This window comes from Cellulophaga sp. HaHaR_3_176 (genome assembly GCF_019021925.1).
GTDB lineage: Bacteria > Bacteroidota > Bacteroidia > Flavobacteriales > Flavobacteriaceae > Cellulophaga.
The window spans coordinates 2,010,001-2,067,671 of the sequence record NZ_CP058990.1; the positions used below are offsets into that span (position 1 = coordinate 2,010,001).

Annotated in this window: 59 protein-coding genes, 1 rRNA gene, 2 pseudogenes and 1 riboswitch (2 of these 63 only partly in view); of the genes and pseudogenes, 35 read left to right on the forward strand and 27 right to left on the reverse strand. The window is 31.2% G+C overall.

The genetic code is table 11. The features are described 5' to 3' along the window. Nucleotides 1-1,143 (reverse strand): 16S ribosomal RNA (locus H0I23_RS08870); it reaches 376 nt to the left of the window's first position. Nucleotides 1,144-1,514: 371 nt separating this feature from the next. Beyond that, nucleotides 1,515-2,195, reverse strand: coding sequence for a DUF4294 domain-containing protein (locus H0I23_RS08875; protein WP_216786054.1), 681 nt, complete (start codon nucleotides 2,193-2,195; stop codon nucleotides 1,515-1,517). Nucleotides 2,196-2,300: 105 nt separating this feature from the next. On the opposite strand from H0I23_RS08875, the gene H0I23_RS08880 reads away from it, so the two are divergent. Both H0I23_RS08880 and H0I23_RS08885 read left to right on the forward strand, forming a co-directional pair. Next, nucleotides 2,301-3,389: a M42 family metallopeptidase gene (locus H0I23_RS08880; RefSeq protein ID WP_216782873.1), complete on the forward strand. Its 1,089-nt coding sequence runs from the start codon at nucleotides 2,301-2,303 to the stop codon at nucleotides 3,387-3,389. A 57-nt stretch (nucleotides 3,390-3,446) separates the two neighbouring features. Then, on the forward strand, nucleotides 3,447-3,995 hold the full coding sequence (locus H0I23_RS08885) for an NUDIX domain-containing protein (RefSeq protein WP_216782874.1): 549 nt from the start codon (nucleotides 3,447-3,449) through the stop codon (nucleotides 3,993-3,995). Here the strand turns inward: H0I23_RS08885 and hisS are convergent. The 6 genes from hisS to rpsF form a co-directional block, all read right to left on the reverse strand. Further along, nucleotides 3,990-5,378 (reverse strand): histidine--tRNA ligase, encoded by a 1,389-nt coding sequence (gene hisS, locus H0I23_RS08890; RefSeq protein ID WP_216782875.1) that lies wholly within the window; start codon nucleotides 5,376-5,378, stop codon nucleotides 3,990-3,992. The two genes, H0I23_RS08885 and hisS, sit on opposite strands and share 6 nt — an antisense overlap. Nucleotides 5,379-5,525: 147 nt before the next feature. Next, nucleotides 5,526-5,996 (reverse strand): DUF6495 family protein, encoded by a 471-nt coding sequence (locus tag H0I23_RS08895; protein ID WP_216782876.1) that lies wholly within the window; start codon nucleotides 5,994-5,996, stop codon nucleotides 5,526-5,528. 116 nt (nucleotides 5,997-6,112) lie between these two features. After that, nucleotides 6,113-9,289: a carboxypeptidase regulatory-like domain-containing protein gene (locus H0I23_RS08900; RefSeq protein WP_216782877.1), complete on the reverse strand. Its 3,177-nt coding sequence runs from the start codon at nucleotides 9,287-9,289 to the stop codon at nucleotides 6,113-6,115. 95 nt (nucleotides 9,290-9,384) lie between these two features. Further along, on the reverse strand, nucleotides 9,385-9,837 hold the full coding sequence (rplI, locus tag H0I23_RS08905) for a 50S ribosomal protein L9 (RefSeq protein WP_216782878.1): 453 nt from the start codon (nucleotides 9,835-9,837) through the stop codon (nucleotides 9,385-9,387). 13 nt (nucleotides 9,838-9,850) lie between these two features. Continuing rightward, nucleotides 9,851-10,147 carry a 30S ribosomal protein S18 gene (gene rpsR, locus H0I23_RS08910; RefSeq protein ID WP_216782879.1) on the reverse strand — a complete coding sequence of 99 codons (297 nt, stop codon included), beginning with the start codon at nucleotides 10,145-10,147 and terminating at the stop codon, nucleotides 9,851-9,853. Nucleotides 10,148-10,152: 5 nt separating this feature from the next. Further along, nucleotides 10,153-10,491, reverse strand: a complete 339-nt coding sequence (gene rpsF, locus H0I23_RS08915; RefSeq protein WP_216782880.1) for a 30S ribosomal protein S6 — start codon at nucleotides 10,489-10,491, stop codon at nucleotides 10,153-10,155. Between the two features lie 246 nt (nucleotides 10,492-10,737). Here rpsF and H0I23_RS08920 point away from each other — a divergent pair, with 246 nt between their 5' ends. Then, on the forward strand, nucleotides 10,738-11,430 hold the full coding sequence (locus tag H0I23_RS08920) for a LytTR family DNA-binding domain-containing protein (RefSeq protein ID WP_216782881.1): 693 nt from the start codon (nucleotides 10,738-10,740) through the stop codon (nucleotides 11,428-11,430). 1 nt (nucleotide 11,431) lies between these two features. Here H0I23_RS08920 and priA read toward each other — a convergent pair whose 3' ends face one another. From priA to nadC, 4 genes are read right to left on the reverse strand one after another with little or no spacing between them, the layout of a single operon-like run. After that, a complete protein-coding gene (priA, locus tag H0I23_RS08925; protein ID WP_216782882.1) occupies nucleotides 11,432-13,888 on the reverse strand; it encodes a primosomal protein N' in 2,457 nt (818 codons plus the stop codon). Nucleotides 13,889-13,899: 11 nt separating this feature from the next. After that, nucleotides 13,900-14,337, reverse strand: a complete 438-nt coding sequence (locus H0I23_RS08930) for a DUF2147 domain-containing protein (protein ID WP_216782883.1) — start codon at nucleotides 14,335-14,337, stop codon at nucleotides 13,900-13,902. Further along, the gene (locus H0I23_RS08935) at nucleotides 14,324-15,307 is read right to left on the reverse strand and encodes a YihY/virulence factor BrkB family protein (protein ID WP_216782884.1); all 984 of its coding nucleotides are present in this window, start codon (nucleotides 15,305-15,307) and stop codon (nucleotides 14,324-14,326) included. Before H0I23_RS08935 ends, H0I23_RS08930 begins: the two co-directional genes overlap by 14 nt. After that, nucleotides 15,308-16,165, reverse strand: coding sequence for a carboxylating nicotinate-nucleotide diphosphorylase (gene nadC, locus H0I23_RS08940; RefSeq protein ID WP_216782885.1), 858 nt, complete (start codon nucleotides 16,163-16,165; stop codon nucleotides 15,308-15,310). Nucleotides 16,166-16,275: 110 nt separating this feature from the next. Between nadC and rlmH the strand changes: the two genes are divergently transcribed. After that, nucleotides 16,276-16,749 carry a 23S rRNA (pseudouridine(1915)-N(3))-methyltransferase RlmH gene (gene rlmH, locus H0I23_RS08945; RefSeq protein WP_216782886.1) on the forward strand — a complete coding sequence of 158 codons (474 nt, stop codon included), beginning with the start codon at nucleotides 16,276-16,278 and terminating at the stop codon, nucleotides 16,747-16,749. Between the two features lie 58 nt (nucleotides 16,750-16,807). Here rlmH and serA read toward each other — a convergent pair whose 3' ends face one another. The 4 genes from serA to H0I23_RS08965 form a co-directional block, all read right to left on the reverse strand. After that, nucleotides 16,808-18,700 carry a phosphoglycerate dehydrogenase gene (serA, locus tag H0I23_RS08950; RefSeq protein ID WP_216782887.1) on the reverse strand — a complete coding sequence of 631 codons (1,893 nt, stop codon included), beginning with the start codon at nucleotides 18,698-18,700 and terminating at the stop codon, nucleotides 16,808-16,810. Nucleotides 18,701-18,843: 143 nt separating this feature from the next. Beyond that, nucleotides 18,844-19,545, reverse strand: coding sequence for a DUF3307 domain-containing protein (locus H0I23_RS08955; protein ID WP_216782888.1), 702 nt, complete (start codon nucleotides 19,543-19,545; stop codon nucleotides 18,844-18,846). 1 nt (nucleotide 19,546) lies between these two features. Continuing rightward, nucleotides 19,547-20,152: a SatD family protein gene (locus H0I23_RS08960; RefSeq protein ID WP_216782889.1), complete on the reverse strand. Its 606-nt coding sequence runs from the start codon at nucleotides 20,150-20,152 to the stop codon at nucleotides 19,547-19,549. An 81-nt stretch (nucleotides 20,153-20,233) separates the two neighbouring features. Continuing rightward, nucleotides 20,234-20,686, reverse strand: coding sequence for an isoprenylcysteine carboxylmethyltransferase family protein (locus H0I23_RS08965; protein ID WP_216782890.1), 453 nt, complete (start codon nucleotides 20,684-20,686; stop codon nucleotides 20,234-20,236). A gap of 68 nt (nucleotides 20,687-20,754) precedes the next feature. On the opposite strand from H0I23_RS08965, the gene H0I23_RS08970 reads away from it, so the two are divergent. From H0I23_RS08970 to H0I23_RS08985, 4 genes are all read left to right on the forward strand, one after another. Next, nucleotides 20,755-21,330: a non-canonical purine NTP diphosphatase gene (locus H0I23_RS08970; protein WP_216782891.1), complete on the forward strand. Its 576-nt coding sequence runs from the start codon at nucleotides 20,755-20,757 to the stop codon at nucleotides 21,328-21,330. Nucleotides 21,331-21,587: 257 nt separating this feature from the next. Next, the gene (locus H0I23_RS08975; RefSeq protein ID WP_216782892.1) at nucleotides 21,588-23,477 is read left to right on the forward strand and encodes a DEAD/DEAH box helicase; all 1,890 of its coding nucleotides are present in this window, start codon (nucleotides 21,588-21,590) and stop codon (nucleotides 23,475-23,477) included. A gap of 89 nt (nucleotides 23,478-23,566) precedes the next feature. Next, nucleotides 23,567-24,349 carry a carboxypeptidase-like regulatory domain-containing protein gene (locus H0I23_RS08980; protein ID WP_216782893.1) on the forward strand — a complete coding sequence of 261 codons (783 nt, stop codon included), beginning with the start codon at nucleotides 23,567-23,569 and terminating at the stop codon, nucleotides 24,347-24,349. A gap of 184 nt (nucleotides 24,350-24,533) precedes the next feature. Then, nucleotides 24,534-25,334, forward strand: coding sequence for a metallophosphoesterase (locus H0I23_RS08985; RefSeq protein WP_254073581.1), 801 nt, complete (start codon nucleotides 24,534-24,536; stop codon nucleotides 25,332-25,334). Nucleotides 25,335-25,348: 14 nt separating this feature from the next. Here H0I23_RS08985 and H0I23_RS08990 read toward each other — a convergent pair whose 3' ends face one another. Then, nucleotides 25,349-25,999, reverse strand: coding sequence for an RNA methyltransferase (locus H0I23_RS08990; RefSeq protein WP_216782895.1), 651 nt, complete (start codon nucleotides 25,997-25,999; stop codon nucleotides 25,349-25,351). Between the two features lie 57 nt (nucleotides 26,000-26,056). Between H0I23_RS08990 and H0I23_RS08995 the strand changes: the two genes are divergently transcribed. After that, nucleotides 26,057-26,761 (forward strand): NAD-dependent deacylase, encoded by a 705-nt coding sequence (locus tag H0I23_RS08995; RefSeq protein WP_216786055.1) that lies wholly within the window; start codon nucleotides 26,057-26,059, stop codon nucleotides 26,759-26,761. On the opposite strand, the gene H0I23_RS09000 is transcribed toward H0I23_RS08995, so the two are convergent. Then, the gene (locus H0I23_RS09000) at nucleotides 26,724-27,197 is read right to left on the reverse strand and encodes a heme-binding domain-containing protein (RefSeq protein WP_216782896.1); all 474 of its coding nucleotides are present in this window, start codon (nucleotides 27,195-27,197) and stop codon (nucleotides 26,724-26,726) included. The genes H0I23_RS08995 and H0I23_RS09000 overlap by 38 nt on opposite strands. 32 nt (nucleotides 27,198-27,229) lie before the next feature. On the opposite strand from H0I23_RS09000, the gene H0I23_RS09005 reads away from it, so the two are divergent. Both H0I23_RS09005 and purB read left to right on the forward strand, forming a co-directional pair. Beyond that, nucleotides 27,230-27,790 carry an adenylosuccinate lyase gene (locus tag H0I23_RS09005; protein WP_216782897.1) on the forward strand — a complete coding sequence of 187 codons (561 nt, stop codon included), beginning with the start codon at nucleotides 27,230-27,232 and terminating at the stop codon, nucleotides 27,788-27,790. Nucleotides 27,791-27,898: 108 nt separating this feature from the next. After that, entirely contained in the window at nucleotides 27,899-29,242 is a 1,344-nt protein-coding gene (gene purB, locus H0I23_RS09010) for an adenylosuccinate lyase (RefSeq protein WP_216782898.1), read from the forward strand. Nucleotides 29,243-29,312: 70 nt separating this feature from the next. Here purB and H0I23_RS09015 read toward each other — a convergent pair whose 3' ends face one another. After that, nucleotides 29,313-30,122: a mechanosensitive ion channel family protein gene (locus H0I23_RS09015; RefSeq protein ID WP_216782899.1), complete on the reverse strand. Its 810-nt coding sequence runs from the start codon at nucleotides 30,120-30,122 to the stop codon at nucleotides 29,313-29,315. Between the two features lie 251 nt (nucleotides 30,123-30,373). Between H0I23_RS09015 and H0I23_RS09020 the strand changes: the two genes are divergently transcribed. The 5 genes from H0I23_RS09020 to H0I23_RS09040 all read left to right on the forward strand — a co-directional run bounded on the left by H0I23_RS09020 (nucleotide 30,374) and on the right by H0I23_RS09040 (nucleotide 35,227). Beyond that, nucleotides 30,374-31,069 carry a response regulator transcription factor gene (locus H0I23_RS09020; RefSeq protein WP_216782900.1) on the forward strand — a complete coding sequence of 232 codons (696 nt, stop codon included), beginning with the start codon at nucleotides 30,374-30,376 and terminating at the stop codon, nucleotides 31,067-31,069. A 1-nt stretch (nucleotide 31,070) separates the two neighbouring features. Further along, complete coding sequence (locus H0I23_RS09025; protein ID WP_216782901.1) at nucleotides 31,071-32,459, forward strand: HAMP domain-containing sensor histidine kinase; 1,389 nt, start codon at nucleotides 31,071-31,073, stop codon at nucleotides 32,457-32,459. Nucleotides 32,460-32,538: 79 nt separating this feature from the next. After that, the gene (locus tag H0I23_RS09030; protein WP_216782902.1) at nucleotides 32,539-33,030 is read left to right on the forward strand and encodes a hypothetical protein; all 492 of its coding nucleotides are present in this window, start codon (nucleotides 32,539-32,541) and stop codon (nucleotides 33,028-33,030) included. 52 nt (nucleotides 33,031-33,082) lie between these two features. Further along, a complete protein-coding gene (locus H0I23_RS09035; RefSeq protein ID WP_216782903.1) occupies nucleotides 33,083-34,753 on the forward strand; it encodes a SulP family inorganic anion transporter in 1,671 nt (556 codons plus the stop codon). Nucleotides 34,754-34,882: 129 nt separating this feature from the next. After that, the gene (locus H0I23_RS09040; protein WP_216782904.1) at nucleotides 34,883-35,227 is read left to right on the forward strand and encodes a hypothetical protein; all 345 of its coding nucleotides are present in this window, start codon (nucleotides 34,883-34,885) and stop codon (nucleotides 35,225-35,227) included. A gap of 76 nt (nucleotides 35,228-35,303) precedes the next feature. On the opposite strand, the gene H0I23_RS09045 is transcribed toward H0I23_RS09040, so the two are convergent. The 5 genes from H0I23_RS09045 to H0I23_RS09065 form a co-directional block, all read right to left on the reverse strand. Further along, nucleotides 35,304-35,840, reverse strand: coding sequence for a DUF4252 domain-containing protein (locus tag H0I23_RS09045; protein WP_216782905.1), 537 nt, complete (start codon nucleotides 35,838-35,840; stop codon nucleotides 35,304-35,306). Between the two features lie 61 nt (nucleotides 35,841-35,901). Further along, nucleotides 35,902-36,447, reverse strand: coding sequence for a DUF4252 domain-containing protein (locus H0I23_RS09050; RefSeq protein WP_216782906.1), 546 nt, complete (start codon nucleotides 36,445-36,447; stop codon nucleotides 35,902-35,904). Between the two features lie 31 nt (nucleotides 36,448-36,478). After that, nucleotides 36,479-37,018 carry a DUF4252 domain-containing protein gene (locus H0I23_RS09055; protein WP_216782907.1) on the reverse strand — a complete coding sequence of 180 codons (540 nt, stop codon included), beginning with the start codon at nucleotides 37,016-37,018 and terminating at the stop codon, nucleotides 36,479-36,481. Between the two features lie 12 nt (nucleotides 37,019-37,030). Next, entirely contained in the window at nucleotides 37,031-37,462 is a 432-nt protein-coding gene (locus H0I23_RS09060) for a hypothetical protein (RefSeq protein WP_216782908.1), read from the reverse strand. Next, on the reverse strand, nucleotides 37,449-37,958 hold the full coding sequence (locus H0I23_RS09065; protein WP_216786056.1) for an RNA polymerase sigma factor: 510 nt from the start codon (nucleotides 37,956-37,958) through the stop codon (nucleotides 37,449-37,451). The genes H0I23_RS09060 and H0I23_RS09065 overlap by 14 nt, the downstream gene beginning before the upstream one ends. A gap of 205 nt (nucleotides 37,959-38,163) precedes the next feature. Here H0I23_RS09065 and H0I23_RS09070 point away from each other — a divergent pair, with 205 nt between their 5' ends. Further along, entirely contained in the window at nucleotides 38,164-39,663 is a 1,500-nt protein-coding gene (locus H0I23_RS09070; RefSeq protein ID WP_216782909.1) for a S41 family peptidase, read from the forward strand. A 70-nt stretch (nucleotides 39,664-39,733) separates the two neighbouring features. Here the strand turns inward: H0I23_RS09070 and H0I23_RS09075 are convergent, their stop codons facing one another. Next, nucleotides 39,734-40,789, reverse strand: a complete 1,056-nt coding sequence (locus H0I23_RS09075; RefSeq protein ID WP_216782910.1) for a YncE family protein — start codon at nucleotides 40,787-40,789, stop codon at nucleotides 39,734-39,736. Between the two features lie 3 nt (nucleotides 40,790-40,792). Then, a complete protein-coding gene (locus H0I23_RS09080; RefSeq protein ID WP_216782911.1) occupies nucleotides 40,793-42,643 on the reverse strand; it encodes a TonB-dependent siderophore receptor in 1,851 nt (616 codons plus the stop codon). A gap of 33 nt (nucleotides 42,644-42,676) precedes the next feature. Next, a riboswitch (cobalamin riboswitch) is annotated at nucleotides 42,677-42,902 on the reverse strand. A gap of 122 nt (nucleotides 42,903-43,024) precedes the next feature. Here H0I23_RS09080 and H0I23_RS09085 point away from each other — a divergent pair. The 12 genes and pseudogenes from H0I23_RS09085 (at nucleotide 43,025) to H0I23_RS09135 (ending at nucleotide 53,186) form a co-directional block, all read left to right on the forward strand. Then, a complete protein-coding gene (locus H0I23_RS09085; RefSeq protein ID WP_216782912.1) occupies nucleotides 43,025-44,182 on the forward strand; it encodes an ABC transporter substrate-binding protein in 1,158 nt (385 codons plus the stop codon). Nucleotides 44,183-44,227: 45 nt separating this feature from the next. After that, nucleotides 44,228-45,211, forward strand: a complete 984-nt coding sequence (locus H0I23_RS09090; protein ID WP_216782913.1) for an iron ABC transporter permease — start codon at nucleotides 44,228-44,230, stop codon at nucleotides 45,209-45,211. Nucleotides 45,212-45,369: 158 nt separating this feature from the next. After that, nucleotides 45,370-45,696, forward strand: a pseudogene (locus tag H0I23_RS16860) (ATP-binding cassette domain-containing protein); the annotation flags it as partial. Beyond that, entirely contained in the window at nucleotides 45,697-46,014 is a 318-nt protein-coding gene (locus tag H0I23_RS16865; protein WP_371736624.1) for a hypothetical protein, read from the forward strand. It begins immediately after the preceding pseudogene. A gap of 86 nt (nucleotides 46,015-46,100) precedes the next feature. Further along, nucleotides 46,101-47,486: a DNA recombination protein RmuC gene (gene rmuC / locus H0I23_RS09100; RefSeq protein WP_216782914.1), complete on the forward strand. Its 1,386-nt coding sequence runs from the start codon at nucleotides 46,101-46,103 to the stop codon at nucleotides 47,484-47,486. Between the two features lie 12 nt (nucleotides 47,487-47,498). Beyond that, nucleotides 47,499-47,864, forward strand: a complete 366-nt coding sequence (locus tag H0I23_RS09105) for a 6-phosphogluconate dehydrogenase (RefSeq protein WP_216782915.1) — start codon at nucleotides 47,499-47,501, stop codon at nucleotides 47,862-47,864. Nucleotides 47,865-47,866: 2 nt separating this feature from the next. Next, nucleotides 47,867-48,409, forward strand: coding sequence for an acyl-CoA thioesterase (locus H0I23_RS09110; protein WP_216782916.1), 543 nt, complete (start codon nucleotides 47,867-47,869; stop codon nucleotides 48,407-48,409). Between the two features lie 128 nt (nucleotides 48,410-48,537). After that, a complete protein-coding gene (locus H0I23_RS09115; protein WP_216782917.1) occupies nucleotides 48,538-50,208 on the forward strand; it encodes a glycoside hydrolase family 30 beta sandwich domain-containing protein in 1,671 nt (556 codons plus the stop codon). A gap of 121 nt (nucleotides 50,209-50,329) precedes the next feature. After that, nucleotides 50,330-51,166, forward strand: a complete 837-nt coding sequence (locus tag H0I23_RS09120) for a DUF5694 domain-containing protein (protein ID WP_216782918.1) — start codon at nucleotides 50,330-50,332, stop codon at nucleotides 51,164-51,166. 277 nt (nucleotides 51,167-51,443) lie between these two features. Next, the gene (locus tag H0I23_RS09125; protein ID WP_216782919.1) at nucleotides 51,444-52,043 is read left to right on the forward strand and encodes a hypothetical protein; all 600 of its coding nucleotides are present in this window, start codon (nucleotides 51,444-51,446) and stop codon (nucleotides 52,041-52,043) included. Between the two features lie 85 nt (nucleotides 52,044-52,128). Continuing rightward, nucleotides 52,129-52,599, forward strand: a complete 471-nt coding sequence (locus tag H0I23_RS09130) for a hypothetical protein (protein ID WP_216782920.1) — start codon at nucleotides 52,129-52,131, stop codon at nucleotides 52,597-52,599. A 77-nt stretch (nucleotides 52,600-52,676) separates the two neighbouring features. Then, the gene (locus H0I23_RS09135) at nucleotides 52,677-53,186 is read left to right on the forward strand and encodes a hypothetical protein (protein ID WP_216782921.1); all 510 of its coding nucleotides are present in this window, start codon (nucleotides 52,677-52,679) and stop codon (nucleotides 53,184-53,186) included. Between the two features lie 113 nt (nucleotides 53,187-53,299). Here H0I23_RS09135 and H0I23_RS09140 read toward each other — a convergent pair. After that, nucleotides 53,300-53,530: pseudogene (locus H0I23_RS09140) on the reverse strand (winged helix-turn-helix transcriptional regulator). 129 nt (nucleotides 53,531-53,659) lie between these two features. Here H0I23_RS09140 and H0I23_RS09145 point away from each other — a divergent pair. The 6 genes from H0I23_RS09145 to H0I23_RS09170 form a co-directional block, all read left to right on the forward strand. After that, on the forward strand, nucleotides 53,660-53,965 hold the full coding sequence (locus H0I23_RS09145; protein ID WP_216782922.1) for a hypothetical protein: 306 nt from the start codon (nucleotides 53,660-53,662) through the stop codon (nucleotides 53,963-53,965). A gap of 16 nt (nucleotides 53,966-53,981) precedes the next feature. Further along, entirely contained in the window at nucleotides 53,982-54,359 is a 378-nt protein-coding gene (locus tag H0I23_RS09150; protein ID WP_216782923.1) for a DUF302 domain-containing protein, read from the forward strand. Between the two features lie 208 nt (nucleotides 54,360-54,567). Next, nucleotides 54,568-55,356, forward strand: a complete 789-nt coding sequence (locus H0I23_RS09155) for a DUF695 domain-containing protein (RefSeq protein ID WP_216782924.1) — start codon at nucleotides 54,568-54,570, stop codon at nucleotides 55,354-55,356. 68 nt (nucleotides 55,357-55,424) lie between these two features. After that, nucleotides 55,425-55,799: a hypothetical protein gene (locus tag H0I23_RS09160; RefSeq protein ID WP_216782925.1), complete on the forward strand. Its 375-nt coding sequence runs from the start codon at nucleotides 55,425-55,427 to the stop codon at nucleotides 55,797-55,799. Nucleotides 55,800-55,908: 109 nt separating this feature from the next. Beyond that, the gene (locus H0I23_RS09165; RefSeq protein WP_216782926.1) at nucleotides 55,909-56,391 is read left to right on the forward strand and encodes a hypothetical protein; all 483 of its coding nucleotides are present in this window, start codon (nucleotides 55,909-55,911) and stop codon (nucleotides 56,389-56,391) included. A 184-nt stretch (nucleotides 56,392-56,575) separates the two neighbouring features. Beyond that, a protein-coding gene (locus H0I23_RS09170; protein ID WP_216782927.1) for a PLP-dependent transferase crosses the window boundary here: on the forward strand, nucleotides 56,576-57,671 show its 5' portion. The gene runs 743 nt beyond the window's last position; the window shows 1,096 of its 1,839 coding nt (coding positions 1-1,096); it begins with the start codon at nucleotides 56,576-56,578; its stop codon lies off the right edge, out of view.

The window sequence follows — 57,671 nt, forward strand, 5'->3', positions numbered from 1 at the left end:
TCTTGCTAGAGTCCCCGACATGACTCGCTGGCAACTAACAACAGGGGTTGCGCTCGTTATAGGACTTAACCTGACACCTCACGGCACGAGCTGACGACAACCATGCAGCACCTTGTAAATTGTCCGAAGAAAAGTCTATCTCTAAACCTGTCAATCTACATTTAAGCCCTGGTAAGGTTCCTCGCGTATCATCGAATTAAACCACATGCTCCACCGCTTGTGCGGGCCCCCGTCAATTCCTTTGAGTTTCATTCTTGCGAACGTACTCCCCAGGTGGGATACTTATCACTTTCGCTTGGCCGCTCAGTCCGAAAACCGAACAGCTAGTATCCATCGTTTACGGCGTGGACTACCAGGGTATCTAATCCTGTTCGCTACCCACGCTTTCGTCCATCAGCGTCAGTGTATAGTTAGTGACCTGCCTTCGCAATCGGTATTCTATGTAATATCTATGCATTTCACCGCTACACTACATATTCTAGCCACTTCACTATAACTCAAGACCGCCAGTATCAAAGGCAGTGCATACGGTTGAGCCGCAGCATTTCACCTCTGACTTAACAGCCCGCCTACGGACCCTTTAAACCCAATAATTCCGGATAACGCTCGGACCCTCCGTATTACCGCGGCTGCTGGCACGGAGTTAGCCGGTCCTTATTCTTACAGTACCGTCATCAATCTACACGTAGATCTTATTCTTCCTGTATAAAAGTAGTTTACAACCCATAGGGCAGTCTTCCTACACGCGGCATGGCTGGATCAGACTTCCGTCCATTGTCCAATATTCCTCACTGCTGCCTCCCGTAGGAGTCTGGTCCGTGTCTCAGTACCAGTGTGGGGGATCTCCCTCTCAGGACCCCTACCCATCGAAGCCTTGGTAAGCCGTTACCTTACCAACTAACTAATGGGACGCATGCTCATCTCTTACCGTAACCTTTAATATAAAATCGATGCCGACTCAATATAATATAGGGCATTAATCCAAATTTCTCTGGGCTATTCCCTAGTAAGAGGTAGATTGCATACGCGTTGCGCACCCGTGCGCCGGTCGTCAGCGGAGCAAGCTCCCTGTTACCCCTCGACTTGCATGTGTTAGGCCTGCCGCTAGCGTTCATCCTGAGCCAGGATCAAACTCTTCATCGTTGTTTTGTAAATATTATTACAACACAAAATATAAAATCATCCGAACCTAGCCCTTAATATTCTTTAAGCTATTATGTTAATTCAATTTATTTAATTACCGTTTCCAGTAATTAAACGCTGTCTTACAATATGTCAATGAACTTTTCTATTCCTATTTTCTCAGCTTATTTACGTGTCGTTGTTTCCCTAAGCGGCTGCAAATATACACCCTCTTTTTAAACCCACAAGCTTTTTTTTAAACTTTTTTAATCTTTTTTCTACCCAAATTATTAAACAACTCAAAACAAGCAATTTACAACTCAAAAAAAATGAAAATAAATTTCAGGAGAAAGATAAATATAAAGAAAACTAATGAGCTTTGCAAATAACCACTAGTCTTTCTTACTAGTCGCCCACTTATTAGATAGTGTAGAATAATCATAATTTAAAGCAGAATTTTGTCTTTCTATCTTAAATTCAGAGAAAGCACGTTGCAAAATGTCTTCTATCAGATAATCCTCATGAACTGTATCAGGATGAAATTCTTCTTTAATACTTATATCAAACATCTTTGCTGTTGTATTATACCAGAATGCCCTCCACCCATTTCGCAATTGCTTTACTAGATCAAATGCTGTTATACCTGTTTGCCTGTGTATTAATTTAATAAGTATCTGCCCCTCTGTTCTAGTTAACTTTTTTAATTCATCAGAAAACTCTCCTTCAACATACTTTTGAACTTCTTTAGTATATCTCCTTTTTTTATTGTTTTTTGTAATCTTAAGTAAACTATCATTTAGCTCCGTTAATCTCTCTGCTGCTAACTTAGCATAAGGATACACTTTCAATGTTTTTCTCCTTAATATATAGTACCGTAATTTATCATCGTAATTATCAAACTTCAATTTACTAAAAACATACACCTCTTCTAAGGCAATAGAACTCTGAACTATCGAATCACCTTCTATTCTAATCATTTTTTCAGCTAGAGAGTCTAAAATAATCTCTTCCTCTTGCGACAATCCAACAGAAGATATCATTAAAAATATAAAGAGGTATCTAAATTTATTCATCATTATCTATAGAAATACAAAATTCTTGCCAAAATTAATAATAAACATAAGCATCACTATTAAATAAAAGTGAATATTATTAACTTCGTTTTAAAACAATTACAAATGAGTACAACGAAAATTCTAAATAAAAAGTCTATTGATTTTTTAGAAAAATATCTAAACAACCCTTCACCTACCGGTTATGAGTGGGAAGGACAAAAAATATGGATGGATTACTTGAGACCATATGTTGACACTTTTATTACTGATACATACGGAACAGCTGTTGGAGTTATAAACCCTGATGCTAAATACAAGGTGGTTATCGAAGGTCATTCTGATGAAATATCTTGGTATGTAAACTACATTACAGATGATGGTTTAATATATGTAATTCGTAATGGCGGTAGTGATCATCAAATTGCACCATCTAAATGGGTAGATATACATACTGATAAAGGAATTGTAAAAGGAATTTTTGGTTGGCCAGCAATTCATACCAGAAACAGCTCGAAAGAAGAGCCGCCAAAATTAGATAACATATTTATAGACATAGGCGCTAAAGATAAAAAAGAGGTTGAAAAAATGGGTGTTCATGTTGGTTGCGTTATCACCTACCCTGATACTTTTCAAATTTTGAATGGGAATAAATTTGTTTGTAGAGCTATTGACAACCGTGCTGGTGGTTTTATGATTGCCGAAGTTGCTCGTCTTTTACATGAAAATAAAAAAGAATTGCCTTTTGGATTATACATTACTAATTCTGTACAGGAAGAAATAGGGTTACGTGGTGCTGAAATGATTACACAAACTATTAAACCTAATGTTGCTATAGTAACTGATGTTTGCCACGATACCACCACACCTATGATTGAGAAAAAGACTCAAGGCCATACGGAAATAGGTGCCGGACCAGTTATCTCATACGCTCCTGCTGTTCAAAATAAACTAAGAGAACGCATTATTAAAACTGCAGAGAGTAATAAAATACCTTTTCAAAGAATGGCTTCATCTAGATATACTGGAACAGATACTGATGCTTTTGCTTACAGCAATGGCGGTGTAGCTTCTGCATTAATATCTTTACCGTTAAGATATATGCACACAACTGTTGAAACCGTACACCAAGATGATGTTGAAAATGTCATTAAATTGATTTACGAAACATTACTTACCATTAAAGAAGGAGAAACTTTTAGTTACTTCGAATAATATTAAAAACCCTCTATTGTTACAATGGGGGGTTTCTTTTTTAAAGCCTATATATTGATGGATGAACTTATTGATATTTTAAACTCTGAAGGAAAGCGATTAAACAAAATAGCTTTAAAATCTGAAGCACATAAAAATGGCTGGTTTCACCAAACTGTGCATGTCTGGTTCTATACAAAAAGTGGACAGATTTTATTACAACAGAGAGGAAGAAACAAGAATATATTCCCTTTACTATGGGATGTATCTGTCGCTGGTCATATTGGTGCTGGTGAAAATCTTGAAATTGCCGCGATAAGAGAAACTAAAGAAGAAATAGGTATTACTATTTCTGTAAATGATTTAAAAAAAATTGGCGTTTTTAAATCTATTCAAAAACACAATGAAACTTTAATAGATTGCGAATTTCACCATACTTATATATGTGAACTAAAAACGTCCTTACCAAAGCTTATAAAACAAGAAAGCGAAGTAGAAGCTTTAACACTTACCTCGCTTTTAAAATTTTCTGAAGAAACTTGGGGATTAGCCAATATTAAAAAATATGTCCCACATAATATTAGCTACTACAAATCTGTAATTAAAGCTATTAAAGAAGTACTATAACGTACTTATAAAATCTTCTGCTTTTGCCAAGCTATATGTTTCTTGAGTATTCTCATTTATATTTTTCACCGTAAAAGATGCATTTTTCAATTCATCTTCTCCGATAATAATGATAAATGGTACGTTTTTATTTTTAGCAAACTTAAATTGCTTGTTCTCTTGCTTTTGATTTTTAGCACTATCAGGGTATAAATCTGCTTTTATTCCTTTTTTTCTAAATAGAGTTAAAAGTTTTAAAGATTCAAAAGCTTCTTTTTCTCCAGAATTCATAAAAAGCACTTCTAACGATTGATCTATAGCTTCCGGAAAGAGACCTAATTCTTCTATTACTAAGTAAATACGGTCTAAACCAAATGAGATACCTACTCCACTCACATCTTTTAAGCCAAATATACCTGTAAGATCATCATAACGGCCACCGCCACCAATTGATCCCATTTTCACACCTTCTGGCGCTCCAACTTCAAAAATAGCACCTGTATAATAATTAAGTCCACGTGCTAAAGTAACATCTATAGCTAAAGTTGCCGTTTGCAAGCCAAGTTCTGAAACTGTTTCAATAATAAAACGAAGCTCCTCTACTCCTTTTGAACCTTCTTCTGAAGAGGATAAAAGCTTCTCTAAAGCATCTAACTGCTCTACATTCGTTCCTGTTAAATTAAACAACGGTGATGCTTTTTCTATAGAAGCTTCAGAAATACCTTTTTCTAGCATTTCTTTTTTAACACCTTCTTCCCCTATTTTATCTAATTTATCTAAAGCTACTGTAAAATCTATCAGGTTTTCTTTAGCGCCGATTACTTCTGCTATACCTGCTAATATTTTTCGGTTGTTTAATTTTATAGTTGCTCCGTTTAATTTTAGCTCTGAAAAAACAGCATCATATAACTGAACCAGTTCAACTTCTTGCAATAATGAGTTAGAACCCACAACATCAGCATCGCACTGAAAAAACTCTCTAAATCTACCTTTCTGAGGTCTGTCTGCTCTCCAAACAGGTTGTATTTGATACCTTTTAAAAGGAAAATCTATTTCGTTTTGATGCATTACTACGTAACGGGCAAAAGGCACTGTAAGATCATAACGAAGTGCTTTTTCTGAGATTTTTGATGTTATAGTATTAGAATCTTTTCTAAAGTAAGTAGCTTCATCAACTTTTGATAAAAAATCACCTGAATTCAATATTTTAAAAATCAAACGATCTCCTTCCTCACCATATTTACCCATTAAAGTATCTGAATTCTCAAAAGAAGGGGTTTCTATCGGAGAAAAACCATAAGTCTGAAAATTCTTTTTAATAATGTCGAATATGTAATTACGTTTTACTACCTCTGAAGGTGAAAAATCTCTAGTCCCTTTTGCTATGGATGGTTTTTTTGCCATTTAAATTTTTATATTCTTGTCTTCAGTAGCACTGAGACGGTATAGTTATTACTATAATCTGTCTTTGATTTTACTATGACAGTGGTTTTATATTAATCAGGTTATTTCAAAATAGAAAACGCAATAATTTTTTTTGTAAATATCAGCTTATCCTATGACTTTTTCAAACCACTGATATAGCTCGCCTTTTGTAATTACAGCTCCTTGTTTTATTAAATCAAATTTATCAGCATTCTTCTCACCTTTATATGCTTTTGAAGCAGATAGGTATTCTACAAAATCTGATTGCCAGTTTTTCTTAAACCATTTGAATCCAATATCTGTGGTTAAATCTATTTCTGGATTCATCACCTTTACTGAAATGAGTTTCATTTCTTTATCTGTCAAATGAAATAAATGCATTTGTTGCGCTGAGATATTCTCTACAAACTCAACCTTTGTTAATACTCCCTCCCAAACTAAATCAGAAAAAACATCTATTTCTTCTTCTGCAACTTCTGGTTTATCATTTTTTATGGTTTCCCATTCTTCTCCTGTAATAGATTGTGTTGCCAAAAAGTTAATAAACTCTTGGTGTAATTCTTCTAATTGTTGTTTTGTAAGTCTCGTGTACTTCATCTACCTATTTTATATAAAATTCAAGCAATGTATAATCTAACTCAAATTCTTTTGCAAAAATAAAAAGGCTACACTAATTGTGCAGCCTTTTTAAGTATTAAATATTTTTTATTTTCTTAGAAAATATATCTTAAACCAAATTGCGCTTGCCATCTTGATGCTAAACTGGCATCAAACCCATAAGTATTAGTCAAACTAGGATCAAATGTATATGTAGGAATGTTTGTATTTTGATCTACAGTAACACCTATTGGACTCACATTATTTGGTTGTTGAATAACACCCCAATTAGAGTTAACTAAATTACCTACATTAAGAATATCAACACTAAACTGAATTTTGTTGTCATTGCTAAACGTATAATCTTGTAAAAACTTGATATCCCACTTACCTCTCCATGGCGCTAAAGCTCCATAACGCTCCATATATTCACCTCTATTTTCACTTAAATACTTATCTTGTTGAATATATGACTCAAAAGCTTCTGCTTGTCCAGCTCCTGAAAACTGCATTTGACCAAGTTCTGCTGATGTAGGAATATATAATAAGTCATTATTCTGAAAAGAACTATCACCATTTATATTTCCTGCGTACGTATAATTATAACGAGCACCTTGACCGTATTCAAAGAAAGTTGAAATTGTTGTATTCCATTTTCCTTGACCGTATTCAAAATTCTTAGATAATACACCAATAAAACGATGTGTATCTCCATATTTAGAAAAACCTAAAACATCTTCATTAGCATTTCCTAAAGTAGGATTAAAGTCAAAAGCATCACCAGTAATCTCTGCTTCAATAGAATTTACATCTTTAGCATTTAAATAGCTATACGCCCCCATTACATACAAACCATTATTGAAGTTTTTCTGCGCCTTAACAGAAGCATTCCAAATTCTTCCTTTATCTGAGTTTGTAAATACGTAAGCGTTAGTTGAACCTCCAAAAGCATTCGTAGCAAAATCTCCAGATTCATAAACTGGTCTATTATCCCCAGGTGCATTTAATGTTCCAGAAGGCGTATTCAAACCCCAGTTTTGAACATGAGACGCATTTAAATCTTTTGTATAAGAAACATCAGCCGTTAAAACTATATCATTTTCAAAACGATGATCTATACCTAAGTTAGTTCTCCAAACTTGTGGCCATTGAAAATCAGGATCAACCGCTTGGTAAAAGAAAAAATCAACACCTTGAACTTGGTTACCCAACCACACAAAAGGAAGTCTACCCGTAAATACACCTGTACCACCTCTTAATTGAGTTGTTTTATCTCCTTTTAAATCCCAATTGAAACCAAATCTAGGAGAAATTAACCAGTTATTATCTGGTAATTGTTCAGAATCTATTAATGTTTGCTCACCTGTATTTGGGTTATAGTACAAATTATCTGGTTGATAATCACCAATTTTTCTAGCTATATTTTCTCTAATTTTATCTCTGGTATCAAAATAAAGAGGTTTATCAAAACGAACACCGTAAGTCAATTTTAAATTCTCAGTAGCATTCCATTCATCTTGTAAATAAAAAGACATTTGACCTACATTAGTTTCTGCTAATTGCCAGCCATCTCCATCTGCAAATTGATTGTTATTCGCAAATTGAGCTTCAGCTCCTTGAATCATACCATCAATTAAACCACCTGGTTGAGCAAAAGATAAAAAATCATTTACTGATAAAAAGTTTCTATCATCACCAAAATCAAATGGTGTACCATTTACATCAAAACCAAAAGTACCTCCATAATTTCCTAAATTAAAAGAGTTATCAAATTGAAATTTTTCAAAAGAAAAACCTACCGTATAAGTATGATTACCCTTAAAAATATTCATATTATTAGTCAATTGAAAAACCTTTTGATCTAAGCGATTATGAATAGAGAATGGTTCATGACCTGCTACTATATAATTAGACCCTGCACCATCTTGAATAATTATACTTGGAGCTGGTGAAGAAAGTGGGTTTCTAAAATCATCAAAATGAGTATAACCAATTTGTAATTTATTAGTTACTTCATCTGTTAAAGTTGAATTTAATTCAAGCTGAATTGAATTTAATTTATTATTGATTTCATATCCAGATTTTTCAAATTGAAGTGTTGAAAAGCTTGGTCCTCTAGCCCCTATAGCAGTTGGGTGAGCTGGTTTTTCACTAGATGCATCTAAAAAATTATAAATAAGTGCTAATCTATTTTTATCGTTAATATTCCAATCTAATTTAAAAAGTCCTTTTGTAGATCCCGATCCGTATGTAAAACCATTATAACTACCTGTATCATAACCAAGAGTTGCCAATGCTGACTGCACTGTCATTAAATCAGATTCTAAAACTCTAGATTCATTAATTGCTCCTGAACCTGTATTCGGAACCCAGCCGTTTGTCCCTAAGTCATCTCTTTCTTCTTTTTCAAAATTAACGAAGAAAAACAATTTATTTTTAACAATTGGACCCCCAATACTTACACCGTATTGATTTTGTGATAATTTAGGTTTTATCACATCTTCACCTTTTACTTTACCACCTGTTAAATCTTCATTTCTAAAAAAACCATAAACAGTACCATGAAACTCATTTGTTCCACTTTTAGTAACCGCATTTACAGTAGCTCCTGTAAAACCAGATTGAGTAACATCATAAGGAGCAGTAGATACTTGAATTTGCTCAATAGCATCTAATGAAATAGGTTGAGATCCTGTTTGGCCACCTGGTGTTGGAGAATCTAAACCAAATGGGTTATTAAAAATAGCACCATCTAAAGAAAAGTTATTGTATTGATCATTACGACCACCAAAAGAGTTTCCACTAGCTGTTGGCTCTAACCTTGTAAAATCAGATGCTGATCTTGAAATCGTAGGCAAACGACTCAATTCTCTTCGACCAACACTAGTTTCTGCACCTGTACGATCACTACCAAAAGTACCACTCTGATCAGATATTACCACAACTTCCTCTAAAGCTTGGCTATCTGATTGCATGTTTATATCTGCATTAAAAGTTTGACCAAGTGTCAAGTAAACATCAGGTATTACTTGTGATTTGTAACCAACATAAGAAAATGTAAGTTCGTAAGGGCCACCTACTCTAAGGTTTAGTAAATTAAATCTACCGTCTTCATTAGAAATAGCACCATACTTAGTTCCTGTTGGAGTATGTACAGCAACAATATTAGCCCCTAATAAAGGCTCATTTGCATCATCAATAACAATACCTTTTATATTAGATGTTGTTACTTGAGAAATTGCACTAAAAGAAACAATACATAGAAATATTGTTGCGCAAACTTTTTTTAACATAATTGAGTGAGTTTTAGTTTGCGGTAAATTTAGAACAAAAAAAAGAGAGCTATGCACGCATAACTCTCTTTTTAAAAAATTTTGTTAACTATTTGTTAACTATTTTCTCCTACAACTTCGAAAGGGAAATCAAAAATCACATCTCTATGTAATCTTATTTGTGCATTGTAAGGACCTGTTCTTTTAACAGCTCCACCTTGAATAGCAATAAATTTCTTTTCTATTTCTTGACCAGCTTTAGCTAATGCATCAGCTAAATCATTGTTAGTAACAGAACCAAATAATTTATTACCTGCTCCAGATTTAGCAGAAATTTTAATTTCTAGTTGTTTAATTGCTTCTGCAGTTTTAGTTGCTGCATCTACAATTTTCTTTTCTTTATGAGCTCTTTGCTTTAAATTTTCTGCTAATACTTTTCTAGCAGAAGATGTAGCCATAACAGCTTTTCCGTTCGGAATTAAAAAATTTCTTCCGTAACCATTTTTAACAGTTACTAAATCATCTTTAAAACCTAAGTTTTGTACGTCTTCCTTTAATATAAGTTCCATCGTTCGCTTCTTTTTATTTTAATAAATCACCAACATATGGCATTAACGCTAAATGACGAGATCTTTTTACAGCAACTGCCACTTTTCTTTGAAATTTCAAAGAAGTACCAGTTAATCTTCTAGGAAGTAACTTCCCTTGCTCGTTTACTAATTTGATTAAAAAATCTGGATCTTTGTAATCTACATACTTAATACCAGACTTTTTAAAACGACAATACTTCTTCTGAGAATTCGTATCTATGTTTAATGGAGTAAGATACCTGATCTCTCCATCTTTCTTACCTTTTGCTTGTTGTTCTATTGACGACATACGACTTAAGCTTTAGTTTTTAACTTTGTTCTTCTTCTTTCTGCCCATGAAATAGCATGCTTATCTAACTTTACTGTTAAAAATCGCATAACACGTTCATCTCTTCTGAATTCTAACTCGTAAGGAGAGATAACTTCACCTGGAGCTGTAAATTCAAACAAATGGTAAAAACCACTTTTCTTGTGTTGTATTGGGTAAGCCAGTTTTTTTAGGCCCCAATTTTCTTTTGATACCATCTTGGCATCTTTGCTAATTAAGAAATCTTCAAATTTCTTAACTGTTTCCTCTATCTGTGTATCAGATAGAACGGGATTCAAAATGAAAACAGTTTCGTAATGATTCATATTAATATATATTTTTAGGAGCGCAAAATTAACAATTATTTTGAGTTATCACAAGATTTAGCAAAAAACTTCGTTATAAAGTAAATGAATTACAATTAACATAAGCCAAATCTAAAATAAACCAAATCTTTAATCATGTTTTTTACTGAATACACAACATATTATGTCATATTCACATCTTTTGTTGCAGTTCATCGACTTTTTTCAGTAATTTGCCTATGATTTAATCCCGCAAATCAACCATTTATGAAATTAAGAAGTATAATAGTAGACGATTCTTCAATGCAAAGGATGGCAGTCGCTAAGTTAGTAAACAACCATCCAAACTTAGCTTTGGTTGCTGAGTACAGCAACGCTATTGAAGCAAAGAATGGAATTAAAAACAATGAGATTGATTTAATTTTTCTAGACGTTGAGATGCCTATTATCAACGGTTTTGATTTATTAGAGTCTTTAGACAACAGACCTCAAGTTATTTTAATCACAGGAAAGCCTGATTATGCTTTAAAAGCTTTTGAATATGACGTAACGGATTACCTACATAAGCCGATTACAATGTCTAGATTTGATGCTTCCGTAAAAAGAGCGATATCTAAATACGAACAAATGCATCGAGTTAATGAAGATGAGGAGCATATTTTCGTAAAAAGTAATCTTAAAAAAAGAAAAGTTATTCTAAACGATATTAAATGGGTTGAAGCTTTAGGTGACTATATTAAGTTGGTTACCGATGAAGCAAACATAGTTATATTATCTACTATGAAATCTTTCGAAGAACAATTACCAAGTGATAAATTTCTTAGAATTCACAAATCATATATTATAAACTTAGAAAAGGTTGAGAAGTTTAACAGTAAAAATGTTGAAGTTAGCGGGCGATCAATTCCTTTAAGTAGAAATAAAAAGACAGAATTAGCTGAGGCGCTTAATAACGTATAAACTAAATATAGTCTACATTATAAATTACCCGTACGCTTGCGTAATGTGAAATAGCATTAAAAGATTTTTCTATTCTTTTAATGCTATTTTTAGTTTTAGGTAATGATTGTCCTACTGGAATTTTTATCAATACATTTTTCAAATATTGATTTCTTATTCTAGCAACAGGCGGAAATTCGGGCCCTAAAACATGTACACCAAATGAATTTCGCAACCCTTTAGTAAACCATTCAGCAGCTTCATTTAGTTTACTATAGTCTTTGTGTTTAAAAGTTATTTTTATAATTCTGTTTACTGGTGGATATTTATGCTGCTGTCTTTCGTATAATTGTTCTTTATACATACCCATATAATCACCCGTTGAAACTTGTTTTAAAATTTGGTGGTATGGATTATAACTCTGAATTATAACTTTTCCTGTTTTCTGGGTCCTTCCTGCCCTACCTGCAACCTGTGTTAATAATTGATAACTACGTTCATGAGCTCTAAAGTCAGGGAAGTTTAGTAAGGTATCTGCATTCATAATACCTACCAAGCTCACATTTCTAAAATCGAGTCCTTTTGTTAGCATTTGAGTACCCACTAAAATATCTAATTCTTGCTGCTCAAAAGCAGTAATTATTTTTTCATATCCATGTTTACCTCGTGTCGTATCTAAATCCATTCTACCAATTTTAGCATCAGGAAACAATGTTTGAAGCTCTTGCTCTACTTGTTCTGTACCAAAACCTTTTGTATCTAAAGTAGCTACACCACAAGCATCACAAGCTAGTGGTAATGCTATATTATAACTACAATAATGGCATCGTAATTGTTTTTGATATTGGTGATATGTTAAACTTACATCACAATTTGGGCATTGCGGTGAATGCCCGCAAGTAGTACATTCTACAATCGGCGCAAAACCTCTTCTATTCTGAAATAAAATTACTTGCTCTTTATTTTGAAGTGTTTCTTCTATTTCTAAAAACAAACGTTCAGAAAAATGACCTTTCATTCTCTTTTTTCTAGTCTGCTCTTTTATATCTACCAACTCAATATCAGGCATTAAAACATTTCCAAAACGCTTTAATATACTTGCATAACCGTATTTACCATTTTCTACATTATAAAAACTTTCTACACTTGGCGTAGCTGATCCTAAAAGTATGTTTGCATTATGAATATGAGCTAAAACGATTGCCGCATCTCTTGCATGGTATCTTGGAGCAGGATCATACTGCTTAAAAGAGCCCTCATGCTCCTCATCTACAATTACCAGCCCCAATTCTTTAAACGGCATAAAAAGAGCTGACCTGGCTCCTATAACAATTTGAGCCTTTGATTTGTTTGTTAAAACGTTATTCCAAACTTCTACCCGCTCTTGAACACTATATTTTGAATGATATACAGCAACCTTTTCCCCAAAGTATTCTTGTAGTCTTGAAATTAGCTGTGTTGTTAATGCGATTTCTGGCAACAAATACAAAGCTTGTTTTTTACTCTTCAAACATTGCTCTATCAACTTTACATAAACCTCAGTTTTTCCAGAAGATGTAACTCCGTGTAAAAGTGTTGGTTTTTTTAATTTGAAATTTTCTTGAATATCTAAAAAGGCCTTTTGCTGATACTCATTTAAAGACTTTAAGTCTGAATTTTCTGTATCATTTAAATAAATCACTCTATCTGTTTGCACAAAATATTCTTCTAAAATATTTTTATTAACTAAAGATTTAATAGTTGCAGAAGAGCTACTACTAGCTTCTTCCAAATCAGATACTTTTATAGGCTTTTTAGTAGATGCTTGTAATTGAAAAAGAGAAAGAACTACCTGGCTTTGTTTTGGTGCTCGAGTTAAAGAATTTAGAAGTTCTTCTAGCTTTTCTTCAGATTGAAAAAGTTTACTCATTCGAACATAACGCACCATTTTTGGCTTATACTGCTCATACACCTCTTCTTTTAATATAATTATGTTTTTATCTAATAAGCGATTTAAAACAGGTAAAATATTTTTCTTATCTAAAATGGAACTTATTTCATGAACTCTTAAAATAGATTGATGACTTAAGGCCTCGTAAACCAAAAATTCATCATCTAAAAGCTCTAGTTCATCTATGTTTATTTTAGTGTTTTTTAATATTAAGGTTTCACTTTCTAACAAAAAAGCACTAGGTACAGCTGTTCTAAAAACCTCGCCTATACTACACATATAATATTCTGAAATCCAGAACCAATGTTTTAACTGAGCTTCAGTAACTACAGGTGTTTCATCTAAAATTTGATGTATTTCTTTAGCTTCATATACCGTAGGTGGTACTTGATGGACTTCATGCACAAGTGCACTATATATTTTTGATTTTCCAAAAGGAACGGCAACCCGCATTCCTGGCTGAATAAACTCAGCTTCAGCTGCCGAAACACTATATGTAAATAGTTTTTCTAACGGAATAGGTAGAATTACATTAATAAAATTAAGCATTATCGTATTTTCTAATCTTTTACTCTTAACCAAGTTTGGGTACGGTAAATAAATGACAAATACCCTCTAACTTTAAGCTCGTCGGGGTTATCAGGGTTTAACCATATTTTACATCTAAATGTCATGGCTTGTTCTGGATCGAATAATTTTTTACCTTTCCACTCACCATCTTCATGTAGCTCAGCTGCGTCTATAATTGTCATTCCCAATACAGGTTTATCTTTTAAATCCCCTTCACACTTGGTACATTTTACATCTTCTTTGCCTTCTTCTAAGATTTTTATAATCTTACCATACATTTTACCATCTTGCTTATAAATTTTTATAACTCCTTTTGGCTTACCTGTACGGTCGTCTATCGTTTTCCACTCATCAAAAACCCCCTGAGCTGTTCCAATATTTATCGATAATACTGAAAGGGCTATTAACATTATTCTAAAGTAATTCATCTTTCTTTTTTAGGTTATTACGTAATGCATTTAAAGTAGCATTTAACTCAAAGCCTAACAATAATATATTTGAGTTCAACCAAATAAATACCATTAAAATTAACAACCCTCCTAAAGTACCATATAACTCATTATATCTAGCAAATTTTTCTACATATACCCCAAATAAATATGAAGTAAAAACAAAAAGTAAAGTTGTCATTAAAGCTCCTGAAGAGAAAAACTTTGCTTTTTTACCTTCTGCAGTTCCAAAATAGTACAAAATAGCGGTTGTCAAATACGATAATATGATAAAAAATATAACTTTTGCAATTCGAACACCCACTATATCTGCCTCTTCCACATTGGCTCCGTATGTTTTACCTACCAAATCACTAGCATATTCTACTATATAAAATTCTGAATACACAAATGTTATTGCAGCTACTATAAGTAATATTGACAATACCAAACCTACCATTAAAGCATAAGCATATTGCCTAAAAAAATTCCTTGTAAGATTTACATGGTATGAGTTTTCAAAGCCTCCAAAAATAGCGTTTACACCATTTGCTACTAAAAATATTGAAATTAAAAAGGTAGACGATAACAAACCTCCTCTTTTCTGATCTTTTATCTGAATAAAAATATTTTCAAAATAATCGCCAGTTGCTGATGGTAAAAAAGATTCTAAAAAAGATAAGAAATCTGCCTCAAAATTAGTCTCACCCCCTATTTGGATATATGGAATTAAAAATGGTAGTAGAGTAATTAAAAAAATCAACAAAGGGAATAAAGCCATAAATAAACTAAATGCAATTGCACTAGCTCTGCTTGACAATGCCCCCTGTACAATACCTGACAGATACATCTCTATCAGATCATACATAGAAAGCCCTTCAAAGGCAGATAGCTTTACTTTTTTAAGTAAGCGAGCTAACCAATTTACAATCGGAATTTTCTCAACTTTTTCCTCTATTGCTGCAGACATTTATACCGCTTTAAGACTTAAGTCCATATTATAAACAGAGTGCGTTAATGCACCTGATGAAATATAATTTACACCACAATCAGCATATTTACGAATTGTATCTTCATTAATACCTCCTGAAGATTCCGTTAAGCATTCTTTATCTATCAATTTCACTGCTGTTCTTGTGTCTTCAAAACTAAAATTATCTAACAAAATACGATAAACACCTTTTGCATCTAGTATTTGCTGTACTTCATTTAAATCTCGAGCTTCTACTATAATCTTTAAATCTCTATTGGTTTCTTTTAAATATTGTTTTGTTTTAGCAATCGCTTTATCAATACCACCTGCAAAATCGATATGGTTGTCTTTAAGCATAATCATATCATATAAAGCGAATCTATGATTTTCTCCTCCTCCAATTTTTACTGCCCATTTTTCAAGTGCACGAGTACCAGGTGTTGTTTTACGTGTATCCAATATTTTTGTTTCCGTACCATCTAACAGGTTAACAAAAAACTGAGTTTTAGTTGCTATAGCACTCATACGTTGCATTGCATTTAAAACTAGACGTTCTGCTTTTAAAATACTTTGAGAACTACCACTCACATAAAAAGCGATATCACCATATTTAACAGCATCTCCATCTTTTAAAATATGTTCGATTTTTAGATTTTCATCTACATAAGAAAAAACCTCTTCAGCAAACTTTATACCTGCAATGACACCTTCATCTTTCACCAAAAGCTTAGCTTTACCAACTGCACTTTCAGGTATACATGCTAACGAACTATGGTCACCATCACCAACATCTTCTCGGATGGCATTGGCTATTATCAACTCTATCTCTTTATTAAATTGCGCTTGTGAAATCATTCGTTTATTTTCTTAATTGCTAATTTACTAAATACTTTATAAGAACTCTTGTTGATTATAAATTTATAATCTTAATTATTAAAAGTCAATTTTCTATTTAAATTTGCAAGATGACAATTAAACTACTTGCCATCGGAAAAACAGATAGCTCACAACTATCTGCACTTACAAAAGAATACGAGAATAGATTGAAGCATTACGTTAAGTTTGAGCTAGAAATTATACCTGATATAAAAAACACTAAAAATTTATCAGAAACACAGCAAAAAGAAAAAGAAGGAGAAGCTATCTTAAAAAAACTAAACCCTACTGATATTTTAATTTTATTGGATGAAAATGGGAAACAATATACATCTGTAGATTTTTCGAAGTTCTTACAAAAACAAATGAATGCAGGTTTTAAACAATTAGTTTTAGTTATTGGTGGCCCTTACGGCTTTAGTGATGCCATTTACCAGCAAGCACGCGGAAAAATAAGTTTATCTAAAATGACATTTTCTCATCAGATGATACGCTTGTTTATTGTTGAGCAGATATACAGAGCTTTTACCATATTAAAAAATGAACCTTATCATCATCAATAAAAAACAAAAAAGCCTCAATTTTAAAATTGAGGCTTTTAATCTTATATAAAACTACAGATTAGTACAATACTCTAAATTTAATTGTATTTTCTATCTTTTTAAGTTCTTTTATAACATCTTTATTATACTCTTTATTTACATCAGAAATAACATAGCCAACCTCGCTATCAGTTGATAAGTACTGACCCGTAATATTCAACTCATAACGTGCAAGAACTTCATTTACTTTAGCCATTACACCTGGAACATTTTTATGTATATGTAAGAATCTATGAGATTTATTCTGCTTAGGTAATCTGATATTAGGAAAATTCACAGCATCAACCGTATTACCAGAGTTCATATATTCCATAATTTTATTAGGAACAAATTCTGCTATATTTCGTTGCGCTTCTTCCGTACTACCTCCAACGTGTGGAGTTAAAATAACATTAGGAATACCTTTTAATTCTGTTTCAAAATCACCATTACTTCTTGGTTCTTTCGGAAAAACATCTACTGCCGCACCACCAAGTTTACCACTTTTTAATGCCGAAGCTAATGCTGGAATATCAACAACAAAACCACGTGCTAAGTTTACAAAAATAGCACCGTCTTTCATTTGGTTAATTTCACGTTCACCAATAAAATTAAGGTTTGCTTTATTATCATCTATATGTAATGTTACCACGTCAGATATATTCAATAAATCTTCAAGAGTATTACATTTAACAGCATTACCTAGAGCTAATTGATCATTAACATCATAATAGTAAACTCTCATCCCTAATGCTTCTGCAATAACAGATAATTGTTTACCGATATTACCGTAACCAACAATACCTAAATTTTTACCACGAACTTCTCTTGAGTTTGCAGCTGTTTTATTCCATTGCCCTTGGTGAATTTCTGTACTACGCGTAAATACACTACGCATTAACATAATTATTTCACCAATTGCTAATTCTACAACAGAACGTGTATTACTATACGGAGCATTAAAAACTACAATTCCTTTTTTCTTACAGCTATCCAAATCTATTTGCGTTGTTCCAATACAAAATGCAGAAACAACCATTAATTTATCTGCTGCTTCTAAAACTTTTTCAGTAACCTGTGTTTTAGAACGAATACCAAGAACATGAACGCCCTTAATTTTTTCTATTAACTCTTTTTCTGACAAACTATTATTAACTGTTTCTACAGAAAAACCTGCATCAGTTAAACTACTAAATGCATCAGGGTGCACATTTTCTAACAACAACATCTTTATCCTGTTCTTAGGATAAGAGATTTTTCTAGGTAAATCGTTCACAAATAAAAATTCATCAAGGTTAGGTGTAATATAATCTGCATTTTTTGCAGCTTTTTCTCGGTGTACATTTTCAGTATAAGCAAAAAATTTATCTGCAATACCAGCTTCACGCATCACATAATCGCTATAACCATCACCAATAACTTGAACCTCACCGTCAAGGTTCATATTTTTTAGACAGTCAATTTTTCCGTTATGCATTGCTAAAACATTAGTTTCATCAAAACCAATGATTCTTCCCTCTTCATCAAACTTAAAAGTATTTGCATATACTCTATCTGAAGGAATGTTATATTCTTTTACAATAGGATCTATAAATTCTTTAAAGCCACACGATATTACATAAATATCATCTGCATAATCTCTAAAGAAGTCTTTATTAGCCTCTATCGATTTAGATATTTTTGTTCTTAATTCTTTAACCAATTCGGATAAATCATCTTTATGCGCATTCAATAATTTAATACGCCTTTCTAAAGATTCTGTAAAGGAAATATCTCCATCTATACCTAAGTTGGTAATTTCTTGAATCTCCTTAATAATCTCATCTTTATTAGATTTACCTACTAATGTTAATTCTGCTAATACATCTAATGCTTCTACTCGCGTTAAAGTACTATCAAAATCAAATACATACTTTCTGCCCGTTGCGACCATGATTTAAAATTAAGCAAGCAAAAGTAAAAATTAATTTTCTCGAAACTTGTGATTTTAACCTAAAACTAATATCGATTTAGGTTTTCTAACATTTTGATGTATAATTGTTTCTATAAGCTGTTAAAAATTATCAATATCGCATTTTATTGAAATTTCAAATACACTAAACCTGTTAAAATTGCCATACCAAAACTTAGTAAGGTTCCTATTAAAATATATTCTGTTAATTCTCGACTATTACCGTCTTTTAAATCGTTAAATCGAAATACCGATTTTGCTGCTATTAAAAAACCTATTACTTCCCACCTACCAATAACTATAAAAACCACAACAAATGTTCGCTCTATAATACCAATATACATACCTGCGTTTGGCAGTGACTCGTGATCATTTTCGATATACTTAGACATACCGTCTAATAACTTACCTATAATTATTGCCGACGGAAAACTCACAAAAACCAACGCCGTTACCAATTTAATATCAATTTGTTCAATAAGTGCTAATGTATGACTCCCTAAATCGCCATAAAAAGCACACGCATATAAAACTCCTACATGTAATAATTGATCTGCAAAAAACGGAATATTTTTATTTTCAAAATTAGAGGTTACATACAGTTTAATAACATCAATTAAATAATGAGAAACTGCTATAACTACAGCTATTTTCCAATAACTAAAATCCCATAACAATAGCATTGTTAACAAAAAATGCATGAATATATGAATGTATAAATATACAGACTTGGCTTTTTTAGTTTCTTTATCTGCTACCCATTTTTTAGGCTGAAAAATAAAATCACCTATCAAGTGTGCTAAAAAAAGTTTTGTAAATAAAATCATACTATTTTTTATTTATTAGTGATGAATAATATGCGAGTACTTGTTGTACTAAATCTAATCTTGCTCTTTTTTGCCGTTGACTAATTGCTGATTGTTGTACACCTAATTTATCTGCAATTTCTTGCTGTTGTGCATGTGGGCTTTCTAATGCTATTGTTATTATTTCTGCAGAAACAGGGCTCCAATCATCCATAAAATCTAATGCTAGTTTTATAATTAGATTTAAAACAACATCATTCTCTACATTTTCTGTTGCAATTGCTAAACTAAGTTTTTGGTCTTTTAGTTTTTCAAAAATACGCCCTGATAATTGATACGCTGTTCCGTTAGACTCACTTACACTTGCTCCTATAAAAGACTCTTTCCCTAAGCCTACTCCCATCCTAACATCTAACCCTTTTACTTTCTTAATACATGCTTTTATACCTATAGCGACTTCTAAGGCCTTTGCAATAGGTACTTTAATTTGAAATTCATCACCCCTATATACCTCCCAATGCTCTGGAGTATTACCGTATTTAGATAGTTGTAACTTTAACACACTCAACCATTCCGTAACCTTATAATGCTCTGAATTGATAATATCCCCTGTTATAACTGCAATCATAATATAAGTTAAAACGCTAATATATTAAAATATAAGCTAAAAAGCTAATAACAACACTTATTAGTAAAAATGCTTATGTAATTAAAACCACCTTCTCACACTTATTTTGTAATTCTTATATTCTTTACCAAACAGCTCTAAAAGAGCTTTTTCTTCTGGTATAATTTGAAATTTATTCATATAAGAAACAAATAATGCCGCTAAAACAGCATTAAAAGCATTACCTAAATATAGTGCCCATACCAATAATAATAGTAGCATTGCTAAATACATTGGATTACGCGTAAAGCTATAAATACCTGTAATAACTAGCGACGAAACACCTTCTAGTTTTACAGGGTTTATTGTCGTTTTATTTTTTAAAAACTTTAAAATAGATGTAACAGCTATAATAGATGATAAACCAAAAAGAATATACATTAAATAAAACCTTCCTGTAAAATCAAAAAAACCTACAGGTAAAAAATATGCTAAAACATACATTAGAATACCAGCTATTAATAAAATTACTATTGGTGGAATTTTTAAATGCATCTGCTAAAATTATAAAAGTTTAAAATACTATTTTTGAAATACCTTATTAAATAAGAAAACAAATTTACATGAAACTTGTATTTGCCACACACAATCAAAATAAAGTTAAAGAGGTGCAGTTATTAATGCCCAAAAATATAACATTACTATCTTTAAATGATATTGATTGTTTTGATGAAATTGCAGAAACAGCAAATACTCTAAAAGGCAATGCTCAATTAAAAGCTGATTTTGTTACTGAAAAATATGGTTATAATTGTTTTGCTGATGACACCGGTTTACTAGTTGACAGTTTAAATGGAGAACCTGGTGTTTTCTCAGCAAGATATGCCGGTGAAGAAAAAAGCACAGAAGCCAACATGGCTAAATTATTAAAAAATTTAGAAACAAAAGATAACCGAGTTGCTCGTTTTAAAACATGTATTGCGTTAAATATTGATGCAAAAAAATATAAATTTGAAGGAGAGGTCGAAGGAATAATCACCAAAGAAAAATATGGAATTGACGGTTTTGGCTATGATCCAATATTTAGACCTAACGGATTTGACAAGACATTTGCCGAATTACCAATAGAAATAAAAAACAAAATAAGCCATCGCGGAAGAGCTATTCAAAAACTAATAAAACACCTTAATTTATCGTAAATAACTATAAATCAAATTTATAAAACGCAATAAATAGATGGTTTTTTAAAATTAAAAAATAAATTCTCCCTCTCTACCCCTGCTATTTAAAGGGCTTTAAAAAAATAAACTCACAAATACTGCTAGTTGACAAATTAACAGTACCTTTGCACCTTTAAATAACGCCGCTAGTATAGCATGTGTTGCGCTGAGTTTTAAAGGTTATATCGTTAATCGCTCTATGCAACAGACATATTTGCGATTAAGTATAACATATTATGACAAAATTTGAAGCGCTAGGATTGAAAAAATCTTTATTAGACGCTATTACTGACATGGGTTTTGAAACCCCTTCAGACGTACAAGAAAAAGCAATTCCAATTCTTTTAGAAAGTGATACCGATTTAGTAGCTCTTGCTCAAACAGGAACAGGTAAAACAGCTGCTTTTGGTTTCCCATTAATTCAAAAAATTGATGCAGATAGTAGAACCACTCAAGGTTTAATACTATCACCAACTCGTGAACTTTGTTTACAGATCACTAAAGAAATGCAAGCATATTCTAAATATGAAAAGAATATTAATGTTGTTGCTATTTATGGTGGAGCTAGTATTACAGATCAAGCAAGACAAATAAAACGCGGAGCACAAATTATTGTTGCTACACCTGGTCGTATGAAAGATATGATGAGCCGTGGATTAGTTGACATTTCTAAAATTGACTTTTGTGTTTTAGATGAAGCTGATGAAATGTTGAACATGGGATTCTTTGAAGATATCAAAGAAATTTTAGTAGATACTCCAAAAGAAAAAAATACATGGTTGTTTTCTGCTACCATGCCAAGAGAAGTTGCAACGATTGCTAAAAAATTCATGAATAGCCCACAAGAAATTACTGTGGGAACAAAAAATTCAGGAGCATCTACAGTACAACATGAATATTATGTAGTTAGTGGTAGAGATAGATACCCTGCTTTAAAAAGATTAGCTGACACAAACCCTAATATTTTCTCTGTTATTTTCTGTAGAACTAAAAGAGATACTCAAAAAGTTGCAGAAACTTTAATTGAAGACGGATATAATGCAGGAGCACTTCACGGGGATTTAAGTCAGAACCAAAGAGATTTGGTAATGAACGCTTTCCGTAAAAAACAAATACAAATGTTAGTGGCTACTGATGTAGCTGCCAGAGGTATTGATGTAGATGATATTACTCACGTAATTAACTACCAACTACCTGATGAAATTGAAACATACACACACCGTAGTGGTCGTACAGGAAGAGCTGGTAAATCAGGTACTTCTATGGTTATTATCACTAGAAGTGAACTTAGAAAAATAAAAGCGATTGAGAACAAAATCAATCAAAAATTCATCACAAAAAACATTCCTACAGGAATAGAAATTTGTGAAATACAATTAAATCACTTAGCTAACAAGATAAAGGATACAGAAGTAAATACTGAAGTTGAAAAATATCTTCCTGCTATTAATGAAATATTTGAAGGCTTAGATCGTGAGGAACTGATAAAGAAAATGGTTTCTGTTGAGTTTACGCGTTTCTTCGATTATTACAATAAAACAAGAGATTTAAATTCTGGATCATCAGAAAGAGGAGAAAGAAATAACGAAAGAGGTTCTGGAGAAATTCCTACAAACGGATCTGTTCGTTACTTTATCAACGTTGGTGAAAGAGATGAGTATGATTGGATGTCTTTAAAAGATTTCTTAAGAGATACTCTTGAAGTTGGCCAAGACGATATTTACAAAGTTGATGTAAAAGAAAGTTTTTCTTTCTTTAATACCGATGCCGCAATCACACCTAAAATTTTAGAAACTTTTAAAGATTTTAAAGTAGATGGTAGATTTGTAAACGTTGAAATTTCTAGCAACCCAGGCGGTGGCGGAGGTCGCAGCGGTGGCGGTGGTAGAGATAGAAACCGTGGCGGTGGAGGTAGAGATCGTAATCGCGGTGGCGGTGGAGACTTCCCTAAAAGAAGAGAAAGATCATCAAAAAGTGGTGGTTACGGTGGTAGCAGTGAAGGAGGATCTAAAAGAAGATCTGGTGGATCTGGATCTAGCTCTAATTCAGGCTCTAGAGGAGGCAGCAGAGATTCTGGTGGTTCATCTAGCGGAAGTAAAAGCAAACGTAGAGGTGGGTTCTTTTAGAACATTCACTTTTAGTTAATTTCATATTAAAAAATACGCTTCGGCGTATTTTTTTGTTTTGTTTACTATTTTAGAGCTTTATTTGATATATGCTAAAGAAATTATTTTACGGAGTGTTCTTCTTTTTTACTGCATTAGGCTTTTCTCAAGAAACTGAAGAAGTAGATGAAGGTGAACCTATAAAAGCCATTGTAGTAAACGCACAAGATGCATCTGTAATGGAAAGTGTACACGTTGTTAACTTAAACAAAGTCGTAGGTACGATTACAAATGAAAAAGGTGAGTTTGAAATTAGAGCGTCTGTAAATGATACTTTATACTTTAGCTACCTTGGTTTTAAATCTCAAAAAGTACGAGTTACAAATGATATGTTTAAGTTTAAGGACACTAAAATAGCCTTAACTGAATTAGCCTATGCCTTAGAAGAGGTTATTGTATCATCTTACAACCTAACTGGCTACTTAGAAATAGACGTAAAGAACCTACCTATAAACGATTCTTACCAATACAGTATTTCTGGTTTAAATACAGGCTATGAGGCTCGTAAAAAGAATCCTAGTGCTGTTACTAAAGTTTTAGGCGCTATATTAAACCCAGCCGATTTACTTAGAAACCTATTTGGTAAAAAGCCAAATCAGATGAAAAAGTTGAGAAAAGTAAAAGAAGACGATGCTATAAAAGACTTACTTGCTTCTAAATTTGACAGAGAAGCTCTTATCGAATTATTACATATTGAAAAAGTAGATATTGAAGATATTTTAAATAACTGTAACTATTCAAAATCTTTTATAAGAACAGCTAACGATTTACAAATATTAGATGCCATTAGTGGTTGTTACGAAGACTTTAAAGTATTAAATAGAAAAAATTAAAACAATATTGTTTTTAATAAAAAAATAAAAACCGTAATCTATTACGGTTTTTTTATGCTCATTTATTACTGGTTATTTCAAACCTTAATTTTTACTAAATTTTTATTAAACGAACTGTTATTATTATATAAAAACAGTTCCTTTGCTCTTAAAAAAATTAATGGCTATTAATAGAAGAAAGTTTATGAAAACGCTCTTTTTAAGCATTGTAGGGTTAGTAGGCTTTATATATCTTGACAGCTTTTGGATTGAAAAATACATTATCGATTGGAATGAATTTGATGTATCAAATAATTCATCTAATAAAATTAAAATAATACAGCTATCAGATTTGCACTTACATGAAATTAAGTACTTTCATAAAACAATTGCTGAAAAAATTAATTCCGAAAATCCTGATATTATAGCCTTTACTGGTGATACAATTACTAGAACTAGTAAATTTCCCGTACTAAAAAAACTTCTTGACTTAATTGACCCCGAAATATTGAAAATTGTAATATTAGGAAATAAAGAACATGATGGTCGCATTCTTGTAAGTGAATTAAATGATGTATTTAAGGACTATAATGGACTAGTATTAGTTAATGAAAATTATATATTTGATAAATTAGACCGAAAAATAAATATTATTGGTGTCGACTCTTTAATGCATGGAAATCCTGATTTCAAAAAAGCAATAACTGGTATCGATAAAAAATTAGATACTGTGGTATTAAATCATTGTCCTGAATATAGTGATGTAATTGATGACCTCAATCAAGATGAGGAAGTAAATATAAAGATGATTTTATCTGGGCACACACATGGCGGACAAATAACATTTTTTGGTAAAGAAATATATAAACCTGTAGGTAGTGGCCGATATTTGAAAGGATGGTATCAAAATAAAAATACAAAAATGTACGTATCTAAAGGTATTGGAACAACTGCGCTACCTATTCGTTTTTGCGCTAGAGCCGAGGCTATTATTTTTCATATTTAAAAGGAGCTTACCCCCTATTCAAAATATCTTTCTAAAATATCATCAATACTTTTAATCGATTTTTTAGTCCAGTCTAATTGCTTCTCTAATTTTTCACTTTCAGTCAATTTCCAATCAAAATTTTGCTTTTTAAGTTTTGTTGTTAACGTTTGTAGCGTAATTGCTGCTGAAACAGAAATATTTAAACTCTCTGTAAAACCTACCATAGGGATTTTTAAATAACCATCTGCCTTTTCTATAACTTCTTGACTTAAGCCTGATTTTTCTGTGCCAAAAAATAATGCTGTCTTTCCTTCTAATTGAAAATCATCTAAATAACAAGAATCGTTATGTGGTGTTGTCGCTATAATTTTATACCCTTTTGCTTTTAAAGTTTCAATACAACTCGTTGTACTATTGTATTTAATAACATCAACCCATTTCTGAGATCCCATCGCTATTTCTTCATCTAGTGTGTTACTATTTCTTTTTTCGATAATATGCGCCTCTTGTACTCCAAAAACATCACAAGAACGTATTACAGCACTTGCGTTATGCATTTGATACACATCTTCAACAGCTACAGTGATCAGTTTTGTACGTTCTTTTAAAATTTCTAAAAAACGCGCTTTTCGTTCTGGTGTAATAAAATCTTCTAAGTAATCTAAAAGTTTAAAATCAATCATAAATCGAATATAATAAAAAATTAAAGTTGTATATTTTCAATACCAATTTTCTTTATGATGAAAAATATAGTTGTTTTAACAGGAGCTGGAATTAGTGCAGAAAGTGGCATAAAAACTTTTAGAGATGAAGATGGCCTATGGGAAGGTCATAATGTTATGGAAGTTGCTTCGCCTGAAGGTTTTCAAAACAATCCTAAATTAGTTTTAAACTTTTATAATGAGCGTAGAAAACAATTATTGACCGTTTTACCAAATAAAGCCCATAATGCCCTTTCAGAATTAGAAACGCATTTTAAAACTACTATAATTACACAAAATGTAGACGATTTGCATGAGAGAGCTGGTAGTACTGATGTTTTACATTTACATGGAGAATTATTAAAAGTGAGAAGTACAAAAATATCAAGAATAGGAGCTCCTGTTATTTTAGATTGGAAAAAAGATTTAAAACTTGGTGATAAATGTATTAACGGACATCAACTAAGACCCAATATTGTTTGGTTCGGCGAAGAAGTACCCTTACTTAACAAAGCTATTGAGATAACTCAAAAAGCAGACATTTTAATAATTATTGGCACTTCAATGCAGGTATACCCTGCTGCTAGCCTTATAGACTTTATTTCAGAAAATACACCTATTTATTTCATAGATCCAAAACCTAATGTTCAAAAAAACGATTTTAACAACTTAAACATTATTCAAGAAACTGCTGTAAATGGGGTTCCTAATCTCGTTTCATCTTTAATTGATACAATAGTCTAGTTTTATTCGCCCATTCTAAAATGGCATTTTTTTCACTAGTACTTAAATCTGCTTTTGAGTGCAACCAGATATATTCATTTAAAGGCATTTTATTTTCATCAACCTCTTCAACCAACTCCTCTAGCTTATGTGATTTTTTATCAGATGTATATGTACCCCATTCCGAAAAATTTAAATGCTTTTTCCCATCTTGCACATGATCATTTACCCAATATGATACTGGAGCTAAGTTAGCATACCAAGGGTAATGTGTGGTATTACTATGACAGTCATAACAAGCATTCTCTAAAGAGATTTTAACATTTTTAGGTGGGTTTGTTTCTGTTGTAAAAACATACAAGTCATTTGATTCTGACATGTTTTTTTCGGGTCTATAAAACTGTAATAATGCAAAAATTAAAATTAAAGCTAATCCAGTATTTTTGATTATTTTCATGGTTGAAATTGAATAGCTAAAATTACAATATATTGGAAACAATAGAACTTAAAAATTCATTAAATTATGTAAATCACTCTAGAGAAAAAAGAGCTGAAATGTCACTTTTAGTTCTAGAAAACCCTAATTTAATTGAGCCTTTATTAAAAATAGCTTTCACTGTAAAAGACCCTATCTCATCAAAAGCGTGTTGGGTTTTAGAATTTACAGCTAAAGAAAAATTGTCTTTTATATTCCCTTATTTAAACGAGTTTACATCAAAAATGGGAACTGTATACTTACACCCTTCTGTGCGTCCAATGGCTAAAATTTGCGAATATTTAATTACATCTTACTTTTCGAAATCACCCAACAACGTAAAAGAGTTTTTAAACAACGTACATTTAGAACGTATTACAACAGCTTGTTTTGATTGGCTTATTGGTGAGCATAAAGTTGCAGCACAAGCATATTCGATGACTTGTTTATTACTATTAGGAAAAAAATTTGATTGGATTTTGCCTGAGTTAAAAATTATATTAGAAAAAAATTATGCTCAAGGCAGCTCAGCATACAAGGCAAGGGCACGTATGACACTTGCTAAAATTAAGTAAGCAACTAAACTTTGTTACAAAACTTGACTATTTCTAATCTTCATTTTTTAGCTGTTTAAGGAATACGTATCTTAGCAAACTTAAAAAATCAATCAATTCTTATATAAAATGTCTTTAAATAAATTGAATGCGATTTCGCCTATTGATGGTCGTTATAGAGGTAAAGTAGAAAAATTAGCTGATTACTTTTCAGAAGAAGCTCTAATAAAATACAGAGTGCATGTTGAGATAGAATACTTTATAGCACTTTGTGAAGCTGAATTACCACAACTTTCTGGTTTTGATAATTCTAAATTTGATGCTTTAAGAAAAATATATCTTGATTTCTCTTCAGAAGATGCGCAAGCAATTAAAGAAATTGAAAAAACAACAAACCACGATGTTAAGGCTGTTGAATATTTTATAAAAGACAAATTTGACGCACTAAACTTACAAGAATTTAAAGAGTTTATCCATTTTGGATTAACCTCTCAAGATATAAACAACACAGCAATTCCTCTTTCTATTAAAGATGCAATGAATGATGTGTATGTACCTCAATATTTAGAGCTTTTAAGTGCTATTGAAAAATTAGCCGAAGATTGGGCTTCTATTCCAATGCTAGCAAGAACACACGGGCAACCTGCTTCACCTACTCGTTTAGGTAAAGAAATTTCTGTTTATGTAGTTCGTTTAAAAGAACAGTTTAATTTATTAAATGATATACCTAGTGCGGCTAAATTTGGTGGCGCTACTGGAAATTACAATGCACATAAAGTAGCATATCCAAAAACAGATTGGCAAGCTTTTGGACAAAAATTTGTTCAAGAAAAATTGGGACTTCACCATTCATTCCCAACTACTCAAATTGAACATTATGATCATATGGCTGCTTTGTTTGATACTCTCAAAAGAATAAATACAATAATCTTAGATTTAGATCGTGATTTCTGGACTTATGTATCAATGGATTATTTCAAGCAAAAAATAAAAGCTGGTGAAGTTGGTTCATCTGCTATGCCACATAAAGTAAATCCAATTGATTTTGAAAACTCAGAGGGTAATATTGGTATTGCAAATGCAATTTTTGAGCATTTATCGGCTAAATTACCAGTATCTAGACTACAAAGAGATTTAACTGATAGTACTGTTTTAAGAAACGTTGGTGTGCCGTTTGCACATACTATGATTGCATTTCAATCTACATTGAAAGGTTTAGGCAAATTACTTTTAAATAAAGAAAAGTTTGAACAAGACCTAGAAAATAACTGGGCTGTAGTTGCTGAAGCTATTCAAACTATTTTAAGACGTGAAGCATATCCTAACCCATATGAAGCATTAAAAGGTTTAACACGTACAAACGAAAAGATAAACCAAAATTCTATTGCTAGTTTTATTGATACATTAGAAGTTTCTGAAGCTATAAAAGCAGAACTAAAAGCAATTACCCCTAGCAATTATACAGGTATATAATTATCTATTATTCATAAAAACAAAAAGACCGCTAATAGCGGTCTTTTTTTATACATATATGTTATAAAGATTATTTATTAATCTGAACTTCATGTGGATAAGGAATTTCAATTTTAGCAGCATCTAAAGCCATTTTAGAACCTTCAATTGTTGCAAAGTAAACATCCCAATAATCTTCAGGCTTACAAAATGGGCGTACAGCTAAATTAACTGAGCTATCTGCCAATGCTTCAACATTAACCGAAGGAGCAGGATCTTTCAATACCTTAGGGTTTGCTATAAGCATTTCTAAAAGCACTGCTTTAGCTTTTTTCATATCTTCCCCATAACCAATACCAACAGTAGTATCAACTCTCATTTTACCTTCTGCAGTATAATTAATTATATTACCATTTGCCATAGCTCCGTTTGGCACTATCGCTAATTTATTCTGAGGAGTAATTAATTTAGTAGTAAAAATTTCAATTTGCTTTACATTTCCTAAAACTCCTTGTGCTTCAACTAAATCTCCAATTTTATAAGGCTTGAAAATCATAATTAAAACACCTCCAGCAAAATTAGATAATGATCCTTGTAAAGCTAACCCAATTGCTAAACCTGCTGCTGCAATAATTGCTGCAAAACTTGTTGTCTCTACACCAAGTTTTGAAATCACCATTATGATCAAGAAGATTTTTAATCCCCAAGAAAAAAGATTCAATAAAAAGCTCTGTAGTGATTTGTCGTACTCTTTATTATTAAGTACATTTTTAACTCCTTTGATAATTTTTTTGATGATCCAAGAACCAATGATGTAAATAGCTATAGCCCCAAGAATTTTTGGGCCATAATCAGTTACAAACTCAATTCCTTTTTCCATCCATACTTCTGCATTTTCCATTTTTAAACGTGTTTAGTGATTATTTTTTGTTAATAGTTGCCGAAATATAAGAAAAATCAAATAAGGTTAATCTTTATTTTAAACATGAAAATGTTATCATTTCATCAAACACCTAATATTTAGCTATATATAAACACTTTTTTTTTTCAAAATTCTGATTTATTCTTTTAAATTTTAATTCTAAAAATGCTAAATTAGATATTAAAATAATTAGAGTTTTTCCATCAAGAAATCTAATTAAATATTTATTTATGCTTACTAACGTATTACTTATTGAGGATGAACAGAATGTTGCTGCTTTTATAAAAAAAGGCCTTGATGAATTGGGTTTTGATGTTATCATATCATATACCGCTAAAATGGGCTTAGAGCTATTACATCAAAAAAATATAGATATAATAATTTTAGATGTAATACTCCCTGATGGAAATGGTATTGATATTTGTAAAAAAATTAGAGCTTTAGGTTATAATCAAACGCCTATACTAATGCTTACTGCATTAGGCACAACAGAAAATATTGTAGAAGGCCTTGGAGCTGGTGCCGATGATTATTTAACAAAACCATTTAAATTTAGAGAACTGGTTGCTCGTTTAGAAGCTCTTTCTAGAAGAATTAAACACAACAACACTACTAATCAATTAGTACTTACTATTGCTGATATAACATTAAACTGCGAATCTAAAATCGTAAATAGAGGTGGAAAAGAACTTAAACTTACCTCAACAGAATACCGGTTATTAGAATATTTTTTAAAAAATAAGAACAAAGTACTTTCTAGAATTGACATTTTAGAATATGTGTGGGATATTGGTTTTAATATGGGAACTAATGTGGTAGATGTTTATGTAAATTATTTGAGAAATAAAATTGATAGAAATTCGGATACAAAACTAATTCATACTGTAATTGGCATGGGCTATATTATGAAAGAAGAGACTTTGTAATATGAAAATTAGAAGAAAAATAACCCTTGGTTTCGTAGCTCTATCAGCCCTATTATTATTGGCAATTTTCTTTTTTATTTACTACTCTACTAAAAAGTATACTGATAAAGAATTCTACCTACGGTTACGACAAAGAGCATCAATTGCTATGCAGGCACATATAGATGAAGATGAACAAAACATATCTATATACGATGATATTCGAAAAAAACACTTGCAAACCTTACCTAATGAAAAAGAAGTAATTTATAAAATTGACATCGAGAATAAGAAAATATTAGGAGAGGTAAATGAATTATTACCTTCTATTTTTTTTGAAGAGGTCTTTTCAAAAAAATATGCGGAAACCAAAGTTAACGACGTTTACTATACTGGGTTGTTATTTTCTGATATAGCTGGAGATTTTATTGTAGAATTTTCGGCAAATGATCTTTATGGTAAAGCTAAAATGCGAAACCTAAAAGGAATTTTAATAATCGCATATTTTGTTAGCCTATTGTTTTTATATGTTTTAGGTCAATATTATTCAAAACAAGTTTTAGATCCGATAATAACTATTATAAATAAAGTAAACTCTATTCGTGCTAAAAACCTTTACCAACGTTTAGACCCTGGTAACAATAATGATGAATTGGCAGAACTTGCACTAACATTTAATGCTATGTTAGATCGCTTAGAAACATCATTCGAAATGCAGAGTAACTTTATGCACAATGCATCACATGAATTAAAAAATCCGTTAACAGCTATTTTAGGACAAACAGAAGTTGGCTTACAGAATATCAGAACCGAAAAAGAATATATAGATATATTACAAACTATTGAAAAAGAGGCTTTAAGGTTAAATAACTTAATAAATGGTCTTCTTAATCTTGTACATACCGATAATGACAAAAAAGGTATTATCATTGAACCGATAAGGGTTGATGAATTAATTTTAGACATTAAAAAAGATATAGATATTACATACCCAGACAATGATATAACTATTGATTTTAGCCAATTGCCGCCTCATGAAGATTTACTTATCATGAATGGTAATTTAAACTTTATTAGAATTGTTATTTACAATGTTTTAGATAATGCTATAAAATTCTCTGATAACAAAAAAGTTAAATTATGGCTAAAAACTACTTCAGAAAATATTGAAATAAATACACTTGATAAAGGCATAGGTATACCTTCAAATGAAATTAAAAATATATATGAACCTTTTTTCAGAGCATCTAACGTTAGAGGTGTTAAAGGTTTTGGTTTTGGTTTACCACTATCTTCAAAAATTATAAAAATGCACGGAGGTACTATCGAAGTAACTTCTGAAGTTGAAAAAGAGACATTAGTTAGAATCATCTTTCCTAATAAAAATCAATCATACAATGTTCTTAAGTAAATTCTAATCTCATTCTAATCTCGTTATTATTTCTTTTTAATGTGATGCACGTATACTTGCTTCAAATTAAAAAATACTAATGAAAAAAGTAATTATCCCTACAGATTTCAGTATCAAATCTCTTCAACTAATAGCACACGTTGCACAGTTTTATCCTGATGAATTAACGGATGTATTACTTGTGTACGGCTATAGAATATCTGATATCGACGATAAACTTTCACATTCTTCATCTAGTCAAATTATTAGAAAACTTGCTGATGGCGATTTTTTAGAGGCTAAAGCTGATATGCAAAAAAAATTCTGTTTAAACATTAACTCTATTCACTTAGATGTTTTTACAGGAACAAACTCATTTGCTTTTCAAAATTATAGAGACTCTCATCAAATACATGATGCTATAATACCAAATAAAGGTTTTTTGAAATTTTCTGGTAGTAGTTGTTTCGACCCCTCAAAGTATATTTCAAAAAATATAGCTACGGTTTGTAATGTAAACCTTGCTAATGATTTTGAACCTAAAAAAAAACAGCGCTCTAAATCTTTCATAAAAAACCTATTAAAAAGATAAACCAATTCCTTGTTAGCTGATATTTAATACTACTACTATTTAAACAAAACAAATGAAAAAATCTAAATATTTAAAAACTGACATCCAATCTGGTTTAGTCGTTTTTTTAGTTGCCTTACCGTTATGCCTGGGTATTGCTTTAGCTAGTGGCGCTCCACTATTTGCTGGTATTATATCAGGTATTATCGGTGGTATTGTTGTTGGTTTTTTAAGCAATTCACAACTAAGTGTTAGCGGGCCAGCTGCTGGCCTTACTGCCATTATATTGACAGCAATTGCGACTCTAGGTTCTTTTGAAGCATTTTTAGTTGCTGGTATAATAGCGGGTATATTTCAACTTATATTAGGTTTTGCTAAAGCTGGTATAATATCGAATTACCTACCCTCTAATGTAATTGAAGGTATGCTTGCTGCTATTGGTATTATAATTATACTAACACAACTACCACACGCTGTAGGCTACGATATTATGCATGAGGGCGATTACTTTTTTATTGATAAAGAAGGTAAACATCAACTATTCTCAGTTATTATTGATGCTATTAATTATATGCACATAGGCTCTATTATTGTGGTACTAGCCTCACTAGCAATAATTATTTCTTTTAATGAGATTGGTTTCTTTAAAAAGATAAAAGCCATTCCTAGTGCTTTGGCAGCAGTTTTAATAGGTGTTGGTATTAATGAGCTTTTTAAAGCTACAGGATCTTCGTTTGCTATTGGGCCTGATCACCTTGTTAGCTTACCTACTCCCAGTTCATTCTCTGAATTTTTAGGTCAGTTTGCTGTTCCTGATTTTACTCAAATTACAAATATTGATGTTTGGATCGTTGCTGCTACTATAGCTGCTGTAGCCAGTATTGAAACGCTACTTTGTATTGAAGCTGCTGATAAATTGGATCCACTAAAACGTTTTACGAACACAAATACCGAATTAAAAGCACAAGGTATTGGAAATATTATCAGTTGTTTAATTGGTGGCTTACCTATGACTTCTGTAATTGTTAGAACGTCGGCCAATGTCAACTCTGGAGGACGAACAAAAATATCAGCCATATCGCATGGTGTATTTTTACTACTAGCTGTTGTGTTAATTCCTTTTTTATTAAACAGAATACCATTAGCCTCTTTAGCTGCTGTATTAATTATTATAGGTTATAAATTAGCTAGCCCTCGCCTATTTAAACATATGTGGAAAAATGGAAAAAAATTCCAATTTATTCCTTTCATAGTTACAATTGTTGCAATTATTGCTACCGATTTATTAAAAGGTGTAGGTATTGGCCTTGTTGTAAGTATATATTTTATTTTAAGAGGTAATGTTAAACTAGCCTACTTTTTTAAAAGAGATAACCATACTAAGGGCGAAACTATACAAATGGAATTGGCTCAAGAAGTATCATTTTTAAATAAAGCTGCTATTAAGCAAACCTTTATTCACTTACCTGCAAATAGTAAACTCATAATTGATGCTTCTAATACAATTTACATTGATCATGATGTACTACAGATGATTAAAGATTTTGTCAAATTTGGATCAAAAGAAAAAAATATAATTGTTGAATTGATCGGCTTCCGAAAGGTATATAAAATTGAAAATTCAGCAACACACGTTACTTCTCTTATCACTGAAACTGATGAAGATGTTTCTCCTAATTTAGTTAAAAACGGTACCAAAATACCTTCTAGCAAACTAAAAATAGGCGAATTAAGTAACATTTAAAAAAATAAATATAGTGTTTTTAACACCTATAAAAAGACTTTACTTTTTATGATTGAAGCTTTTTTAAAACGTATTGAGAACACTAATTTATAATTACAATTTTTTATTAATTAATTTAAATTTTAAAATATGAAAACTATTATTTCTATGTTTTGTTTCTTATTCATGTCATTTACTATACATGCTAATGACATTAAAGTGGGGTCTGTTTTAATTATTAGCAACCCTTCTAGTAATCAATATAAACACATTGAATTACCCAAAAAGAATTTTATAATTAAAAAAGGCGGAATTGCTGATTACTCAACTATTTTAAATGAAAAAGTTGTGGTTAGCGATTTAACTACTTCGGAAAATGGAGACATTGAAGTTGTTTTAAAACGAGAAAATGGTAAGCGTTTTTTTAATAGCCACACTGTATTAAAAGCTAATTTATCGCAAGCTTTACAAGCTAACGAGTTAATAAAACCCTAGTGCCAAATAAATTATAATTGAAAAGCCCACTTCTGACACGTGTCAGAAGTGGGCTTTTTAATATGTTATTGGTTTATTACTTAAAAATGTTTCCTAACATTTTTAATTGGTTACCATCTATATCCGATTTTTCAACAGCTTTTATTAACGTCATTAAATGTGCAGGGTTCATATTATCTCCTAAAACACGAACTAAAGCAAACCCTTTTTCTTCACTATCGCCATATATTATAACCTCATCAATCGAATCTTCTTTACCTAAATATTTAACAGTAGCTTTTCCGAAACTTGTATTAAACTTCATTAACTCTTCATATTGATCACTTTTAAGAATCTCTTTCACTTTTGCTTTTTCTAACGTAAAATCTGAAGCATTTTCATCTGTTTTTTTAAAAGCCAATATATTTAGCTTTTTTAATGAGCCGGCAGCTTTACGTTGCTCTTCTGTTAAGTTCGCTGTTTCAAGATTTAGTAAACTTGAAGGCAAGTCGAACGATATAAAATTCGGATTCTCTGAGTTAGCAACATAATACTCTTGTAACGTTTGTTTAGACGAGCAGCTTGTTAAAATAAAAGTAAATACCAAAAGTGCACTATAAACTATTTTTTTCATAATCATTTTCTTTATGTAAAAAAGACCTTAAAAGAATTACTTATCAAGGTCTTTAAAATTATTATTTACTTTTTTCTACCTTATTTAATTCTTTCGGTAAATTCATTTTACTGGTTAAAGAGCCTATTTTATTTAAATCAATATCGCCTGTTAAAGACAATAATACGGTTTCTATTTTATGTCCATTTAAATCTAAATCTGAAGAATCTATACCTGTTACAAACATTAATAGCTCTTGTACATGATCTGCATCTTTACCTTCTCTAATATAAAACTTCACATTTACATCTTCATCTTTAACACGCATTAACTCTTCTAGTTTTGAAGATTTTAAATACTTTTTTACTGATGCAGTCATATCTACTGATGCTTTTTCATCTTCAGTAATAAAAACTTTTAAGCTTTCTAAACCTTTTGCTACATCTATAAAATCTTGAGTCTCTTTATCCATATCATCCGTTTGAAAAGAACTGACAAAATCTATCATTCCTTTATTTACAATTACTGATGATACTTTATCCATATTTTCATATTTATCGAATAAAGATTGAGAAAAACCTAAAAATGGTAAAATTGCTAGTACTAAAAATAAACTGATTGTTTTCATGATTGATAATTTTTGATTGATGATGATATAATTATTTGTTTTTTCCTGCCTTGTTTAATTCCTTTGGTAAATTCATTTTACTAGTAAGAGAATTAATTTTATTTAAATCGATGTCTCCTGTTAACGATAGTAATACCGTTTCGAACTTTCTACCATCTACATTTACATTTTTAACTCCTGTAATAAACATTAAAAGTTCACTTACATGATCATCGTCTTTACCACTTTTAACGTAAAACTTCACATTAGCATCTTCATCTTTAATACGCATTAACTCTTCTAAAGATGATGATTTTAAATAACTACTAACTGATGCAGCCATATCACTTCCAATGATTTTATCTTCTGTTGTAAATACTTTTAAACTACTCACGCTTTTAGCAATATCCATAAAGTTTTGCGCTTCAGCATCGTCTACTTCAACATCTATTTTACTTAAAAGGTTAAACATACTTTTACTAACTATTACAGATGTTACTTTTTCTGAGTCTTCATATTTATCAAATAAAGATTGAGATACACCTATAGAAGGCAACATTGCCATCAAAATTATTATTAGGGACTTTTTCATGATTTTTTATTATTAATGATTATAAATTTTTTGTTTTGTTTCTTCAAACTCTCTTAAATATGCTACTTTACTGGTTCCTTTACCAAAATTTTCTGCTAACAAATTCAAAGCTTTCTTTGTTTGTTGGTAAGCATACTCAGCCTGCTCTTTTTCTAATTTACGCTGCTCTATATATTTGTTACCAATAAACATTCCAAGAAGTAAAACCACTGCAGCAGCAGCATACATAAACTTAAACTTGGGCTTACTCTTTTTAAAAGGCACTTGCTTTGTAAATACTTCTTCTTTTGCTTTTGTAAAATGAGCAAACAATGGCTTATACTTTTCTAAATGCGGAGCAACCTCTTCTCCTGAAAAATAAGCACGTAATGCTTTTTCTTCGGCAACTGATGTAGTCGCCTCAAAATATTTTTCTAAAATATTATCTATGTTATTTAATTCCATAACTATGTTTTTGTACTAACTTTTCTCTAACTGTTTTTCTTGCCCTTGATAATGCTACACGAATTGCCGTTGGTTGCATATCTAACATTTTTGCTATTTCGTCATAATCATATTCTTCAACATCTCTTAATTGCAATACTAATTTCTGTTGCTCAGGCAACTCTTCCATAATTTTTTCTACCCAAGTAATACTATCATTAGCTTCTAATTGTTTTTGTAATGATGTGTTTTCATCTGTATAATTGGTATGTACTAACTTTAAGTTACCTGCCTGTTTAGATTTTAACCTGTCTAAACAAAAGTTTTTTGTCATTGTCATTGCAAAGGCTTCTACATTATTATACTTTTCCATCGTATTATTTTTAGCCCACAGCTTTAATAATATTTCTTGCGTAGCATCCTCTGCTTCTTCTGTAGAAACCAGTAACCGCTTAGCCAAACGAAAAAGTTTGTCTTTAAAAGGCATTACAATAGTTAAAAAATCTACCTGCTTCATTATTAGTTTGGTTGTTGTAAAACCCATTTTAAGTGGTTTATACTATCAAGACGAAGTATAATCAATTTTGTTACAAAAAAATTTTTTTATTCTGTTTATGTAAGTAATTTAGATGATTGCTAACTAAAACATAAGGCTCTAACATATTGATTTTTAAGTGCAAAAATCAATTTAGAATATTATATGTTTAATTTAAAAAAATTATATGAAAAAGTATTTGTTATTACTTATTGGCTTAAGCTTATTAACTACTGCTTGTAGTGATAAAGATGACGAGGTTATTGAAGAGATTGTAAATGTAGAACTAAATAACGAAGTTAATGAGTTTATTTGGCAGGGTATGAATTATTGGTATTTCTGGCAAGCAGATAAAAATGATTTAGCAGATGATAGGTTTGCTACCGCTGATGATTTTCATAGTTATTTAAACGGCTATAGTTCTTCTGAAGCTTTATTTAACGATTTGGTATACCAACCAGGTGTTGTCGATGATTTTTCTTGGTATATACCTAATGTTGATGAGCAATTAGATAGTTTTAGAGGTATTAGTAAATCATATGGTATAGGGTTTCCTAGAGCATTAATAAGAGCTAACGCTACTGATGATGATGTTGTTATTTTCATAGCTTATGTTGAACCTAATTCTCCTGCTGCTGCTGCTGGTTTAAAAAGAGGAGATATAATACACAGAGTTGATGGCGTTAGAATGGATGTAGATAATGCAGCTATTATCAACAAAGTATTTAGTGAAGAAAACTTATCTGTTGGTTTATGTAATATTGTAGACGGAGTAGTTGTACCTATTGATGGCGAAATACAAATGAGTGCTGAAATAATTACCTCTAACCCTATACATCATTACGAGGTTATCGAAGAAGGTGGTAAAAAAATTGGCTATTTAGTTTACAACAGCTTTAATGCTACTTTTAATGGCGAATTAAATGATGTTTTTGACTTTTTTAAAGCTCAAGGTGTAAATGAAATGGTGCTTGATTTAAGATATAATGGTGGTGGTTCTGTACTAAGCTCTGGGCTACTAGCTAGTATGATTGATGGTGATGTTGCAGAAGGAACAGCATTTGCAAGATTACAATACAATAGTAAACGCGATGAAAATGAAGGTTTCACATACCCTTTTTTAAATGACAATTATTTATATGATAAGACTACAAGTGATTTTATTGGTACAGAAAGCATGAGTAGATTACAAAACATTAATAGATTATATGTTTTAACAGGGGAAGGAACTGCATCTGCAAGTGAAATGATTATAAATGGTCTACGCCCATATATTCCAGTAAAAATTATAGGAGAAAAAACAGTTGGAAAAAATGAAGGTTCAATTACTGTTGTTGATTCGGCTGGCGATTTTACTGATTTAGAAAACAGAAACCCTAACCATACTATAGGTATGCAACCTATCGTTTTTCAAGTATATAATAGTAGAAACGAAAGTGATTACACCGCTGGTTTTCAACCTGATATTTTAGTTGAAGAGGCTCAATTCACCGCAGATATAAAAGCTTTTGGCGATCCTGAAGAAGCTTTATTAAGAACGGCACTTAATGATATGTTAGGTACCTCTACTTCTAAATTCAGCTTAAACGCTGATAGCAACATGAAAGCTACAGATACTAAAATTAAACTACCTAAGTTTTCTTATGATATGTATTTACTTGACGATGAAATAAACATCAACTTTTAACTACTAAAAAATATAAATAAAAAAGGGTCGGCAAATTGCCGACCCTTTTTTATTTTATCAAAATATTCTATTAGTTAAAATATATTCCTCCTGGTATAATACCAACAGTAAACGTATTTAAAAGTGCTTTTGAATCTAAATCATATATATTTAGATCACCATTACTAGAAAAATCTTTAGCATCTGTACCATATAATTTACCATCTTTAATAACCATTCCATAAAAATATGCATCAGTCATAATTGGTGTTGTTGGTAAACTTTCTGCTGAAGTTTGTAATTCATATAAACCACCAGCTAAAGTGTAATATAATTTATTTGAATCAAAGTTTAACCTGCCAGGATGTTCTGTAGCTCCAAATTCAATTGAAGAAATCACCTCATTTGAATTTACATCAATCTTAGCTATTGAACCTGCTGTTTCATCATTACTATAATCTGGCTTCCCTGAAGATAATACCCATAGGTTACCTGAACCATCAAATTTCATACCGCTTGGTAAATCCCCTACTGTTATTGTAGTTTCTACTTCTTGAGTTTTTGTATCAATAACTGAAATTTTATTGTTAAAACCATAAGCTCCTTGGTGCGCTACAAACACTTTATCACCACTAGCTACTATATTTTCTGGTCCTAATACTACAGCAATAGTTCCTTCAATTGAATTTGTATCTAAATTTACAATTGCTATGTAATCGTCAGTTTCGTCAGCTGTATCACCCCAATTTGTAACATACCCTTTTCCGTTTGCTACAACCATATATCTAGGGTTATTTAAACCTGTTTCAATTGCTGCTTCTTTAACAAAAGTATACCTATCTACTACAGTAATTTTATTAGAAACGTTTGCTATAATATAGGCTTTTTCATTAGTAAAACTGATAGATTGAACTATATTACCTAAATCTTCATTGTTTACTGCATTATAAATAGATGCTTTTACATCTGTCGAATCGTTATGTATAAATGATACTGTTCCTGTTCCATTACTAAACGGACCTTCGTTTGATACTAAAATTCCATTTGCATAATCACCTTCTGGTAATTTAAAATCATCATTATCATCAGAACATGAAGCTCCTAAAACCCCTAAAGCAATAATTGTTAATACGTGTTTTATTCTCATTATTTAAAATTTAGTTATTATTTGTAGTTGAAAATTTCTATTAGGCATAGGTCTATATGCCACATTTTGGTAATTTTTATTAAACAGGTTATTTACTTTTATTAAAACATCTAGATTAACTTTTTTATTTAGGTCTAAAGACCGTTTTAAACCTAGATTTGAAACAGAGTACCCTTTTACAAAATCAGTATTATCAGTTGTAGAATAGGCTTTACCATTATATAACATTTGATAAAATGCTCCCCAATTGTTATAACTATAAGATACTCCTGTTGTAACTTTCTCTTTAGGTACGTATAAAAGTTGCTTGCCTGTCTCTTTGTTTTCTGCTATAGTATAAGCAAAGCCACCATTAAAATTAAAATCATGTTTCCCGAAAGATTTATTAAAAGCAACTTCAAGCTCAGCTCCATAATTTTCTGTCTTTGCAACATTTACAGGCGTCCAAACGATACCATTTGGCCTCCATTGAATCAAGTTATCTACATTTAGGTAGTATCCATTCAATTTAATTTCTACATTCTTATATGTAAAAACATTTCCTAAATCTAATTGAAGAGAAGATTCTGGCACTAAATCTTTATTTCCGCTAGCACCAGCTCCTGTCCAATACAAATCATTAAAGGTTGGTACTCTATAATTTTTAGAAGCATTTATAGTTGCGCTATACATTGAAGAAAATTGATACTTCCCATCAACAGAAACAATAAATGGGCTATCATAATCATTAACAAATTCTTGTCTAATGCTTATTCCATAATTCAATTTATCATTTACATTATGAGACATTAATACCGTTGTTGAGAAAAAATTTCGTTCAACATTTTCTATTGAAGTTCCTTCTCCTCTTATATTACTATATTCAGCAATACCGTTTAAAGTCACCTTATTTAGGTAAAGTTTGTAATCGTAATTTGCAAGTATGTTTTTAGAATTCCCAAAAGTAAAACGATCCGTATCTTTATTAGCAAAGTATTTATATTCTTCTGATAAGTACGCCAATTTAAGCTTACCTGCACTCTTTGTATTAAAGTGATTCCATTCTATAAGCGATCTTGTAGTAACATCTTCGTAATTACTATTTGAAGGAGCCGTTAATGTTGACGAAAAATTTCTATCTCCAATAAATGTATTATGATAAAATTTTAATAAATGATGATTGGAAATAAAATATCCAAAAGAAGCATTAATATTTACAGAATTGAACTCTCCATTTTCATTTACCTTATCTGTTTCTAAATATTTATAATCATTATCAGAGTCCATATAATTTATTCCAAAATTATAAGTCCATTTTTCATCTCCAGCAGTTGTATTAAAGCTTGCCTTTTTAGAATTAAAACTCCCGTATGATAACAAAACACTTTGAGAAGCATCTTTTTTAAAGCTTAATTCATCATTTAAATGAATACTACCTCCTATTGCTCCACTACCGTATTGTACACTTCCTCCTCCACTTCTTACTACTACATTATTATAATTTTCAGGTATAATTGTATTAAAATCAGTTTGACCGTTTAATTGAGAATTAATATTGATGCCGTTCCATACCACGGCCGTTTGTTGTGCAGATGTCCCTCTAAAAGAAGGCGATGATACCATTCCGTAGCCATTTTCTTTAAAATATATAGTGCTATTAAATCGTAGCAGGTCTGTTAACGAAGAATTACTGCTTTTTAAAATGCTATCTGATAAAACTCGAATTTTAACTCCGTTTGAAAAACGAATCAATTTGGCATCAGTAAGTACTACTTCATCAAGTACAACAATACTATCTTTTACTTTTTGAGCAAAAAGAACTGTTGACGTAACCAAAGTAAAAAGAAAAACGAAGTATGCTTTTTTTAATATCATAATTTACAAAAAACCTTTATCCCGAAAGTTTAACATTATTGTTCTGAATTTGGCAGGTCTCCTGACTTACGTACTATCATTAACCTTCCCAAGTAAAAACTCAGTGGTATTTTGAAGAAATGATAGCCACCTTTTAAAATGCATAATTATGCAAAAGGCTAAGCTTACAGTTGCGGGAACAGTTTCGGATTTAAACCGAATTCCCTTTTAATTTACATCATTTTAAAAATAATGTAAAACCAAAATTCGGCGCGAATATATTGCTTTTAATCAAAACAAAAGCTATACAACTACCCTTTTTAGAAAATCAAATAAAAGCATATTTGCGAATCGATAGCTACTTTTGCTACCTTGCAGAAAATTTAAACTCAGTTTATTAAAATGAAATACTACATTTTTATAGCATCCTTATTTCTTTTTCTTTCCTGTAAAGAAGCTCAAAAACAAGAGCAAGAAAACACTCCTTTTCCTAAAACGGAAAACATATCTTCTACTATAAAATATGCCAAAGGTTTTTCTATAAACAAGCAAGCTTCAGGAGTCACAATTATTACCATTACATCGCCATGGCCGAATTCAGAAACTGCTTTTAAATATGCTTTAATTCCTATTGAAAAAGCACCATATCTCACCTTAAATAAAGATGATTATGATGCTATCATAAGTACTCCTGTAGAAAAAATCATCGTAACATCTACAACACATATTCCTGTTTTAGAAACTTTAAATATTGAAGAAACTTTAGTTGGTTTTCCAGGCACTAAATATGTTTCTTCAGAAAAAACAAGAAAACTTATTGATACTGAAAAAATTAAAGAAATAGGAAAGAACGAAAAAATAAATACTGAAATGGTATTAGAGCTAAGACCAGATTTAGTTGTCGGTTTTAGTATTGATAGCAAAAATAAAACCTACGAAACTATTCAACGTTCTAATATCCCTGTAGTTTACAACGGAGATTGGACAGAAGAATCTCCGTTAGGAAAAGCAGAATGGATTAAATTTTTTGCTGCTTTTTATGGCAAAGAAAAAGAAGCTGATGCTGTTTTTTCTGAAATAGAAGTAAATTATAACGCTGCTAAAGAAGTTGCTAAAAAAGCTACTACTCGACCAACCGTAATTAGTGGTGCTATTTATAACGATGTTTGGTATTTACCAGGCGGAAAAAGCTGGGCCTCTAAATTTATAAATGATGCAAATGCTACTTATGTTTATACCGATTCTAATGAAACTGGTAGTCTTTCGTTAAGTTGGGAGAGTGTTTTAGAAAAAGGTGGTGCTGCTGAATTTTGGATTTCCCCTTCTCAATTTACATCGTATGAAAATATGAAAGAAAACTCATTGCATTACCAACAATTTAAAGCCTTTAAAAACAAAAATATATATTCTTTTGCAGGCACTGTAGGCGAAACTGGTGGCTTATTATATTATGAGCTAGCACCTAACAGACCTGATTTAGTTTTAAAAGATTTAATTCATATTTTTCACCCTGAATTGTTACCAGCTTACCAACCTTTCTTTTTTAAACCTTTAAAATAAGTGTTGCACAACAAAACATATCGCTTTTACTTTATAGTGCTTATAATGCTCTTATGCATATTATGTATTGTAAATATTAGCTTAGGTTCTGTTAGCATACCGTTAAAGAATACACTGCAAATTATTTTTGGGACTACTACTAATGAGTCTTGGGAGTATATTATTTGGAATTATAGAATGCCAAAAGCTTTTACTGCAATACTTGTGGGTGGTGGCTTGGCATTAAGTGGTTTATTAATGCAAACGCTATTTCGCAACCCATTAGCAGGGCCATTTGTATTAGGTATAAGCTCAGGTGCTAGTTTGGGAGCGGCACTTTTAATTATGGGTGCTAGTTTCTTCTCTACCCTATTTTCAATTAATTTTTTTAATGATACCACACTTGCTATAGCCTCTAGCTTGGGTAGTTTTTTAGTATTACTAGCAGTACTTTCTGTAGCTATAAAAGTAAAAGATACCATGTCGTTATTAATTATAGGACTTATGTTTGGTAGTATAACTGGTGCCATTGTTAGCGTATTATCTTATTTTACTACTGCCGAAAAACTACAACAATATATTTACTGGTCTTTTGGTAGTTTAGGCGATTTATCATGGCCACAATTAAGTTTGTTAGCTGCTATTATTGCTATCGGAATTGTACTCAGTATTTTATCAATAAAACCTTTAAATGCCTTCTTGTTAGGCGAAAACTATGCCCGTAGCTTGGGCATTCAACTAAAAAAATCACGCTTGCTTATTATTATTGCTACAGGTTTATTAGCTGGTGGTATTACCGCTTTTGCTGGGCCTATTGCATTTATTGGTTTAGCGGTACCTCATTTAACCCGTCAAATTTTTAATACTACCGATCATAAAATATTAGTACCTGCTGTTTTACTTTATGGTGCTATTTTAATGTTAATTTGTGATACGATAGCACAGTTACCTGGCTCATCAAATGTTTTACCAATTAATGCGATTACAAGTATTATAGGTGCTCCTGTTGTCGTGTGGCTATTGATTAGAAAAAGAAAAATGGTATTTTAAAAACCGAAACTATCAGCATAAAAGAAAAACATATCGCCTTAAATGTTCACCAATTAAGTATTGGCTACAAAAGCAAAAAACAAGAAATTATAATTGCTAAGGGTATTTCGTTTGCATTATCGGAAGGAGAACTTACGGCTATTGTTGGTATAAATGGTATTGGAAAATCGACCCTTTTACGTACTATTGGTAATGTACAATCAAAAATTGATGGAACTATTGCTATTGATCAAAAAGATATTTCGTCATACACAACACTACAATTAGCTTCTAAAATAAGTTTAGTACTTACTGAGGCTATTGCATCAAAAAATTTAACGGTTATTGAGCTTATTGCCTTAGGTAGGCAACCGTATACCAATTGGTTAGGCACCTTAACTGAGCTTGATAAAACAAAAACAAAAGAAGCTATACAACTTGTTGAAATTGAAGATTTACAACACAAACGTTGTTATGAGCTTAGTGATGGGCAATTGCAACGTGTAATGATTGCTAGAGCTTTGGCTCAAGACACAAAATTAATTCTGTTAGATGAGCCTACTTCGCATTTAGATCTGTACCACAAAGTACAGATACTAAAGCTTTTAAAAACTATTGCTCATAAAACCAATAAAACCATTTTATTTACAACCCACGAAATTGAAGTTGCCATACAATTGTGTGATACTATGGTACTTTTAGATAAAAATGACAGCCATTTTGGTACGCCTTGTACATTAATAACAGAAAAACGTTTTGATAACTTATTCCCTTCAAACATAATTCAGTTTGATGCTAATACGGGTAGCTTTAAGATTCAGTAAAAAGAGATGTTAATTCATTTTATCAGTTGCGTTTAAATGTTGTTAACAAACCAGTATCTTTACTTTTTATAATCACACCACTAATTATGAACCCATACATTATCTACCTACTTATCGGAATTGTATGCCTTGCCGTAGGATTCTTTTTAGGAAATTACATTCAAAAATTAAAAACCACATCGTCGCAAAGTGCTTTATTAGAGCGTGAAAACCAGTTGCGCAACACTATAACATCATTAGAAAAAAAAATAGATACCGCAGAAGAAACTATTACTGATATTCGAGCTTTATCAGAATTAGATAAAAACGAATTACGATCTGAAAAAGAACAGTTAAGCAATCAGCTTATTCGTTACCAAGCAAATGTAGAAAACCTTCAACTTAAAAATACAGAACAGAAAGAAGAAGTAGAAAAGCTACAAGAAAAATTTACGAAAGAATTTGAAAACTTAGCCAATAAAATTCTAGATGAAAAAAGCTCAAAATTTACAGAGCAAAACAAAGAGAATATCAAAAACATATTAAATCCTTTACAAGAAAAAATACTGCTTTTTGAGAAAAAGGTTGATGAAAGTCAAAAAGAAAGTATTGGTATGCATTCTGCCTTAAAAGAGCAATTAGCCACCTTACAATTACAGAATTTAAAAATTACTCAAGAGGCAGAAAACCTTACTAAAGCTTTAAAAGGCGATAGTAAAATGCAAGGCAATTGGGGCGAGTTGGTTTTGGAGCGTGTACTCGAAAAATCGGGCTTAGAAAAAGATAGAGAATACACCGTACAGCAAAGTTTTACCAGAGAAGATGGCTCTCGAGTATTGCCTGATGTAATTATTAACCTGCCTGATGGCAAAAAAATGATTGTCGACTCTAAAGTTTCATTAACTGATTATGAACGTTATGTAAATGCAGAAGAAGATATAAAAGAAAAACACCTAAAAGACCATATAAACTCGCTTCGCCGACATGTAGATCAGCTTTCTGCTAAAAAATATGAAGATTTGTATGAAATGGAAAGTCCTGATTTTGTATTGCTTTTTGTACCTATAGAGCCCGCTTTTGCCGTTGCAATCAATAATGATAATACACTTTATAATAAGGCTTTTGAGCAGAATATAATTATAGTAACCCCATCTACCCTACTGGCTACACTACGTACTATTGATAGTATGTGGAATAATGAGAAACAACAACGTAATGCTATAGAAATTGCGCGCCAAGCTGGTGCTCTTTATGATAAATTTGAAGGTTTTGTTACGGACTTAACAAAAGTTGGTAAAAAAATTGACGAAGCTAAAACCGAATATCGTGGCGCAATGAGTAAATTAGTCGACGGTAGAGGAAACATTATTACCAGCATTGAAAAGCTAAAAAAAATGGGAGCAAAGGCTAAAAAAACTATTCCAGAATCGCTATTAAAAAGAGCACACGAAGCAACCGATGATGATTTTGAAGAACCTAAATTAAATTTATAAATAGAATATAAAATGAAAAAAATAATTGCATTAATTGTAGTAGGTTTAATAGCTGTTTTTGCAGCCTATTATGCTTTTGTATACTTTGTACCCTATAGCGAAGGTATTCGCTCGGGCGAACTTATAAAAATTAGTTATAAGGGCGTAGCTATAAAAACATGGGAAGGCGAAATTAGCCAAGGTATATCTGGCGCACAAATATTTTCTTTTTCGGTACTTGATAAAGATGAAGAGGTAATTAAACTACTACAAGAATACCAAGGGCAATATGTTAAGATGTCATATATTGAGCGCTATAGAACATTTTTATGGTTAGGTGACACTAAATATTTTGTTACAAGTGTTGAAAAAGAAAAATCACCCGGATACAGAAACTAATTATGGAAAAATTTAAAACATCAAGAGAATCTAAAGTATCAATTACAGAGCTGATGCTACCTGCACATTCTAATTTTGGCGGAAAAGTACACGGTGGTTACATTTTAAATTTAATGGATCAGATTGCTTTTGCCTGTGCCTCTAAACATTCAAGAAGTTACTGCGTTACAGCATCAGTAAATAAGGTAGATTTTTTAAACCCGATTGAGGTTGGTGAGTTAGTTACCTTAAAAGCAAGTATAAATTATACCGGAAGAACATCGATGGTAGTTGGTGTACGCGTAGAATCAGAAAATATAACTACAGGTAAAAAAAAGCATTGTAACTCTTCTTATTTTACAATGGTTTCAAAAGATATAGATGGTAAAAGCATGCCTGTACCAGGTTTACTGGTTACCGATGTACAAGGCGTTCGAAGATTTGCTCGGAGCATTCAGCGTAAAAGCGAAGCCTCGTCTAGAACCTCTCGTTTTGACTCTTCTAATTTTAAAGTAGACGAATTTCTTGAAGGTTTAGCGAAAGAAAACGTACAAATAGACTTATAAATACTAAAAACTCCTTCTTATAAAAGAAGGAGTTTTTTATTGAATCTGTAAAATATAAAATTAGACATTTTCAATAAAAAAATAAAAGCAAAATATTTATATTTAACGTAGCATTAATTAGAAAAAAAATGAAATTATCTGATAATATAGAGAGCTGGAATGCCAATAATGGAAAAATTAATAATCAATATGATTTTAAGAATTTTGACATGCTAACTGTTAAAAGTTTAGCACTCTTGGTTGTATCCGTTGTGTTTGTTAGCTGCTCCCCTAAAAGCGTTAATCAAGATTATATAATCGAAGTTTATCAAACATCACAGGCTGGCGATAACCTAAAATTAATAGCAAGCGATGAAGCTAAAACAACTTCTACAGAAGTAAAGAAGGTTAGTTTAGAACTTCTTCCTAATGAAGAATTTCAAAAGTATTACGGTTTCGGGGCTTCATTTACCGAATCTTCTGCCTGGAACTTAGCTACTATTCCGGTTGAATCACGTAAAAAAGTGTTGACCAAACTTTTCAGTCCGACAGAAGGCGCTGGATTCACCCTCACACGAACTCACATCAACAGCAGCGATTATTCAAATAGCCACTACACCTACATTGAAGATGATGATGAAGATCTTTCAACGTTCAGTATATATGAAGATATGAAAGGATTTACTGGTGAAGAAAATGATCAGGTACGCGGTATTGAACTGATAGAACCTAGTTATGACCTTATTCCTATGATTTTAGAAGCTTCTAGCATTCCTGGGGCAGATTTCAAGATTATCGCTTCGGCCTGGAGCCCTCCATCTTGGATGAAAACAGGAGAAACTGCTAAGATGACTAACGGAACCTTGCTACCTCAATATTATGGCCTTTGGGCTACATATTTATCAAAGTATGTAAGCGCTTACGCCGAAAATGGAATTGACATTTGGGGAATTACACCACAAAACGAGCCACTACATTATCATGATGCTGCATGGGATAGTAATGGGTTTACTCCTGAACAAGGTCGAGACTTTCTGAGAGATCATCTTGGGCCTCAACTTGTAAAAGATGGTCACCTTATTCTTGATGATTTAGATTCAGGCTTACATGTACTGCTTTATGATCACAATAAGTCGACTATGATCGACTATGTTACACCTACTTACCAAGACCCTGAAGCTTCTAAATATGCCTGGGGAACTGCTTTTCATTGGTATGCAAATTCAGAGTTAAAAGAAAATAACTTTTATGCAAATGAATTAGACAAGTTGCATGCAGCTTGGCCAGACAAGGGAATCATTCATTCCGAATCGAGCATAGATATTGATGCCAACGACCCTATTGGTCAATATTGGAGAAAGAGTACCGACTATGCAGGTACTTTTGTGCCTTTCGAAACTTATGCTTATGATATAATTACAGACTTAAATCACGGAACTCAAGGTTACGTCGAGTGGTGTAGCATTCTTAGCAGCAAAGGGCAACCAAATCCGTACGACAATTTTAATAGTGCACCTGTGCTTATAAACCCAGTTACAGATGAAGTAATTTACACCCCACTTTATTATTTAATAAGCCACTTTAGTAAATTCATTCGCCCTGATGCTCGCAGAATTGGTTTGAAAGGTGAAGAGGTGAAAGGACTTATTTATACCGCTGCAAAAAACACTGATGGCTCAATTGCTGTTGTAGCCTACAATAATAATAATGATGAAGTTTATGAATTATCAATCTTATTGGAGGCGAATACTTACACAATGCAAATTGCACCAAAAGCTATTCAAACTATTCATTTACAAAGCAAGGTTACTAAAGGTTAAAATAGAGTATGATACATATTAATGTTTATAACCTATTAACTATATACCGACAAAACAGAAATAACCGTAATTATACGGTTATCCGTACGTTGTGCTTAATACAAAAAAAAACAATGAAAAAATGAAAAAAATAACTTTTGGAATTCTTATAAGTCTAATTTTTGCTTGTAATGAAAAACCAAATGAAACGGAAAAAACTAATGAAGACACCTCAATAGTTGAAGAAAATAATTCTGACAAAATTAGAGTACTAAATTTTGGAACAGCCCATTTAAGTCAGACGACAGACGCTAATTCTTCAATGATAAATTTAGAAGACCCAAAAGAAAAGGCTGATTTAAAAAAAATGGTACGGAAAATTGCCGAATTTAAACCAACAGTTATCCTTTTAGAATTAGAACCAAAGAATAATGAATATATTAAAAAAACTTTTGCCAAATATAAAAATGACCAAAACGAAAGACTTAATTATTCTGATGAATTAAACTCAATAGGTTTAGAAATTGGTAGATTAAGCGACACAGAAAGAATTTATGGTATAGATAGCCAAATTGGTTTTGATTATCCAAGTTTAATAGAATTAGCAAATAAAACCAAATCCGACAGTTTATTTGTTTCAGAAATGATGGACTATTACAAAAATCTGAATAGTCTTAAATTAGAAGAACAATTTGCAGAGATGAATACTAAAGAATCAAAAATGAAAACATTTGATTTTTATAATTTTTTAGCAACTCAACATTCTGAAAAAAATTATGAAGGAGCAAAAGTAATTTCTGCTTTTTATGAAAGAAATCTGAGAATGTACTCTAATTTAAATGATTTGAAACTATCAAAAAATGATAGAGTATTTATTTTGACAGGTGCTGCACATACAGCCTATTTAGATATTTTTATTGGAAATAGCGAGAAATTTATTTTAGAAAACCCATTGAAGTTCATTAATATTACGGAGTAGTACTAAGCACAACACGGTGTATAAAACATAGCTAATTAAGTGTTTAATTCAAAGTTTTGTGTTTTATTTACTGAGACCGCCAAGTTTTTAATTTGGCTCTTAAACTGAAAAGTTAAATCAAAATATAAAAAATTGGCTCTGTGCTAAACCCAAAATATAGTGTCTTTTTACACGCTACATTTCATACACTGAGCCGTTAGCTTTAATTATGAAAAAAAACTACATGAATTACAAACAAGTTATTAAATTCACAATACCACTAATTACAATACTACTTATGTCTTGTGAAGGCAAGCAAGGTACTGAGGGAGAAAATGGTATGGATGGTCTAATCAGCATAATTAATACTTCCAACGAACCACAAGGTTTGAACTGTGATACTGGTGGAATTAGGTTAGATTCAGGAATTGATGAAAATGTTAATGGGACGCTTGAATCTAATGAAATTCAAAATACATCATTCATTTGTAATGGTTCCAATGGAGTTTCAGATGAGCAGGTAAGGTTTAGATTTGATTTTGGAGGCAATACAACAAGTACAACTCCAATTATTGGAGGAAGTCTTATTAATTTTGACAAGAATTTTTTCGTAGAAGTCGACTCAATTGTTTTTGCTGCAGATCCATATGTAGGGGACATTAGTAATACTTCATTTGTGGAATTATACGATAGGACGAACGAAGAACCCATTGCTAATAGCCTTTTGAGTTCCAATAATCTACCCGAAGATGCTCAATTTTTATATTCTGAAAATATCATTAATCAACTTCCAGATGGTGAAATTACACTTGGAATTAGATTTTGGTCGGAAACGCAAGGACAATTTGCCGCGACGAATTTAAATTCTATATTCTTACTTTTATATCGATCAAATTAAACTTTAACTATTCCTAAAAAGGTATAAAATGCATTAAAACGCATTTTATACAAAACGCTAGGTTTCATTGCTAAAAATATAAATATTGAAACAAAAGACTTTATTAATTATAACTGGAATTATTCTAATTGGATTTTTCTTTTATTACTTAGCTTGGTCTTTTTCACCTGGAAGTTATTCAAGAGCTGAAACTTATGAATTTGATATTCCTGAAAAAACTCTTGTCGAAATAATAAATGAAGTGAAAACAGAGAATAAGGAGCTTGATGCGAAATCATATTTTGGAGATTATAAAGACAAACATTGGCACTCTTTTTATTTTCAATATCAAGACAAAAAACAAATAATCCATACTTGGACAAGACCAAAAAGTAAAACAGTAACGACATTTGCCTTTGTTGGATACAAAAGTAAGAGAGACCTTGGTAACTGGATATCAGCAAATAAATATTTTTGGTGGTGGAAAAACTCGGATGCTAAAAATGAATTTGAAACGAGAATATTAAAAAAAATTGAAGACAAAATAAAAGCAAAATATTTATATTTAGCTAAGTAATAAACCAAAATAATAGTGCTTATCACCTACCCTACGTTTCTTATATGTAACGTTAGCAGCAATATACCCAAACACGAATGAAATTAAGAAAAGAACTTGAACCTAACATAAAAATTGTTTCTGAATTATATCCTATTGTAAAAAAGAAAATACTCAATTTTACAGATTTTTGGGATAACAATCCTGATAATGCCATTTTGAAACATAAAGAAGTGGAAGAAGAATTAAAAATTTTGACAAGTAAAGATATGTCAAATTTTAATTTATGGGAATATTGGGAAGCAGATGGAATTGAAAATCTAGCATTTAGAATATCGCTTCCAAACCCTACTAAAGTTTCAGATTTCAAAAAGAGTGAATTAAAAGAAATTTTAACACGAATTAAAACTTTTGAAAAACCAACAGAATACGATAATGATGAAATTTCAATGTTGCTTTGGGCGAATAAATCTGATTATTATAAAGAGCTAATTAAAGTAAATTTTGATGAATATGATTTTAAATTTTTCATAAGAAATAAAGATAAAAAAGGAAATTATTTTGAATACTCTGTTAATGAAATTATTGAAAACCTATGGAAAGAATAAAAAATACTACTAACAAAGAACTGAGGTAAAACAAACAAATTCTTCGTTAATTTAACGACTCAAATTTACAAATACATATACATTGTCAAAAAAATAAAATTGTGCAGGTTTAATTAATTCTGACCATCTTCTAAACCCCATTTATTTAAACTTCTTAAAATATCTTCTAATGATTTCCCTCTATTCGTTAATCGGTATTCTACTTTAGGCGGAACTACAGGATAAATTTTTCTAGAAATAAGCCCATCTTTCTCTAAATCTCTTACCGTTTGTGTAACCATTTTATTTAAAATTCCTTGAATTTTATTTTGTTACATTCCAGAACGTAAAAATAGATGATAAATTAATTACTTGGTTCTGGACTTTTTACGTCTATTTTAAAGAATATTATATGTGTAATTTATTTGCTAAATTAGGTGTCAACAACGGTTTATAGCCAACGTAAGATAAAAACACAATCTATACTATTATATATGAAAGCAAAAACGACCACGTTCAAAAAAACTTTAAATAAAGAAAAATGTATTACTTTTTTTATTCGATATGGTTACTATATACATACTGAAGATGATAAATTGGTAATATTAAGAAAACCAGGTACAGAGTTTACAAGCGCTGGTGAAAAGTTTCCAAAAGAACTATCGTTTTTCTTTAAAACCGATGAAACTGAAATTAGGTTGAAATATGATACGTATGTTTTATTTGATACTGGCGACTTACAAGAAGAGCTTGATTTAATTTCAAATCGAATAACAAATAATATAGATAACCTCGTTTAAATCACTTAATAAAAGTATGAAATCTGCAATTATTGAAAAAGAATTTAAAATACCTTTTGATGAATTATACAATACCATCCGAGATAATATTGTTTCAAATGGTTTCTTAGTTCTTCATGAAATAGACACTCAAAAAATTGTCAGTACTTTTGAAATTAAAATTAGATCTCTAAAGCAAATATTATTTTTTCATCCAAAATATATTGAAAAAATAACCGCTCAAGATATTTTAGCAATAAATGAAATTCCGATTAAACTGGTTATAGCCGAAAAAGAAGATGGAGTTGTAAGCGTAAGTTTTCCTAACCCTACATTAAATTTAAGCGATTATAATTTAGATCAAAAAATAGCCTCTGAACTTCTTGAACGTGTAACCCGTATTTTAGAAATATAAAATACAACTGTTAATATAAACCTGAGTTAAACAAAAAAGCTCATAGATTCAATAAAACTGATTCTTTTGAGCTTTTTTTTAATGTATTCTTTTCTAATAATTTAGGCATTATTACTATGTAGGTTTCGTTATATAAAATATATTGTAGTATTTTTTCTTAAGTTTATAACTTATTAACTATACACTTATACTTATTAAAACCGATATTATGTTCAAAAATATATTTAATAAAAAGTCAGAAAAAACTATAGACATTAAAAACGACTGGGCTTCTTACTTCTGCAGAGTTGAAGACAAACCTGGTAGTATTCGGTTAAATTTAGCATTAAATGAAATTGCTCCAATAGAAAAATACAAGTACAGAATTTGGTTTTCAATTAAGCTTTTAAAGCCTGATGAGAATGGATTTACTACAAGAGAAGAATTTCCGACCATTTGCGATATTGAAGATGATATTTCTAATGCTTTAGAAAAAGTAAGAGTAATTTTAGTCGGGGCATTAAAAACTAATGGAACATTTGACCTTTATTTTTATTCTAAAAATATTGAAGGTTTTGAAAAAATTATTAATTCTGTTATGAAAAATTACTCCGATTACAATTACGCAACGGATTCTAAAACAGACAATGAATGGAATGATTATTTTAATTTTTTATATCCTGGAGAATATGAATATCAAACTATATTAAACCAACGAGTACTCATGAATTTAGATAAAGAAGGTGACAATTCTGAATCTGAAAGAGAAATTGACCATTGGTTGTATTTTAAAACAGAAGATGATAGAAATAATTACATTCCGAAAATTGAAAAAATAGGATATAAAGTTATTTCAAAAAACAACTTAGAAGAAGGGCAATATTTATATCAATTGAATATTTCAAAAGTAAGTGATGCCTATAGCAATACTATTAATGATTCTGTTTGGGAGTTAATTACGTTATCTAAAGAAGATAATGGTGTTTATGATGGTTGGGGATGCCCAATAGCAAAATAGTTATTTTTGAAATAAAATAACTACTACTTTATTGTTTGCGAATAATAAAACTTAACTACATTTGGAGCGTGAAAAATCATATTAAAATAATAAGCCTAATATTTTTAACAGCCATCTATTGCTTTGCAATTGGTGCTGCTGCTAATCAATCGGTTAATTATTCTAATATTAGTAACGATACAATACCTTCACAAGAAAAGGTAGCATTAGATGTTTCTGCTAAATTATTCTTTCACACATCTGAATCTGAAAGTTTAGTTAGTAGTTATGAAGAGCTACCTAGTTTAGGCTTTAAAAATCCGTTTGCAGGTTTTTTAGCAGCCAACACACCTAGCGAGCGACTTATTGTAAATCAATTACATAAATACACTTCCTACTCAAAAAACATACTGGTTAATTATCGGAAATCCGATATCATCTTCCCTTCTCATTATTTTTGGTAATCCATTTTTTTAGTTATCAAACACTGCTTTTTAGTAGCTGTTTGAATTTATTTTTTTAAGGCTTTGTAAAACAACAAAGTCAATATATAATTATCTAAAAAACTTTATTATGGATTTAGGAAGCGCCATCATTGGCTCTATCTTTTTTGTAATATGTATTGCACCATTCTCGTATATATATTTCAAAGGAGTGAAAACAAAAAATAACATGTTACGATCATTAAATAAAATTGCACAACAGCACAACTCTAAAATAAGTAAACACGAGGTTTGTGGCGATTTTATTATTGGGTTAGATGAAAAAACAAACTTTGTGTATTTCTTAAAACAAAAAAAAGAAGAAACGATTTCACAATTTGTTAATCTATCAGAAGTTCAAAATTGTCAAGCTGTAAAAAGCACCAGAAACATTAAAATGAAAGATAAAAATGTAACTGTGACAGACAGAGTTGAACTTGCTTATATGCCAATAAATAAAGACAAAGTTGAAACAAAATTTGAATTGTATCGCGAAGGCGGTATGCAACTAAATGGAGAAATACAACTTGTTGATGCTTGGTCTAAGCAAATAAATAACCTCATTAGAGCGTAAATTTACAAGAAAAGCCCTGTATAAAACTACAGGGCTTTTTCTTTTATAAAAACTAACTTTGTCACTATAATTACTTAATAAAAACAGACAAAACATAAACTATTAAAAAATTCATAAACAGCATATTACATTTTTTATAAAAATGTTATTAATGTATATTACACACTATATAAAGGCTTAAGTTATGGAGAATACTAAAATTTTAAATTATATAACTGATGTGCTAAAAACTATGCCAACTGACTGGCTAAATTTAACCACACATCGACTTGATATTTATAATGAAAAATTGGCGAAAATTGATTTTTTAAATCAGTTTGAAGATCTGTTTAATAAAAATAACTCTAGTGTATTAGCATTAAGCAAACTGCCTACCTCTTATGATTATATTAGACTGGGCCATCCATTATCATGTATTTTAGAATGGGCTATTGCAAACTTAAATGCTATACCATCAGAAAATGTAATTAGTTTTTCTTCAAAAACGATTCCTATTTTAGCTATTTTAAGAACTAATTTACTAGTGCATAAAAACACTCAAATTGTTTATACAGGTACTTTGCCTAACTCATTTGATCCTGATCTACTAAAAAATATTTACGGGTATAAATTTGAATTAAAGCAGGTTAAAAATGCCTCTGAAATTTCTAAATTTAACGGCAGTACTATTTTTATATCTGAACAGGCCGAAATTGGTACAGTTAATATCGATTCTTCTTTAGATTTTTACGTAAATATACATGATCAATTAGGTAGTGTTATAGTTGTAAACGGTACGCAAAACGACTCTTATATACCAGACATACAACATGTAAGAAGAAGAGAAACGATTGCAATGACACCATCTAACTCCCTTACTGCATTAAAAGCATTAGTAAACAATACTACCACTGAAAACACTACTATTAATGATGATAAAAAAAGTGTAGCCAATGCTATTTCAGCTATTACAGGCACTACTATTAAGCCTTTAATTGGTTCTAGCGGCTTATCTGTTCAGTATGCAATTATGATGGGTCTTGTACATGATGCTATCGAAAACCATAAGGGAAAACCGATTAAATTTATTGTTCCTCCAAATTGTTATGGTGGCACTAATGACCAAGCAAGACGTGTTGCTGCTTGTAACGAGAATGTTGAGATTGTAGATTTACTTGTTGATGGTCATAATGATATGGTACAGAGTATTGATACTATTTTAAATGAAATTGCCAAACAAGATGCCGTACCTTATATTATTGCTGAAATACCAACAAACCCTAGAGTTGAAGTTCCTGACC

Coding starts and splice junctions, on each gene's coding strand:
- H0I23_RS09105 (WP_216782915.1), top strand. CDS start 47,499: ATGAAAAAAATAATTGCATTAATTGTAGTAGGTTTAATAGCTGTTTTT.
- H0I23_RS09135 (WP_216782921.1), top strand. CDS start 52,677: ATGAAATTAAGAAAAGAACTTGAACCTAACATAAAAATTGTTTCTGAA.
- H0I23_RS08880 (WP_216782873.1), top strand. CDS start 2,301: ATGAGTACAACGAAAATTCTAAATAAAAAGTCTATTGATTTTTTAGAA.
- H0I23_RS08980 (WP_216782893.1), top strand. CDS start 23,567: ATGCTAAAGAAATTATTTTACGGAGTGTTCTTCTTTTTTACTGCATTA.
- H0I23_RS09155 (WP_216782924.1), top strand. CDS start 54,568: ATGTTCAAAAATATATTTAATAAAAAGTCAGAAAAAACTATAGACATT.
- priA (WP_216782882.1), bottom strand. CDS start 13,888: ATGCTTAATTTTATTAATGTAATTCTACCTATTCCGTTAGAAAAACTA.
- H0I23_RS08970 (WP_216782891.1), top strand. CDS start 20,755: ATGAAACTTGTATTTGCCACACACAATCAAAATAAAGTTAAAGAGGTG.
- H0I23_RS09150 (WP_216782923.1), top strand. CDS start 53,982: ATGAAATCTGCAATTATTGAAAAAGAATTTAAAATACCTTTTGATGAA.
- rlmH (WP_216782886.1), top strand. CDS start 16,276: ATGACAATTAAACTACTTGCCATCGGAAAAACAGATAGCTCACAACTA.
- rmuC (WP_216782914.1), top strand. CDS start 46,101: ATGAACCCATACATTATCTACCTACTTATCGGAATTGTATGCCTTGCC.
- hisS (WP_216782875.1), bottom strand. CDS start 5,378: ATGGCAAAAAAACCATCCATAGCAAAAGGGACTAGAGATTTTTCACCT.
- H0I23_RS09110 (WP_216782916.1), top strand. CDS start 47,867: ATGGAAAAATTTAAAACATCAAGAGAATCTAAAGTATCAATTACAGAG.
- H0I23_RS09070 (WP_216782909.1), top strand. CDS start 38,164: ATGAAAAAGTATTTGTTATTACTTATTGGCTTAAGCTTATTAACTACT.
- H0I23_RS09040 (WP_216782904.1), top strand. CDS start 34,883: ATGAAAACTATTATTTCTATGTTTTGTTTCTTATTCATGTCATTTACT.
- H0I23_RS08900 (WP_216782877.1), bottom strand. CDS start 9,289: ATGTTAAAAAAAGTTTGCGCAACAATATTTCTATGTATTGTTTCTTTT.
- H0I23_RS08885 (WP_216782874.1), top strand. CDS start 3,447: ATGGATGAACTTATTGATATTTTAAACTCTGAAGGAAAGCGATTAAAC.
- H0I23_RS08965 (WP_216782890.1), bottom strand. CDS start 20,686: ATGCATTTAAAAATTCCACCAATAGTAATTTTATTAATAGCTGGTATT.
- H0I23_RS08935 (WP_216782884.1), bottom strand. CDS start 15,307: ATGTCTGCAGCAATAGAGGAAAAAGTTGAGAAAATTCCGATTGTAAAT.
- H0I23_RS08985 (WP_254073581.1), top strand. CDS start 24,534: ATGAAAACGCTCTTTTTAAGCATTGTAGGGTTAGTAGGCTTTATATAT.
- H0I23_RS08895 (WP_216782876.1), bottom strand. CDS start 5,996: ATGAAGTACACGAGACTTACAAAACAACAATTAGAAGAATTACACCAA.
- H0I23_RS09085 (WP_216782912.1), top strand. CDS start 43,025: ATGAAATACTACATTTTTATAGCATCCTTATTTCTTTTTCTTTCCTGT.
- nadC (WP_216782885.1), bottom strand. CDS start 16,165: ATGATTTCACAAGCGCAATTTAATAAAGAGATAGAGTTGATAATAGCC.
- H0I23_RS09120 (WP_216782918.1), top strand. CDS start 50,330: ATGAAAAAAATAACTTTTGGAATTCTTATAAGTCTAATTTTTGCTTGT.
- rpsF (WP_216782880.1), bottom strand. CDS start 10,491: ATGAATCATTACGAAACTGTTTTCATTTTGAATCCCGTTCTATCTGAT.
- H0I23_RS08955 (WP_216782888.1), bottom strand. CDS start 19,545: ATGATTTTATTTACAAAACTTTTTTTAGCACACTTGATAGGTGATTTT.
- H0I23_RS08960 (WP_216782889.1), bottom strand. CDS start 20,152: ATGATTGCAGTTATAACAGGGGATATTATCAATTCAGAGCATTATAAG.
- H0I23_RS08875 (WP_216786054.1), bottom strand. CDS start 2,195: ATGAATAAATTTAGATACCTCTTTATATTTTTAATGATATCTTCTGTT.
- H0I23_RS16865 (WP_371736624.1), top strand. CDS start 45,697: ATGATTGCTAGAGCTTTGGCTCAAGACACAAAATTAATTCTGTTAGAT.
- H0I23_RS09090 (WP_216782913.1), top strand. CDS start 44,228: ATGCTCTTATGCATATTATGTATTGTAAATATTAGCTTAGGTTCTGTT.
- serA (WP_216782887.1), bottom strand. CDS start 18,700: ATGGTCGCAACGGGCAGAAAGTATGTATTTGATTTTGATAGTACTTTA.
- H0I23_RS08930 (WP_216782883.1), bottom strand. CDS start 14,337: ATGAATTACTTTAGAATAATGTTAATAGCCCTTTCAGTATTATCGATA.
- H0I23_RS09000 (WP_216782896.1), bottom strand. CDS start 27,197: ATGAAAATAATCAAAAATACTGGATTAGCTTTAATTTTAATTTTTGCA.
- purB (WP_216782898.1), top strand. CDS start 27,899: ATGTCTTTAAATAAATTGAATGCGATTTCGCCTATTGATGGTCGTTAT.
- H0I23_RS09060 (WP_216782908.1), bottom strand. CDS start 37,462: ATGGAATTAAATAACATAGATAATATTTTAGAAAAATATTTTGAGGCG.
- H0I23_RS09065 (WP_216786056.1), bottom strand. CDS start 37,958: ATGAAGCAGGTAGATTTTTTAACTATTGTAATGCCTTTTAAAGACAAA.
- H0I23_RS09045 (WP_216782905.1), bottom strand. CDS start 35,840: ATGAAAAAAATAGTTTATAGTGCACTTTTGGTATTTACTTTTATTTTA.
- rpsR (WP_216782879.1), bottom strand. CDS start 10,147: ATGTCGTCAATAGAACAACAAGCAAAAGGTAAGAAAGATGGAGAGATC.
- H0I23_RS09030 (WP_216782902.1), top strand. CDS start 32,539: ATGAAAAAAGTAATTATCCCTACAGATTTCAGTATCAAATCTCTTCAA.
- rplI (WP_216782878.1), bottom strand. CDS start 9,837: ATGGAACTTATATTAAAGGAAGACGTACAAAACTTAGGTTTTAAAGAT.
- H0I23_RS09075 (WP_216782910.1), bottom strand. CDS start 40,789: ATGAGAATAAAACACGTATTAACAATTATTGCTTTAGGGGTTTTAGGA.
- H0I23_RS09080 (WP_216782911.1), bottom strand. CDS start 42,643: ATGATATTAAAAAAAGCATACTTCGTTTTTCTTTTTACTTTGGTTACG.
- H0I23_RS08920 (WP_216782881.1), top strand. CDS start 10,738: ATGAAATTAAGAAGTATAATAGTAGACGATTCTTCAATGCAAAGGATG.
- H0I23_RS09165 (WP_216782926.1), top strand. CDS start 55,909: ATGGATTTAGGAAGCGCCATCATTGGCTCTATCTTTTTTGTAATATGT.
- H0I23_RS09025 (WP_216782901.1), top strand. CDS start 31,071: ATGAAAATTAGAAGAAAAATAACCCTTGGTTTCGTAGCTCTATCAGCC.
- H0I23_RS08990 (WP_216782895.1), bottom strand. CDS start 25,999: ATGATTGATTTTAAACTTTTAGATTACTTAGAAGATTTTATTACACCA.
- H0I23_RS08975 (WP_216782892.1), top strand. CDS start 21,588: ATGACAAAATTTGAAGCGCTAGGATTGAAAAAATCTTTATTAGACGCT.
- H0I23_RS09055 (WP_216782907.1), bottom strand. CDS start 37,018: ATGAAAAAGTCCCTAATAATAATTTTGATGGCAATGTTGCCTTCTATA.
- H0I23_RS09145 (WP_216782922.1), top strand. CDS start 53,660: ATGAAAGCAAAAACGACCACGTTCAAAAAAACTTTAAATAAAGAAAAA.
- H0I23_RS09015 (WP_216782899.1), bottom strand. CDS start 30,122: ATGGAAAATGCAGAAGTATGGATGGAAAAAGGAATTGAGTTTGTAACT.
- H0I23_RS09125 (WP_216782919.1), top strand. CDS start 51,444: ATGTCTTGTGAAGGCAAGCAAGGTACTGAGGGAGAAAATGGTATGGAT.
- H0I23_RS08995 (WP_216786055.1), top strand. CDS start 26,057: ATGAAAAATATAGTTGTTTTAACAGGAGCTGGAATTAGTGCAGAAAGT.
- H0I23_RS09020 (WP_216782900.1), top strand. CDS start 30,374: ATGCTTACTAACGTATTACTTATTGAGGATGAACAGAATGTTGCTGCT.
- H0I23_RS09035 (WP_216782903.1), top strand. CDS start 33,083: ATGAAAAAATCTAAATATTTAAAAACTGACATCCAATCTGGTTTAGTC.
- H0I23_RS09115 (WP_216782917.1), top strand. CDS start 48,538: ATGAAATTATCTGATAATATAGAGAGCTGGAATGCCAATAATGGAAAA.
- H0I23_RS09050 (WP_216782906.1), bottom strand. CDS start 36,447: ATGAAAACAATCAGTTTATTTTTAGTACTAGCAATTTTACCATTTTTA.